Consider the following 56,343-nt stretch of genomic DNA (forward strand, 5'->3'; position numbering starts at 1 on the left):
TTGCTGGTGCCACTCTTTTAGCTTTGTCACTGCATCCTGATACATATGCGCTTGGTAATCACCCTGGCGATAGCCGTCTTCCCAGATCAGCCCCTGTATGGTTTTTAGTGGGGTGATCTTTTTATCTTCGGCAATCCAGTCCAACAGTTGCTGAATTAATGCTTCAGTGTGGCTGGTATCTAGATTCGCAATTTGGGCGGTTTCCCTTAATACGGCTTTCACGGCGGGGGTATTGGCGTTTGCTCTGACAAAGTCTGGCAGTTTTGCCGCCGCGTAGGGAAAGAGTGTTTTGTGAACAAAGTCGATGGCGCTCGTGGTGCCTTCAATATCGGTGACAATCGCCTTGATCATGCTTAGGCCTCAATTCGGGAGTAATGATCAGCAATGCTGCTACCGGTGTAATGGGCGACCCAGCCATCCGGGTTGTTAAAAAAACGAATTGCCACCAGGTCTGGTGAGGGACCTAGGTCAAACCAGTGGGGGGTATTGGCGGGGACGCTGAGGAGATCGCCTTTTTCGCAGAGCACCTCATAAACTTTGTCGCCAATATGCAGGGCAAACAGTCCTTGGCCTTGAACAAAGAAACGCACTTCATCTTCGCTGTGGGTATGCTCGGAGAGAAATTTTTGGCGAAGTTCGTCTTTTTGCGGGTTGTCGCTGTTCAGGCTGATGACATCGACGGTTTGATAGCCCTCTTCATCGATCAATTTGCGAATTTCAGTCTGATAGGCGGCAATGACAGCATCTTGGTTGGCACCGGCCAGAATATCGTCCCGGGTTGACCACTGTTCAAAGCGTATACCGGCTTCTTTTAAATTTTTGGCAATATCGGCGGGCTTATCTCCGCTCCAAATAGCGTCATGTTGATTGGTGTCGGCAAAAATTTTCAGCGTTGTCATTGTTTTTCCTCAGTGGTGGCGCCGCATTTCCAGCTCGCAGGACAGCAAAAAGTCCAGCGCTTCCAGCCTGTGCATACAATTGTCCAGACTATCAGCCCAGCAATAAATTCCGTGGCCGCGAATGAGGTAGCCGGGACAGTCGGGGTGCGCTATGAGGTATTGGTCCACTTCAAGGGCGAGGGCGTGAATATCTTGGCTGTTCTCAAAAATAGGGATGGTGACTCGGCTGTCATGGCTGTTGATGCCAGCAAAAGCTTTCTGTAGTTCATAGCCTTCAAAAATCAGCTCGGTGCTTTCGCCCATTAGCATAGATAAAACGGTTGCTTTGGGGGAGTGGCAATGGAGAACCGCGCCAATGTCCGTAAAGCGGGCATAGAGCTGTGTGTGAAGCTCTGTTTCTGCGGAGGGTTTGCCGTCGGTAAGTGTGTTGCCGCTTAGGTCAACGGCAATAAAATCCGTTGGCGCTAAACGGCCCTTATGTTTGCCAGAGGCGGTGACTGTCGCGGTATTTTCGCTGAGTCGCATAGAAAAATTGCCGCTGGTCGCGGGTACCCAGCCGCGCTGATAAAGTGCGTCGCCAGCCGCAGCCAATGCAGTAGCCTGTTGATAGAATGTTTTGCGATCAATCATGCACGTTTGCCTGTCTTTCGGTCGCGGAACTAGTGCTGGCGGCCTGCAAATGCGCCAGTATCTTGTCTCTATTAGGGCGTTCTACCACGCCGTACTCGGTGACGATAGCATCAATTAAGTTTGCCGGGGTGACATCGAAGGCGGGGTTGCTACTACTGATACCGTCGGGAGCAACGGCCTTGCCATTTTGGTGGGTGATTTCCTCAGCTGGGCGTTGTTCTATGGGAATGTCCTTGCCGTCAATATGGGCATCAAAGGTGGACGTGGGTGCGGCAACCATAAACTTAACGCCGTGGTGTTTGGCGATAATGGCTAAATTGTAAGTCCCTATTTTATTGGCAACATCGCCGTTGGCGGCCACGCGGTCAGCACCGACAATAACCCAAGACGGTTTGTGTTGGCGCATTAGCTGCGCTGCGGCGCCTTCAATGGCAAGGGTGACGGGAATGCCTTCTTGCATAAGCTCCCAGCTGGTGAGCCTTGCTCCTTGCAGCCAAGGGCGTGTCTCGCCAGCAATCACGCCAGCAATTTTTCCATCCCGAAATGCTGAGCGAATGACGCCCAGTGCGGTGCCGTAGCCGCCGGTGGCAAGAGCCCCTGCATTGCAGTGGGTGTAAACGTGGTGCTGACCTTGTAAAAGTGCAGCACCGTGTTCGCCAATACGCTGGTTGATGGCCATGTCTTCGTGATGAATTTGCTTGGCTAGCGCTAATAACTGTGCCGGTAAGTCGTTGGTATTAGCGTGGTTTTCGATGGTTTCATCGCAGCGTTGCAGTGCCCAAAACAGGTTAACTGCCGTGGGGCGTGATTGGGCCAGTGCCTCGCGAGCAGGCTTAAGGGCTGCTGCCCAATCGGCGGTGGTGCTTTGCTGGGGCAGAGATCTGGCAGCAAGGGCCATACCGTAAGCGGCTGTTATGCCGATGGCAGGGGCGCCGCGTACCACCATATCTTTAATAGCTTGGGCTACGTCAACGGGGTTTTTATAGGCAATATAGGTCACGGCTGTCGGCAGGATACGCTGATCCAATAACTGCAGTTGATCGTCTTGCCAAATAATTGCGTCAGGGGTGCTCACTTTTGCTCTCCCATTTTGAGGGCGGCCATTATAATGCAGCTCAAGGGGCTTGCCGACGATAGAAGTCTTAAGATTTAGTGATTTTGGAGGATAAATGCCGATTTTTGCATGGGTTTTACTTACCGTGGGTCTGTTCATTGTGGTGGTACTGGCGGCAATGGCGTACCGCGCGGTGTCGCAGTTGCGTCAACAACAACGTCAGCTTCAGCGTGCGCAAGAGCAGCGTGTCAGTGAAACCTCTCTGAGCGCCTTAGAGGGGGTAAGAATATTGGCGGGCAGTTATTTGGCAGGGCAAGTTCAGGCTAGTGAAGTGTCGCTGCGTATTGCCGTGTTGCTGGACCAACCGGGCCACCCCGATGAGATCACCTCTGCGGGTAAGGCTTTTACGGAGATGGCCGCAAAGTTGGCGCATATTCCGACACATCAAGCTTGGAAAGACTTACCGGTGGCTCGGCAGCGCAAATTGCGTACTGAAATGGAAGATTTGGAAACCCTGCATCAAGACGAATTGACCCAAAGCGCAGAGGCGCTACTAGGCTTATTAAATTGATTGCTAAACGCCGGTCTGAAATGTGAATTCAGGCATTTTTCTGGCTTTGAATCAGCGCATTTAAACCGTCGACCATTTTTTCTTGCAGCTGAAGTTGGGCTTCAAGCTGTGTTTCTTCTAGAGGATCAACCCCAAATAGCGACTTATGCAGGGGAGCCAAGGTGACATAACCTAGGATCATGGAGTGGAAAGCCATGGCGGTGGGAATGCTCAAGAATTCTCGCTGCGGGTCAGCAGCGGAGGCGCTGATATAAGAAAAAAACTGCCGGTACCATTTTTCACGCAATAAGGTGAGGGTTTCATCTTCCGCGAGGGTGGCATGTTGTATCAGTCTGGCAACGTTGGGTGATTCCGTCAGTAATGCCATGATTTTCTGGATCTGTTGGCGGGTTTCGCTAAAGTCGGCGCTGGCGTCTAAGTCTTTGGTCGCTTCTGCCAGAGGGGTGAATAACCCCTGACAAACTTCTTCGTATATAGCCAGTTTATTAGGAAAATGCTTGTAGATTGCGGGACTGCTGATGTTAACAATCGAGGCAATTTCAGTCACCGCTGTGGCGGCAAAGCCTTTTTGGGCAAATAGCTTTTCGGCTACCTGAAGTATAAGTTGCCGAGTGTTTTTGCGTTTTTTCATGTGTGGTCCGACATTGCTATATTCCGTGAGAGGAGAAAACTTGCCACGTCAGTGCGGCGGTGGCAATGATACTCAAGATAAATAGCCCTGCAGCCTGCCAGCGGAAGCGGCGGCTTAATGCGGTAGGTTCTGTTGTTGCAATAAGAAAAGGGTGGCGCCGACTTTTGGGGTCTTTAATGCTATGTACCACTGCAACGGGTAATTGCTGCTCTATTTGCCGCTCAGCTTTACGTAACGCTTCTGCTCTTGCTAACTCCCACTCTTTAAAGTCTATTTCACCGTTGGCGTCATGGTCAAAGCGGCTCAGTAACTTGGCATAGTCTTGCTTCCACTCATTGAGGATATTGGCTTGGGCGTGATTGGCCAGCTCGGCGGGGTTGGGAGGGTGGCGGCTGCTAAACGCGCCAATAACGTAGAGGGGATCATCCTTGCACAATAGTTCTTCAGTGTAGCGATATTTACCGCTCAGTAGACTAAACCCTGAGTGCTGATGCCCCGCAGGAAAACGTGATGAGCCTTGCCAGGTCTTTTTACGGTGGCTGCTGACTTCCGCCCCTGTGGGGAGAATAAAGCAGCTGCCAGTAACATCAAAAATAACAAACGGCGCGTCACTGCGTCCCTTTTGTACGGTGTGCCACCGGCTGTTTTTGCCGCTGCGCCGATATTCTTCAATTTTGTACTCGTACCAGACACAGGGGCTTAGGGTGAGAGGGCTGACGAGCGCGGTATCGCCACTGTCAGCGGCCATACCAATTAACTCTACGTAGCCTTGGTGAGCCGAGCGTATTTTAGAGCTTGGCGTGTCTTCAATAATGCGGGCTCGGCGCAGACGGGAGATGCTGCCGAAACCGCAGGCCAAGGAGATGGCTGCACTAAAGCCTAGGGCGAGATAATCCACAGCTGCTGTCTCGGCTAGTTAAATAAGGCTTTTACATCCACGTCTGCCAGTTCTTCTTGCCTAAAGCTTAGGAGGTCAAAATCTTTGAAGTTAAACAGGCGGGCAACAATCACATCGGGAAACTGCTCAATTCGCACGTTATTGTTGTTTACGGCTTCATTATAGACTTCCCGGCGATCTGCTATGGCGCTTTCAAGCCCCGAAATCCGCTGCTGTAATTTACCAAAAGCTTCGTCGGCTTTTAATTCCGGGTAGTTTTCGGCCAGCGCAAACAATTGACCTAAACCACTACGCATTTGGGTTTCAGCAGCGCCAAGGCTTTTTATGTCGCCTTTGTCTTGTGCGTTGGCAACCAGTTGTCTTGCCTCTATCACCCGGCTTAAGGTGTCTTGCTCGTAGCTCATATATTGTTTGCAGGTTTCAATTAGCTTAGGGAGTTCGTCGTGGCGTTGTTTTAGTAACACATCGATATTGGCCAAGCTTTTTGACACATTGTGCTTGAGGTTAACCAAGCCGTTATACAACATAACGAGGTAAACGATCAGAAAGAGTGCAAGTCCCAGAAAAACGGCTAGGCCTATCATTGAGGCGATCCCTCAGCAGAAGAGTGAGGGATCAGTATAGCCGAGGGGCAAGAGGGGCTGAAGTGCTTTAATTGCGCATCCAGTCGGGGGCTGGTAATCCCATATTTTCTAAAAAAACGGGGTTAAACAGTTTGCTTTTGTAGCGGTCGCCGTAATCACAGAGAATAGTGACGATGGTTTTGCCGGGCCCCAGGTCTTTAGCTAGCGAAACTGCCCCCGCAATATTCACTGCGGATGAGCCCCCCAGGCAGAGGCCTTCGTTACGGAGCAAGTTAAAAATATAAGGCAGGGCTTCGGCGTCGCTGACTTGGTAGGCCTTGTCCACATGGGCTTGGCGAAGGTTGTCGGTTACCAGGCTAATACCTATGCCCTCGGTAATGGATCTGCCTTCACCACTTAACTCACCGTTGGTGAAGTAATTGTAAAGGGAGGAACCTTGGGGGTCTGCCAAGCCAATAGTCATCGCGGGGTTGTGTGCTTTTAGTGCTTGGCTAACCCCAGCCAGTGTTCCGCCGGTGCCTACCGCGCAAATAAAGCCGTCTATTTTGCCCTCGGTTTGCTGCCAAATTTCTTCGCCAGTCGTCTGTTTATGGATCTTGGCGTTAGCCGTATTATCAAACTGCCGGGCCCAGATGGCACCATTCGCTTCGGTTTCGTTAAGCTTTTCAGCCAGCCGCCTGGCGGTATGGATGTAATGGTTGGGGTCGTTATAGTTAGTGGCAGGGACTAGTCTCAGGTCTGCGCCGTAGAGATCGAGTAACTCAATTTTTTCTCGGCTCTGACTTTGCGGCATCACCACCACGCTGCGATAACCAAGGGCGTTGGCTATTAATGTCAGGCCTATACCGGTATTACCCGCTGTGCCTTCAACAATGGTGCCGCCGGGGCGGAGGCTGCCATTTTGCTCTGCGTCACGAATAATACCCAACGCGGTGCGATCTTTTACGGAGCCACCGGGGTTTAGAAATTCAGCTTTGCCGTAAATATGGCAGCCTGTTAAAGCTGATACTTCTTTGAGATAGACTAGGGGGGTGTTGCCGATAAGTTCCGGCATGGATTTAGCTTCGGTCAGGGCCATGTAATACTCCATGTTCTTGTTTGCTAATGGTATAGCTGGCGGCTATTTGTCGCAATGATTGCTGACGCATTGATGCTTTGGACTATAGAGTTGACCTCAGGTCTGATATTTTTCGGTGCGGGTAGAAATAATACTAGGGTCTGTTCACACTAATCCGATTATTACTGTTGTGGCTAAAATGACTTCCAGCAGTGACAATTGGATTAGTGTGAACAGGTCCTAGGCTGTGTTTGGGTTGATCCGCTTAATCATCCATAACGTAATACTGATAACAGAGGTTTGTTGATGGCAGATGAAGCCACAGAGCAAGTGCGCAGTGGCAAGTTTTGGGCAGAATGCATGGCTAATATTGCTCAAAATAGAGACAAAGGCAGCTTTATGCTGTTATTTGATCACTTTTCGCCCCGGGTCAATGCCTATTTGCTGGGTCAAGGTGTGGACAGTGCGACTGCTGAAGACATTACCCAAGAGGCATTGCTGGCCCTTTGGAATAAGGCCAAGCTCTATAAACCTGAAAAAGCCGCGGTGAGTACCTGGCTTTTTCGCGTCGCACGAAATCTATGGATAGATAAATTGCGTAAGCAGCGCGGCATCGCCTACGAGGCAGATGACCGCATTGCCGAAGAAACTAATATCGAACCCACTTTGGGCGCAGACGGGGATAGGCTGAAGTCTGCTCTGGATGCCTTGCCTCTCAATCAGGCGCAAGTGGTGTACAAGTCCTATTACGAGGGCAAAAGTCACAGTGAGATCGCCGCTGAAACGGGGATGCCACTAGGTAGTGTGAAGTCAAGTTTACGGCTAGCCATCAAGGCTTTCCGTGAGCAATTTGGAGAAGTTGGCAAATGAGCCGTATAGAACATCATCCCAGTGAAGACACGCTGGCCAGCTATAGTGCAGGGGCGTTGCCTGCTGCTTTGGCCTTGGTAGTGGGTTGTCATCTGGAATTTTGCTCGTCTTGTCGTCGTGATCTGGCGGGGTTGGAACATTTGGGTGGCGAGCTAATGACAGCACTGCCGCCTAAAGCGTTATCGACAGCGGCGCGAGATAGAATGCTGGACCTGCTCGACGAGCAAGTGGATATGGAAGTATCTACCGTCACGTCGACTGAAAAAGCTAAAGCTTCTTCTATGCCGGCACTGCTGAGTAAACTGACTGGCTCAGCAAACTTGGAAAGCATGCCTTGGAAGGTTGCTGCGCCAGGGATTAGACAAATTGTATTGAAAACAGGTGAAGGCAATGCCCGCTTGTTACGTATTTCAGCAGGTATGCGAATGCCAGTGCACAGCCATCGGGGCAATGAATTAACGATGATTTTGCAAGGTGGTTACAGCGATGCATTGGGTCAGTTTAATGCGGGAGATGTTGCCGATTTGGATGGCAGTGTGGAGCATCAACCCATTGCGGATGATGATCAAGATTGCATCTGTTTGGCGGGAATGGATGCGCCGCTGATTTTTAAAGGCTGGATTGCTAAATTGATGCAGCCGTTTGTGGGGATGTGAGTATTTTTTAACGGCATTAAGTAGCAAAAAGCCTTATCTGTACACCTGTACTATGAGATTAGGATTAGCAGGCCAATAAAAAAGCGCTATATAGCGCTTTTTTATTGGGTACCGATTTTTTCTGCACTCATTGTACGATTTCTTCCGGCTGCTTTTGCTTCATAAAGGGCTTCGTCAGCACGTTGGAATAACTGTTGAAGCTCTTCTTTAAGCTCGATGTTGCACTGAGCCAAGCCAATGCTAATGGTCAGTGGGATACTCAGTTCGTTGTTGGCGGTAGCGGGCTGGAGCTGCACTGCAGATCGCATGCGCTCTGCGATTACCCACGCTTCTTCCTCGCCCGTGTTGGGTAATAAAATAACAAACTCTTCACCGCCATAACGACCAATTTGATCGTACTCACGTAAATTGTTACTTAATACTTGAACTAAGTGTTTTAGAGCGATATCGCCAACGCTGTGGCCATGGGTGTCATTAATTTTCTTAAAGTGGTCTATATCCAGAACCATAAGAGATAGCGGATTATTTTTCCGTCGAGATTCCTGCACAGCATTGAGCAGTAACTCATCAATCATGCGACGATTCCAGCACTGGGTTAGAGCATCGCGGGATGCCAGCTGGTTGAGCGTTTGCTCAAGACGCACAATACGGCTGCCTGCGGCGATCCGGACTTTCAATACTCGATGGTCGAAGGGTTTGCTGACAAAATCATCTGCGCCTGCCTCCATTGCTTCAACAATGGCTTCACTACCTTCTTTGCCTGTTAGCATAAGGATATAGAAAAACTGGCCGTCGCTGCGCTCGCGAATGGTCTTACACAGCTCTGGTCCACTTAGACCTGGCATTGACCAATCGATAATCATTAGGTGAGGCGGGTTTTTTTCTGCCAGCTTAGTTAGGGCCTGATGCCCATCTTCGGCTACCACGGGCACAAAGCCCCATTCTTCTAATGCGGCGCATACTGCTAAGCGGGTTATCGGGTCGTCGTCGACCAGCAAAACATCCATATTATTGCTCTGCTATTTCATTTAATTCGCTGATGAGTTGGTCAAGCTGCTCACGTTTGGCTTGCCATTGAGTTTCCCACTGTTCAAACGGGAGCGTGATAGCTAATGACTCTAATACAGCGACTTCTTGGTAATAAGCGGTATGCACAAAATTGCCCAAAGCACTTTTTAGTCGATGTATGGCTTGTGAAAGCTTCTGTGGATCCCGCAGACCCCTGGCATTATCTATATCTGACAACATTTCTGGAAGTTCATCTAAGAACAGTCTGACGATGGACTGCATTAGCCCCTGATTACCCCTAGTGATATCGCTAAGCCGATTTTTGTCCAAAATCATGATGTTTAAGCTAGTGTCCTCGTTGGCGGAGTGCAGTTGAAGTTTTGAATCAGGTAGTTTTCTTACTGGATTGCCTTCAATTTTTTGAATTAATGATGTCAGATCACCGGGCTTTGCTATGCAGTGACTCATGCTGGCATGGAAATAGTGATTGCTACCACCATTACGTATTGAGTCAGTCAGTGCAATGATGGGGATAGGATGCCCGGTTTTGTCCTCAATTTCACGAATTTTTTCAGCAGCTTGAAATCCATCCTTAACGGGCATCTTTACATCTATCAAAATTTGGTCGAAATGACCACTCTCAAAAGCCTTTATTGCGGCTAAGCCATTGTCGACAAGGGTTAATTTATGCCCTCTGGCAGATAGTGAGTCGAGTAGTAATTGCTGAGTAAGGTGATTGTCTTCAGCAATTAGGATTGATAATGGCACTGGTGCTAGATCATGGTCTGTATCACCCTTTTGGGTGGGGGCAGAGGAAAGGCGTTGAACCTGGTTGTCGTGATTTGATTCCCGCATTTTTGGAGAGCTTGAAAAATCGTTTTTTTGTATTGTTACAGGCAAGCAAATGTAGATGTTACTGCCTTTGCCCACTTGGCTTTCTAGCCCTACATCGCCTTCCATGAGTTTGATCATCTTAGACACAATTTTTAAGCCTAGCCCTATTTCATTTACGGCTGGGTTTGTTTCATTTTGTGTTTTAGCAACAGCATCAATAATTGCCTGCTGTTTTTTTAAAGGGATGCCAACGCCAGTGTCGCTAACAGAAAATTTCACGTTAGTCTGGTTTTGATAATCTGACGTTGTCGATATATATAATGTTATGTCGCCAGAATCGGTAAATTTTACGGCGTTGTTTAATAGGTGACTTAACATTTGCTTGATTCTAAAGGAATCTGATATCAACCATTCCGGCCCATTTTCTTCGACCTCATATCGAAGTTGAATATCTTTGTCTTTGATGATGACTTTTGTTTCTTCAATCAGCTCATTCACCATTTCAATTAAATTAAATCGTGTCTTACTTATAATTAACGTTTCCGCTTGTAGTTTTGACAGATCGAGAACGTCATTCAAGGTTTCCAGTAAAGACCTGGCTGAACGATTAACAATACGGAGGTATTCTTGTTGACGTGCATCTAAGGGGGTATTTTCCAGTAGGCTATTGATTCCTAAAATACCGTTGATTGGAGTGCGTAGGTCATGGCTTATGTTGGCTAGAAATTTGTTTTGGTTGGTGATTTGTTCTTCTGCATTGGCTTTGGCAAGTTCTAGTTTTTGGATCTGTTGTGTTGTTTTTTCTGTAGAAGAATGCTCTCGTAGCGCTGCTTGGTTAAGAACATGGTTAAAGGCAATCGCAAGATTTTGTAAGCTTGTATTTCGATAATTTTCTGGCAAGCGCTCATTGATATCCCCCTGTTTTATTCGTGTGATCATTGTTTCGAGTGTTTTGAAAGGGGCATAGATTCGTTTGGAAACATATATGGCTGCGACTAAGGAAGCCATGCAAAACCAAAAAAACAGGTTTATTTGTTGTTGATGAAAAAGCGTTGTGGGGAGGAGTACTTCAGCACTATCTTTATCTGTGACCGCAAAGGCAGTACTGGAATGCTGTTGTTTATTGGTGGAAGCACTGAGTTCAGTGAAGCTGGTTTTTTTTTGCGCTTGGCTGGTGTGAATGTAATCTAATAAGCCTAAAAAAATGACGGGGATCACGGCAAACAAGAATAAAGTAATCAGTAATTTCTTGGGCAGCGACACGCGATAAAGTCTCCAATGCGTTATAACGATATAGGTTAGCGCTATGTTGCGGGAGACTCTGCTCGGACTTGCCGAGGGCGATTTAGGTAAATGCCCTTACTGAATGAGTGCGGATAGCTCAAAATAATAGTGAACTGTTGTGGTGTCGATAGATTACTTAGTGGCTAAGGGCAGTCGCACTTAGCAGAAGACCAACCGAGAGCGCAGCGGCGGGGAGTAGACCTAAGCTGCTGCTAGATGCGGCAACAAGTGCGATATTGGCGATTATAGGGACGAAAAGATTGACGCCGTTTGCTCTGGCCATAACTGTTCCAACCTTATTTGTATGATGTGTTCAGCGCATATTTTATTATGTGTCAGATATAAGGCGATGAGCATTTATACCTATGGTGTCGGGCCCAAAAGAGATACTGGTGCTCTTTACTAACCCCCTCTGTCAGGATAGTTGTCGTGTCCAATTTTCAATTAATACTCGGGGGGCGCTCAGGAATGAGCAATGAAACAATACCCAGAAGAACGCAAGCAGGCGGTGCTTAGAAGAATGATGCCGCCAGAAAACACCCCGGTACGCGTGCTATCAGAAGAGACGGGAATCTCCGACGTGACCCTGTATCATTGGCGCAAACAAGCCCGATCAGGAGGGATGGTAGTGCCAGGGGATGGAAGGAATCCGGAAGGTTGGTCGCCCGAAGACAAGTTTGCAGTCGTGCTGGAGACCGCCGCTCTGAACGAGGCGGAGGTGGCCGAGTACTGCCGCAAGAAGGGGCTGTATGCGGAGCAGATACTGGCGTGGAAAGAGGTTTGCATGCACGCCAATGCCACGGCAGTAGAACAGGCCAGGTCAGCGCGGGATCAGGCTCGATCGGCGAAGAAAGAGATCAAGGAGCTGAAGCGCGATCTGCGTCATAAAGAGAAGGCGCTGGCGGAAACCGCTGCGTTACTGGTGCTTCGAAAAAAGATGCATGCGATCTGGGGCGAGGGAGAGGACGAATGATTAGCACCCCAGATCGCGAGCGAGCCGTCAGGCTGATCAAGGAAACAACCGATGCTGGTGCCCGGACCTTCAGGGCGTGCGCAGAAATGGGCATAGCCATGCGCACCTATCAGCGCTGGACCCGGGAGGGGGATGTTAAGGCAGATGGTCGCCCTGGTGCGACCCGTCCGCCACCGGTTCACAAACTGACACAGCAAGAGCGCGAGGCCGTGCTGGTCGCCGTGAATAGCCCAGTACACAGAAGCCTGCCACCCAGCCAGATTGTACCGGCCCTGGCGGATGAAGGGTGCTTTATCGCCTCTGAGTCCACGTTCTATCGTGTGCTTCGTGAACAGAGCCAACAGCAGCACCGGGGCCGCAGTAAGGCACCGACCGCCAAGCCACTCAACACGCACTGTGCCACCGGCCCGAATCAGGTGTGGTGTTGGGACGTGACCTGGTTGCCCGGTCCTGCCAAAGGAATCTTCTTCTACCTGTACCTCATCCTCGACCTGTACAGCCGCAAGATTGTGGGCTGGGAAATCCATGAGGGAGAGTCCAGTGAACTGGCGTCAGAACTGGTAACCAAGGCGTATTTACGTGAGGGTATTGCCGGTGTACACCTGGTTCTGCACTCGGACAACGGCAGCCCGATGAAAGGCGCGTCACTGATGGAAACCCTGTACCGACTGGGTATCATGTCGTCCTATAGCCGCCCTCGGGTCAGTAACGATAATGCCTATGCTGAGTCGATCTTCCGAACGTGCAAGTACCGCCCTGATTACCCTTACAAAGGCTTTGCAACACTGGGCGATGCCCGGGCCTGGGTACTCCAATTTGCGACCTGGTATAACCAGGAACACAAGCACAGCGGGTTGAAGTTCATCACTCCGGCGCAACGGCATAGTGGCCAGACGACAGAAGTCATACAACAGCGAAAGGCCGTTTACGAGGCCGCGAAAGCAGCCAATCCGAAGCGCTGGTCGGGGAGAACTCGGAATTGGGATTTGCCAGAAGAGGTCTGGTTGAATCCTGAGAAGGAGAGTCGCAGCTTAGAGGCCGCTGCGTAAAAAACACGACAACTATGCTGACAAACAGCGCTAACGCTAGTGTGCGTAATTATTGCTAGTGTGTCATTGTAGAGGAAAACCGATTATTGATAAAGAGGTTAATAGCTTGGTGCGCTTCATTATTAATTAATAGGCAGCCAGTTGATCGTTTAGTGTTCAGACTGTTGTGGTAGTTGTTGAGAAGGGTTTTGGCGAGTGTATGAACTCACGTTTTTTTACGCTGTAATATTGGTTTTAGTCGGCGTTGTTGCTGGCGTAATCAATACCTTGGCGGGTGGCGGTTCTAATTTGACGCTGCCTGCTCTGATGGTAATGGGGATGCCGGCAGATGTCGCCAATGCTACGAATAGGGTTGGTGTTTTGTTGCAATCCCTTGCTGGGGCAAATGATTTTCATCGCGGCGGCCATTTGCCCCGAGAGGATTTTGGCGCAATTCTTCTACTCACATTACTAGGTTCGCTTATCGGGGCTTTGCTTGCGGCGTTTATGCCCGCTTCAATTTTAAAACCAGTGTTGTTGTCGGCAATGCTAGGGATGGCTTTACTGATTCTTGTGAGGCCCGCAGTGGTGGCGCCCCCACCGGGTACCGTGCCCAGAAGGGTGGCGGATACCCCTAGTTCGAAGTGGATATTATTATTGGCGGGGGTGTACGGCGGCTTTGTACAAGCCGGGGTTGGTTTCATTTTGATTGCGGCGTTAGCCGGCAGTCTACGTTATGAACTGGTTAAAACGAACGCACTGAAAATGCTGTGTACGGGGTGCCTGACTTTGGCGGCTATCGCGGTGTTTATTTGGCAGGATCTTATCGCTTGGGTGCCGGGACTTATTTTAGCAGTGGGTACCGTGATTGGCGCGAAACTCGGCGTCAAACTTGCAGTCGGTTTTAGTCAAAATGGCCTAAAATGGTTTCTCTTTATTATGACGTTATTGGCCAGCGCGGCGGCTCTCTGGTTTTGATTTCACATCCTTTTAGTGCGAAGCCCTGTGGAAGTCTCTTTTGCCCATGAATATCCCCTTTGATTTAGGTGTAGGATATTTGTGACACACATTACTTACTAAAGAGCTTGCCTGTGTAGCCGTCTTCTTTCCGTTGCCAACAGGGCATGAGCGTCGTGAATGGCCTGTTGGATACTGGCGGACAGTAACGATCTTTCTTCCGTGGTTAATGCTTTTCGAGCTTCTTCGACAAAGCGCACATAGCGTGGCTGTAGGGCGTTCATGGTCAGGCAGTACAAGTCTTGTACATAATGATGGTCGTAACGCTGGGACACTTGCACGGCATCAAACTCCTCTGCGACGAGAGCCTCCATTAAGTTTGTGGCTTCGTTTACAACAAACATAAGCTTACTCCACAGTATAAATCGTCAATGATATCGTTTGGCTAATTTTGCCAAGCAAGGTTACATCCGGGTATACGGTATAACCGCATCACGTGGTCATAACCTTGCGTGCTCATAAGCTTAGTAGTGATAAGACTAAAACCACTTACGATATGCTTCCGTAGTAGCTCTTATAGGGTGTGGTGAAATAATACGGTGCAAATTCAGAGATGGGGTTGGTTTATGCTCTTGACGCCTGCCTGGCAAGCGGACTAAAAAAAATGGCTTGCTCAAACGTGCCTGTCAGGTGTGCCTATCAAGTATGTTATATGGAAAAACCTATCGATGTGCCAGATAAAATCAATTGGCCCTATGGCTAACTTAAGCCTAACCTAATCAGCATATAAGATTTGTCCAAAGGGAGAGGAAGTGATGACCGATATTAACAAATGCCCAGTAATGAGTGGAAAAGTGGATCATGTCGCTGGTGGCGGCACCTCAAATATGGATTGGTGGCCAAACCAGCTGCGGCTGGATATCTTGCACCAACACTCGGCTATGTCGAACCCTCTAGGAGAGGACTTTGATTATGCAGAAGAGTTTAAGAGCCTGGACTTAGCGGCGGTTAAGAAAGACCTTACGGACTTGATGACCGACTCACAAGACTGGTGGCCGGCAGACTTTGGTCATTACGGCCCCTTCTTTATTCGCATGGCGTGGCACAGCGCGGGTACATACCGTATGGGCGATGGCCGCGGTGGTGCTGGCACCGGTAGCCAGCGTTTTGCGCCCCTCAACAGCTGGCCGGATAATGTCAATCTGGACAAGGCTCGCCGCCTGATTTGGCCGATTAAACAGAAGTACGGCAATAAAATTTCTTGGGCAGATTTAATGATACTCACGGGTAATGTCGCGCTGGAGTCCATGGGCTTTAAAACCTTTGGCTTCGCTGGAGGCCGTGCGGATGTCTGGGAGCCGGAGAAAGATATTTACTGGGGTAAAGAAAATATTTGGTTGGAGGATAAACGTTACTCGGGCGATCGTGAGTTGGAAGACCCTCTGGCAGCGGTACAAATGGGGCTTATTTATGTCAATCCGGAGGGGCCAAATGGTAACCCTGATCCGATGGCTGCCGCCAAAGACATCCGAGACACCTTTGCCCGGATGGCCATGAACGATGAGGAGACCGTTGCTTTGATTGCTGGCGGTCACAGTTTTGGTAAAACCCATGGGGCTGGTGAAGAGTCGCATGTGGGTCCAGAGCCAGAAGCCGCCGGTATCGAGGCGCAAGGCTTGGGCTGGGAGAGTAGTTTTGCTAGCGGTAAAGCTGGAGATGCCATTACCAGTGGCTTGGAAGTAACTTGGACAAGCACACCGACTCAGTGGGGCCACAATTTCTTTGAAAACTTGTTTGGTTTTGAATGGGAACTGACCAAGAGCCCGGCAGGTGCTCATCAATGGCAGCCGAAAGACGGTGCAGGTGAAGGCGCCATTCCAGATGCCCATGACCCCAGCAAACGCAGAGTACCGACGATGCTGACTACGGATTTGGCGTTGCGAGTTGACCCGGAATACGAAAAAATCTCCCGGCATTTTTATGAAAACCCAGAGGCGTTTGCCGATGCCTTTGCGCGCGCATGGTTTAAGCTTACCCACCGGGATATGGGCCCGAGAGTGCGTTTTCTTGGTCCTGAAGTACCTGCAGAAGAATTGATTTGGCAAGACCCTATTCCCGAAGTGAATCATCCACTTATTGGCGACGCTGAAATTTCAGCGCTTAAAGCCAAGGTGCTGGCATCAGGCCTATCCGTATCAGAGCTGGTTTCCACTGCTTGGGCATCGGCGTCTACCTACCGTGGTTCGGATATGCGTGGTGGTGCTAATGGCGCCCGGGTTCGCTTTGCGCCTCAAAAAGACTGGGAGGTAAATCAGCCCAAGCAGCTGGCTAAAGTGCTTGGGGTTTTAGACGACATTAAAAACGACTTTGAATCGGGCGGGAAAAAAGTTTCTCTGGCTGACTTGATCGTGTTGGCAGGCTGCGCAGGGGTAGAGCAGGCGGCAAAAAATGCCGGTAGCGATATTACGGTCGAATTTAACCCTGGAAGAATGGATGCCAGTCTTGAGCAAACTGATGTGCAGTCTTTTGAAGTGATGGAACCCATTGCTGATGGGTTCCGCAATTATCAAAAGGCCCGTTACAGTATTTCTGCCGAAGAACTGCTCATTGATCGATCCCAGTTATTGACGCTGACAGCACCAGAAATGACGGTCCTTGTTGGTGGTATGCGAATGCTGAATACCAATGCGGACCAGTCTATGCGGGGTGTTTTTACCGATAACCCCGAGTCATTGAGCAATGATTTCTTCGTTAATTTGCTGGATATGAATACGGTGTGGACAGCTTCTGCCGATGACGCTGAATTGTTTGAGGGCCGTGATCGTAAAAGCGGCGAATTAAAGTGGACAGGGAGTCGAGTCGACTTGGTCTTTGGCTCTAACTCGCAATTGCGAGCTGTGTCGGAGATCTATGGCAGCGCGGATTCGAAGGATCGTTTTATTAAGGACTTTGTTGCCGCTTGGAATAAGGTCATGAATTTGGATCGTTTTGACCTGGTTTAAGATGTTCTAGGCCATGCCTAAAACGGCGCTTCAATGATATTTGAAGCGCCGTTTTTGTTTTAAGGAGGTTTATTTTAAAGCCATACTACTTCTTGTCGGTTCGCTCTTCTTTTAGCTATCCGGTATAGGTGCACATTGAAGCGTTGTAATCGTGATAGCTGAACGTTAAAAGGGAATTAATATATTAGTGCATTAAACCGAGTTGCTTCAGTCTCACTGCGAAGGGTATTTATTAAAACCGTTGCTTCAAACCACGGCTAAACAGGAGAAGCCCCATGAGCTTCACGGAAGTAAATGAGCTTGTTGATCGTATTTTAGAGCAAGTCGATGGTGATATCGTGCTTGCTTTGCCCCTTGGCTTAGGTAAGCCCGTAGCCCTTGTGGATGCGCTGTATCGGCGCATAGCCGAGCAACAACAGCGGTCACTGACCATTCTAACGGCGTTGAGTTTGGAGCGCCCGGTAGAGCATGATCCGATACCCGCCCGCTTGCTGAATCCGGTATTTGATCGTCTTTACGCAAACTATACCGAGCCTCAATATTTGCGAGATGAGCGGCAGGGGTGTTTGCCAAGCAATATTACAATAAAAGAATTTTACTTTAAGCCGGGTAGTCGGCTGGGTCATGAGCAAGCGCAGCGGCATTACATTAGCTCTAACTACACCTTTGCCCCAAGAGATGTCGCGGCCCAGGGTTGTAACGTGGTGATGCAGCTATTGGCTGACGATAGTGATGGGGCTGATACCTTGAGTATGAGTTGTAACCCGGATACGTCGCTAGAGTTGGTTAACATTCTTCGAGAACAACAAAAGCCGGTGATGCATATAGGCGTGATTCATCCAGATTTACCTTATATGTATGGTGATGCCGAGATAGCGGCGGAGGCCTTTGATTACGTGTTACGGGAGCGCGTGCCTTCTCAGTATGGGCTTTTTTCGGTGCCCTATTTAGCACCGATATCTGCTGCGGATTATGCTATCGGTGTTCATGTTAGCACCTTGATTGCGGATGGCGGCACCTTACAGCTAGGCATTGGTGCAATGGGGGATGCCATTGTGCAAGCGCTATTGTTGCGTCACCAGCAACCGAATAAATATAGGCAATTATTATCTCGATTCGAGCTGTTAGAACGCTACGGTTCTGTCATTGCCGAATCTGGTGGTATCCAGCCATTTCACGAAGGTCTTTACGGTGCAACGGAAATGTTTGTTGAGGGCTTTTTTCACCTGTTTACCGCAGGCATTTTGAAGCGCGAGGTGTATGACTTTTGGGCGCTACAGCAATTGGTTAATAATAAAAAATGTAATCCATTGTCCCTGTCTGCTCAGAACGTTATCGATATGGCCGAAGCGGGTGTGAGAGAGCTGAGAGGAAAGGATTTTGATACGCTGCAATACCATGGTTTTTTCAATGATGAGACGCAATATAGCGAAGGGCATTTAATCTCACCTTTCGGTGAGCGTTTTTCTGCCAATTTAGCAAACCCGGATAGCCAGAAAAAAATAGTGGCATCTTGCCTTGGGGCAAATTTGCGAAACGGTAAAGTGTTACATGGAGGCTTCTTCCTTGGTAATGCTAAATTTTACCAAGCCCTTGTCGACCTTCCTGCTTTAGAGCGCCAGAAGTTGGCAATGAGCGGTGTTGATAAAATTAACCAGCTTGACGTTAACCCAAGGCTTTTTAAAGCTCAGCGTCAACGTGCACGCTTTATCAACACTGGCTTAAATGTGTCTCTGAATGGTGCTGTCGCATCAGATACTTTAGAGAATGGTCAAGTTGTATCAGGGGTGGGTGGGCAATACAATTTTGTTGCTATGGCGCATCAGCTTCCTGGTGGACGCTCTATTTTAATGATTCGAGCCAGCCGGAATCAGGGTAAAAACACTGTTTCAAACGTGCTCTGGCATTATGCGAGTTGCACGATCCCTCGACATTTAAGAGACATTGTTGTTACTGAATACGGTATCGCCGATCTGCGTTCTAAGAGTGACGAAGAGGTGATTAAGGCGTTGATAAAAATAGCTGATTCACGTTTTCAAAGTGAATTAATGACTCAGGCGAAAGAGGCCGGAAAGCTGGATAAAAACTGGCACATACCACAAGAATATAAAAATAATCTTCCCGCTACAATTCAGGCCCTCGTCGGGGAAGTCGGACAATGCTTGCCGGCCTATCCTTTTGGCTGTGATTTCACTGAATTGGAGCTTGAAAGTGCGCGCGCACTCCAACAAGTTGCCGGGATGAGTGTGGGGCAGAAATTGCTTGCTCTGCTATGGTCTCCGTTTAAAGGTAGCAGCCCTCAGGCTGATGCCATTCTAGCGCGGCTTGACCTCAGCAAGCCTGAGGGCTTTTCTCCTCGTTTGCTTGCAAAACTGCTGCGGCGTGTATTGCGGAGTTGATGCTTATTTATACATTTCTGAGGCACAGGCTTTATAGTAATTTTCTTGTGCAGGTACGATATCGTCAACAAGGTTACAGCCAGCCGACTTTGCATATCGCCGCATGGCCTGTCCGCAAGCCATGCTTTTTGCCTTGATCGGCACGGAATGGTTGCCGCCATGGGGGCAGGTAAACGCAAACTGTTCATCAATCACAAATGTATCGCCAGCTGAGCTGTTATTGCCGCCGCCTATGCCTCCGGCGCCTCCAGCTTGTGGGGCATTCAGCGAACTCACAGTGGACTGAAGGTTGCCCATACTGCTGTCGCCGGAAAAGCTATCTGCGACGATGCCGCCGAGAATCTGCGCTTGGGCGTCGCTGTTTAAATTTCCCACACCCCCGGCAACCGCGCCCACGCTCATGGCGATGGCTTTGCCCCAATCGAATCCAGATTGAGACTTTTGTTGGGCAATGGCTTCGCGGATCTCTTTGTCCTTTTCTTTTAGATTTTTACGCACTTCATTGCTTGATTGGTCCAGTTTATCTAGCACTTGCTCTACGTTTTGGGCGAAGTGTAGTTTTTGTTGAACGACAGCGGCATTACTCTCCGCTAGGCTTTTGCCCTCGTCCCACTTTTGACAGGCCTGTTTTTTCTGGCTGTTGAGCTGTTGATTGGCTTTTTTTGCCGCATTGACAACTGCTTGTTGTGATATGTCTCTACTAGACACGTCGTAGCATTGACCAGATGTGCAGGCACAGCGTTTGCTGAGCGTGTTACTTAAGGTGCTTAATTGTTCCTTGGATTTGTTAAGCCGTGTGATTTTTCTGCCGCTGTAGATATCGTCAAGGCTCGTCGACGCAGCAGCGGGATTAGTTACTGCTGTTTTACTGTTCAGCTGTGCTTCAAAAGTACTGCTGCTGTTGGTCGATGGCGTCGTATTCGGCTCTTCAACAGGGTTCATTAACTCATCTATCGTTAGGCCTAGTGACGAGTTGGCAGTAATAATTATGACCGAAATAAAAAGGCGTGAAAAAAGCACTGTGCTCAGCGATCGTATTTTGCAGTATGAAGAGAATGACATGTGGTGTTGGGCTCGAAGTTCATATCTAACATATGAGTTAATGCAAAACTATTTTGGCAAACGGTAATCCTTGAGCGCATTGAATGCAAGGATTATGGGGCAGTTTAACCTTGCACCTCTTTAGTGGTCGCGGTATTTTTACTGCTATCAAGTCGCGTATTTTTCATTCTTTAAAAGACTAATGAGCCGCCTAATGAACTTATTTCTGAATTCTAAAAACATATTTTGCCTAAAATTACTTTCATTGTTAGGGAAGGTCTGCACAACCTCCCTCGTTCATAAAAATACCGCTAAAAATACGCGTTAGTTTCTTGGGCCGCGGTGATTCTCAGCTTTTCCCGGCCTGTAACCAGCCATTTGGCTGATTACAGGCGCACCTTCCCTACGAAGGCAGATATTTCTCCGCTCTCAGCAGGTTGGTAAACGCCGAGAGGACATACAGGCGATTGGTGTTTTTCGCCAGTCCACGGTAGCGAACCTTCCCATAACCAAACTGCTGTTTGATCGTCCGGAACGGATGCTCGACTTTCGCACGCACGCTGGCCTTTATTCCCTCCAGCATTTCCTGTAGCTGGTCAGCCAGCTTGCGCCGGGTGCCGGGGCGTAGCGCGATACGCCAATCGACATCCCGATCTTTAAACTCATCTCGCTTATGGATGCCGGTATAACCCGCATCACCCCAGACCCGCTGCTCTTCTCCGTGAAGAAGCTGATCTGCCGCAGTGAGATCATGCACATTCGCGGCTGTGGTCTCGATGCTGTGAATCAAGCCGTCCCGGTCATCCACGCCAATATGCATCTTCATGCCAAAGTGCCATTCATTGCCTTTCTTTGTCTGGTGCATCTCCGGATCCCGCTCCCCGTCCTGATTCTTGGTTGAGCTGGGCGCGGCGATAATCGTGGCATCAACAATGGTGCCTTCACGCATCATCAGACCCTGCTGGCGCAGCTGGGCGCTCACGGTATCGAAGATCACTTTGCCCAATTTGTAGCGTTCTAAAAAATGACGGAAGCGGAGAATGGTGCTTTCATCCGGTAGCCGATCAGACAAACGGAGCCCGGCAAAGCGGCGCATCGACTCGATCTCGTACAGGGCATCCTCCATCGCCGGATCACTGAGGTTGTAGAACAGCTGCAGGCAGTGAACCCGAAGCATTATCGCCAGCGGGTACGGCGGATTCCCGTTCTCACCCTTGGGATAGTGCTTGCGGAGCTTCTTCTCCAGCTTGGCCCAGGGAATCAAGCCATCCATTTTCTCGAGGAACAGCTCCCGCCGCGTCTTGCGCTTCTTGTTTTGGTATTCGGCTTCGGCGAAAGTCAGTTGGCTCATGCTATATTCCGGTTGAAATGGGTCATCACGAAATTATCTCAAATTTTCGAGGTTGTGCAGAGGTTCCTTAGTTTTTTCAACTGTAGTGGGCTGTGCTGGCCAGCCGCCCATGATAACTGCGGCAATGAGCGGCAGTAAGACTGAAGTAGCAAGTTTGCTTAGTAGTGGATATCCCGTTGATGCTCAGGATGAATATGGCCGGTCTGCACTTTATTTTGCAGCAAAAGATAACAAGCTGAATATTGTGAAGGTGTTGCTGGAGTCAGGGGCGGACGTTAATTTGCAGACCGCATCTGGTTGGACTGCGCTTGCAATTGCCGCAAGATATGAAGGTGATGTTGCCACGTTGACGGCGTTGTTGGATGCAGGTGCGGATGTTCACCTCTCAACCAAAGATGGCTGGTCACCAATCCTGTCTGCGGCGCGTTATCGAGGGACGGATATTGTGAAGCTATTGTTGGATCGTGGTGCTAATATCGAAGATAAAAATAATTACAATATGACTGCCTTGTATTTGGCTGTTGCGGCTCAGAATGAGGATGTTGCCATGTTCCTCTTGCGTCGTGGTGCCTCTCTCGATCCAGTGACCACAGAAGGTAAATCGATATTGGGCTTTGCCAAAGAAAAGAATATGAATGTTGATGCTTTGCAGCGTGCCCGGAATGAATTCGAACTGTATGAACGAAAAGCCCGAATGGAAGATCGTCTGCTTGAAATAGAGCAGCGCGACGCTTCTTTGCCGATGTCCATTAAACGTGACAAATACTTGGTTGCCTTTACTGGCGCGCTGAAATCAGAAGACTTCCTTAGTGCTTTATTCTATGCCAATTTGCTTGATCGCTTGGGCATCCCCATGGACGATTCATTTTACTATTTTTGGGGCGAGGCTCTGCTCGAATTACAGGACCCTGATGGTGCGATTGAAAAGCTCAACTTCTATTTGAGCCGGGTGGGGTCTTCGGGAAAATATTATACGTCGGCTTTACAAATGATTTTGCGCGCAGAGAAAGCACGTGATGGCGAAGTTATTTAAACTAGAAGTTAGTTAAACCTTTCTCTTCAGGCTGAGATCGGCCATGTGGCGTAAATAACGGCGGTTTAGTACAGCAGCCGTTTAGCTTGTCTTGAGATTTACGTCACATTTCAGCACATTTTTTCTTTGGTCTAGTTTGGCGGTCAAGGCAATAAACTATTTTATTTCAGTAGTTTATGGGATTTTATTGCGATTATCAGGAGATCTACCGACTGTTTTATAAGTGCCAGAGAACCTATCTTTTAGATCTGTTGTTTTGTTAACCTCGCGCACGGACGTGCTGTACACGTTTTTCAAGCAGGCTAATTATGATAAAGATAATGTTTTCGGCAATCTTGTTGTTTGCCACCTTACAGGGATCTTCTCTGGTATATGCCAACACCAATACAGATGTTTCTGGCGATTGTCTGGATTGGGAGATAAAGACCCACCCCGCAGGTGAAAATCTATCAAGTTGTGCCTATTACAACCCGGATAAAGTGTCGACACGGTTTGTGGTCAGCAACCATTGTCAGACTTCAGTTCGGGGGGTGTTTAGTTATTACAGCCAGGGCGCGGAAGATGATCGGATCATGTCAGTGCAGGCATTTAATGTTCAGCCTGGCCGCACCGCAGAAGTTGCTAATCCTTGCGATACGGCGGGTGATTGGTCTTACCATGTGACGCAAGCCAATTAATACTCCGACGCCGGGGCTACAACGATTTTAGTTGAAGTCCCCGGAATGCCCATGTGTAGTCCGGCGTTTAACGAATTCCAAAGTGCTCTTCAGACATCCCCATAACGCTATCGGTGCTGCTGTCCATGGCACTGGCATGTGCTTTTGCTCTGGGGAGTAATCGGCTGAAGTAAAACTCGGCCGTTTCCAGTTTCGACTGATAGAAAGCGGTATCACCTTCTCCTGCCGCTAATTTACGCTCTGCAACCTCGGCCATTCTTGCCCAGTAATACGCCATCGACAGGTAGCCGCTGTACATTAAAAAGTCATAGGAAGCGGCAGATACGGTATCCCGGTCTTTGGAAGCTCGGGCCAGCATTTTAATGGTTTTCCAGTTCCAACAAAGTGTAGTTGATAGGACTTTTACCGCGTATTTACGACGCTTACCTTTTAACAGTGTTTTAAAACCAAAGCCGTAGAGTTTTTTGCTGAAGGCGGTATATAGCTTAAATTTATCTAATACCACTTTGCGGCCAATTAAGTCCATGGCTTGGATGCCGGTGGTGCCTTCGTACATAGTGGCGATACGAGCGTCGCGATAAATCTGCTCCATGCCGTGTTCTTTAATATAACCGTGGCCACCAAATACCTGCATGCCGTTGCTGGCAGACTCCAATCCCGTCTCTGTTAAAAAGGCCTTCAGGATTGGCGTTAAAAATCCTAGTTCATTCTCGGCTTCATCCCGCTCTGCCTCTGTCGCAGAGTGGGTCATTTTGTCGGCAAATTTCGCGGCGTCATAGAGCATGGCTCGACCACCCTCGGCAAACGCTCTGGCGGTTAACAGCATACGCCTGACATCTGCGTGATGGATGATGGCGTCGCCAGGTTTGTCTGGGTTTTTGCTGCCTGACAGCGAGCGCATAGAATAGCGATCTAAGGCGTAGGGCAGCGCATTCTGATAGGCAAGTTCTGATGCGGCCAAGCCTTGAATGGCCGTGCCTACTCGGGCGGTGTTCATAAACGTAAACATTGCTGCCAGGCCTTCGTTTTCTTTGCCTAGCAGGTAGCCTGTTGCGTCATCAAAGTTTAAGACGCAGGTGGCATTACCGTGGATGCCCATTTTCTCTTCAATGCTACCGCAGCGCACGCCGTTGCGAGGGCCAACGCTGCCGTCTTCAGCGGGGAGAAATTTGGGTACGATAAACAGCGATATACCCTTAGTACCTTCCGGTGCTCCGGGTATTCTGGCAAGCACAATGTGAACAATGTTTTCGGTTAAATCATGTTCACCAGCAGAAATAAAAATTTTTGTACCATTGAGTTTGAAGCTGCCATCGTCTTGCCGTTCTGCTTTGGATTTCATTTGTCCAAGATCTGAACCGCAGTGAGCTTCGGTGAGACACATCGTGCCACTCCAAACGCCGCTGCATAACGGAGTTAAATACTCTTGTTTCTGCGCTTCAGTGCCATGCACATACAGGGTGTTCATCGCACCTAAGCTAAGTCCTGGGTACATCCCCCAGGCCCAGTTTGCGGTGCCTACAAACTCAGACTTGATCAGTCCCAGCGACATGGGCATGCCCTGGCCGCCGTATTCAGTCGGATGAGAAAGTCCCTGCCAGCCGCCGTCAACCCACATTTGATAGGCTTCTTTGAAACCCTTGGGAGTGATGACATCACCTTCTTGCCATTGGCAGCCTTCTTGGTCGCCAATATGATTAAGCGGTGAGAGAACTTCTTCTGAAAATTTTGCTGCTTCGGTAGAGATGGCATCCACCATGTCTGGGGTTGCTTCTTCGCCACCGGGGAGGGTTTTGTAGTGGCTTTCGTAGTCCAGCACTTCATTGATAACAAACTGGATATCGCGTAATGGAGCTTTGAATTGGGTCATGTCTCGCCTCAGTTCTCATTTGGGGGTCGGCAGTGGCTTTTAGGGCAGTGCTCGACAGTGGAACCAGCTTAGCGAATGCAAAAGGGCGAGAAATTGGCCGCAGCCGATTTAATAGGCTGACGGTTGGGTCAATGCAGTTGGGTCAATAGCGTTAATTAATTTGGCAGGTAGCAGCTAATATTGGCTCTTGAGCGAGGGCTTTTGCGAGGCCATACTGCTGATGCGGCTGAAATAGAGGTTTGGGTAATGCAAATTGAATATTTAGTGCATTTGGAGCGGCATGCCCTTGCTGCGGGGGGGTATCTCGCCCATTTAACCTTAAACGCGCCACGACGGCTAAATGCGCTTTCACCCGAAATGGTGGAGTTATTGTATCGCTTGTTAGTGGAAATTCGAGACGACGATGATGCGGTGGCTGTTTTTTTAGACGGCGCGGGAAGCGATGTTTTTTGCAGCGGTGATGATGCCTTGCGCATTCGTGAATCCGCATTGAGTAACCCCGGTGGTCCAGCGGTAGAGGCTGAAGCTTTTTTTGCTCGTGAGTACGCCACCGCCTATATGATCCACAGGTTTAATAAGCCGGTGATTGTCTGGGCCAGTGGTGCGGTGATAGGCGCTGGCTTGGGGCTAATGGCTGGCGCCAGCCATCGTATCGTTACGGATACCAGCCGATTGTCGATGCCGGAGATGACTATTGGTTTGTTTCCCGGTGTCGGTGCCAGCTGGTTCTTGGGACAAATGCCCGGCGCTACGGGCTTGTTTTGTGGTCTTACTGGAGCGGAGTTAATGCCAGCCGATGCCTTGTATGCCGGACTGGCGGATTATTGCTTGTCTGTTAGTAGTAAGCGGGAGGTTTTGCAGGCGCTATTGCATTTAGACTGGTGTGACGATGCAGATTGGAACCATCAACAGTTGACAGAAAAACTGACAGACATTGAGGCTCACCAAGGCGTTGCGCTTGGCATTTCGCATTTAAAGCAATCTCGAGAATGGATAGATTTGTGCTGTGGCCAGCTTGACCCGGTGCGAATTGAAAATAAAATTTGCAGCTACCGTGGCGCCAAGCCTTGGCTTAAGTCGGCCTCTGTTGGCTTGCAGAGAGGCGCGTCGAGCGCCGCAAAATTAATTTTTCGCCAGCTTGAGCGAGGCAGTGGTTTGGGCTTGGCTGACATCTTTCGCATGGAGCTGGTATTGGCGGTTAATCGGGTGAGAGACCCAGAGTTTGCTGAAGGTGTTCGGGCCTGTCTATTGGACAAGGATCGTAGCCCGCGATGGTGTTATGACAGTATTGCGGAGGTGCCAGACGCTGAAATTGACGCGTTGTTCTGTGCGCCTTGGGCCAAGCATCCGCTAGCAAATCTGTAAACTATCACTTAAATGCCTTTATCCTGCATGTTTTGTTGTCGTTGTAGCATTTGTTGTTGCATCTGATCCCCTAGGGCGTTGGCCTTTTTTAAGCTTTTTTCTTGTGCGGGCGTCAGTGCGGTGGACTCTGGGGGCCTGTTACAGGCTGACAAACTCAAAATAGCGATCAAGCAAAATACTCGTGGTATGGTGTGAGTGGTCATGGCTGCAAGCTTCTCTGATACTTTTTATGGTGAAGGGTAAACCGTTCTTGGCGTGCTAATTCCAGTGTACTCGTTTTATAGTAGCGAACTAAGAAAGAGGTCAAGCTCTGGTTGTTCACGTTGTAGTTGTTGCACGGCATTTGCAAGCATTCGATCGGCTTGGATGGGGCCGACACTTTCGCAAAGCAAAACATAAAACTGATTAATTAGCTTTTGCAATAAACTTGCAGGCGCATTGTTTAGCTCTAAAGCTTGACGATTCGATAGCCACCGCTGAAGTGCATCCAATATGTTGTGGGGCAATTTGCGACGTCGCAGCGCCGCAAAAAGGTCGAGTTTAAGTTTAGTTTGTTGGCTTTCGTTGAGTTGTGACATTAAGGCTAGAATTAATGCCGAGAAAGCAACATTGTGACTCAGTGCTTGGGGGTTTTCTTGGGATATGTTGCTGGTATTACGCGACGTTTTTTTTTGTAACTCGTTTACAGGAAGATTCATGGCATTCAGCAAGCTTCGCAATACTGCGCTTCGCTGTTTTTTCAGCGCGCTATCTTCATTACATATATAAGCTACAAAGCGTTGTAGGGCCAAGCTGGGTTGATCTGCGTAACTGTTTTCCCAATGCTGCACGGCGCGCTCCAGGTCTTGTTCATCCATAAAGTCGTGCAGACCTGTGTAAATGGCTTGTCGTCGCTGGTTAACATCCTTTGTATTCATCGGGTGTAATCCAGGTCACTGGCGCGATCGGCGGTGTAGGCGGTAATGCCAGAGGGGAATTCAGGGTAACCGATCTCGGCATGTTCGCTCAGATCAAGACCGCGTTGTTCATGGAGGGGCGGCGCACGTAGCCCCATGGTGAGGTCAATCAGGTAGTACACAATAAGCGATGTGGAAAAGGTCCAGATAAAACAGGCTAAAATCCCCACTAGCTGAATTACGATAAGCTCGGAATTGAACATATTGCCGGTATAGAAAAGGCCTGCGGCCAAGGTACCCCAGGCTCCGGCAAAGCCGTGAACAGAGACGGCACCCACCACGTCATCCATGTTGAGTCGCAACAACATTTGGCTGCCCAAGCTGCAAATAATCCCGCCGATAAAGCCGGTAATCAATGCATAGATTGGGGTCATTGTGGCGCAGCCAGCAGTGATGGCGACCAAGCCTGCCAAGCTTCCGTTAACGGTAGCGGTGAGCAAAATGGGTTGGCGCTTAACCATTGCCAGTAGCATGCATGCGGAGGCTCCCGCCGCTGCGGCTAATTGGGTGTTAAGATTAATTAATCCTATATCGACACTGGCCGCCAAGGTTGAACCACCGTTAAAACCAAACCAGCCAAACCATAAAATAAATCCACCCAGTGCCACCAAACTTAGATTGTGGCCGCGAATTTCTCGAGGTTTACCATTTTTGTCAAAGCGTCCCAACCGAGGGCCAAGAATAATAATCCCTGCCAGCGCGCACCATGCGCCGACGGAGTGAACAACGGTTGAGCCTGCAAAATCGATAAAGCCCATTTTGGCTAGCCAGCCACCACTGTTCCATACCCAGCTGCCGAATACCGGATAAATAATAGCAATGATAATAATTGCCCCAACTAGATAGGCTTCAAATCGAGTGCGCTCAGCCATGGCGCCACTGGCAATGGTTACGGCTGTTGCCGCAAACATGGTTTGAAAAAGCAGTACCCCGTAAGTGCCTGCATCACTTTGGTTTAAGAGAAAAAGGTCGGTACCAAAGAGGCCAGTTGTATTGCTGCCAAACATCAGTCCATAACCAATAGCCCAAAATATTAAGGTGCCAATGCAGACATCCATATAATTTTTCATCACCACGTTTAAAGTGTTTTTGGATCGTGACATACCAGACTCTAAGAGCGCGAAACCGGCTTGCATCAAAAATACGAGGGCGCTGGCGGTGACAAGCCAAACCATATCCATCGCTGCGCTGGCGTCATCGGCAATGGCGGGCGGACTTAATGCTACTAATACGAGCAGGGTCAGGTTTTGGAAACGTCTCATATAAGCCTCAACTTATGAAGGTGGACGTAATGCCCGCCAAAGTCAGAAAGCTCAAGCAACTGCTGTGCCAGTCACTGTTTAAGAGCGTGGAGAAAAAGGGATGATTCGCTTTGGTGTCTAAACCTAAGTTTTTGAAGAGGGTTGGTTTTATAGAAAGCTGTAGATGAATAGTGGCACCGCACCATCTGACCTTATCCTCAGCGCTATAGGCCTAGTGTGATAGGTGAGGGCTATGGTTATCTTTGAAATTATCAACTTCTGTATTTGCTCGGAGTCGCTATTATTGTTTTGTTGCAGCGGGGTTTGTGGCGTATTTCTGCCACTGCCAGTAGTGGGACTTAACCAAGAGGAGTTTATACCGTGAAAAAAACAATGAGTTTTGCTGTGATGCACTTCAGTGTTGCTTTTATGGTGGCGTACTTATTGACCGGAAGCTTGTTGATAGGAGGGACCTTGGCGTTACTGGAACCAGCGGTAAATACGGTTGCGTTCTACTTTCACGAGAAAATGTGGGCAAAGGCCGAGAGTCGTTCCGCTGCGATTGTTAATGAAGAATCCTTGTTGTTTGGATAGCGACTTTATTCCTTAGCTCGGCCCCATGCACTGACGGGCAAGTGCCAACACCAGGCCTAGTCCGACTAAAGGCAGTATCCAGCGGCTCATTCGCTGCTGGGTTTCTGGGCTTGGTTGCGGTGAGTATTTTTCGATTAATGGGACGATGACAAGCAAGGCGACCATCAATACTGCAATAATAATGAGCAAATTCATTTTGGCCCTCGGTTAGCCAGGGTGAATGCCGATTGGATCATATTTAAGGCTAACATGACTAATGGATTAAACAATGAGGGCGGAGATTCGAGGTCTGCAGCATCTGCTAAATACTCTCAGCACGAAAACTAACCTAGGCCCTGGCCCCTTTGTGAAAAACTCACGTAGGCCTGGTGAAACTTCTATCGGTCAATCCTGCCCAAAACTCCATACTGTCGCATGGCAAATTATTGTACGCGATTAAGAACAACGATTCAGGGAGAGAAAATATGCGCGGATTTAGTGCCGCCTTTTTGCGTGGGCTGTTTGTGTTATTACCGGTAATGTTGTCTATTCAGTTGGCAATGTGGGTAGTGGCAACGGCAGAATCCTGGTTAGCGCCGCCATTAAAAGAAGTCTTGGGTAGCGTTTATATACCGGGAATGGCCTTAGTCTTGTTGGTATTGTTGACGGTATTCATCGGTTTGAGTTTGCGCTGGCCAACCGGAACCTATATCTGGGGGTTGCCAGGGCGTTTTTTAGAACAACTTCCGGTGTTGCGGCAAATTTATGGAACGTTCAAAGACATTATGGAAATTATGGGCGGTCAGAAATTTGATGACGAGGCTGTGGTCATGGTCGAGCTGCCCAACAGTGAAGCCCGCTTAATTGGTATTGTTACGGTAAGGCATCAGGGTAATGGCAACACTATCGCCAGTGAGCTGGATGATGATCATATTGCCGTCTATTTGCCTATGAGTTATCAGGTGGGTGGCTATACGGTAATTGTTCCCCGCCGGCATACGCGTCCTTTAAATATGAGCCCAGCAGATGCCTTGCAGTTAGTGCTCAGTGGCGGTGTGGTGTCAGAAAATCGCGAAGGTGCTGACAAGACATAAAATACAGCGCATCAGCCGATATTTGTTATAACTCACACATAACTTACAAAGGTGCTAAGCCGGTTTTAGAGTGATAGCATTCAAGAGCGGTTTTCGTATCTTCATTTTCAGAACAGCCGTCTTTAAAGGATCAAGTCGAAAGGAAAGGTGTCCTATGATAAAGCTAAAGGTACTTGCTACACGTCTCTTGTTACTTTGCTGGGGAGTGGCGCTTCACGCTGCTGAAACAGGGCCGATACGCGGCGAAGTGGGCTTTGTGGATGAGGTTAGTGGTGCACGAGTGGAAGCGGTAGACCCTGATGAAAATGGGGAGTATCGCGTTTTGGTGTCACTTCCTAATACCGACACAAACAAATCGCCAACGATTATCGAGGAAATTGTCGTTCGTGCTGAGCGAGACGAGTCTGTCGTTGATGAGCCCGCTCCTGCTGCGCCGCGTTATGAAGTGATTAAAGACTACGCTAATGACCGTTATGGATTTTATGTTTATCTCGGTAAAAATAAATCCCTGCCGTTTAGAATATTCTTTAAAGACCACAGTGCCAAAGAGATACATAATCGCTAGGAATGGCTACTCTTCACTTTTTGGCTAATGCTGGGTGAGTCCCAGCATGAGCCATTCGACGTAGTGGTGAAGTGGCGTGACGCTTAAACATAACGCTGCAGCAGCGACACAGGACAAACTGAACGAGACCGATTTTGGGAGCGTTAACGGCGAGGGCCCTAATAAGTTCTTCACTCGCTGTTCCACAGATTCTTTTGCGAAAGCGCAGTATATTGCCGAACTTTGAGACTTGCTTGCCGCAGCGAGTTTTAGAATGCATCTGGCAACATCACCGGGTTCATGGTGTTGGCATGATCGTAAATCGCAAGATTTTTCAATGCATAAGCACAGCTCTGAAATAAAATAACGGGCGCCGGGCATGGGTAAGCTGAGTAGCCTCGCAAGCAGAATTCGCAGGTTGTCGCGGTTTAATCGATGTCCTTGCTCATGCAGAAGAATAATGTCGACTTCCTTCTTGCTGCACTGTTTTAACAAGCCTGTGCTCACTACAATTTGTGGTTTAAATAAGCCGCTAGTAAATGCGAGTGGTGTTTGCTCGTCAATCTCCCAAAACCCTGCTCTGGTCTTGCAAAGTCCTCGTATTCCGTTGCCAAATCGTAGATTAGTTCGCCCATCTTGCCAGCTTTTAACTGCAACAAGAGCGAGCGCGGTCGCTGTGATAATTAGTGACAGTGGCCCTAATTGGGGTAAATGCCCCACTGGCAAATGTTCTTCACAGGCTGGGCCGTGGCAGTGGAGTACTAGAAAAAAACTCCCAATCTGAGGGTAGTAGAGTAGCAGGGTCACCGCGAGACTCACCAATACGGGAATAGCAAGTACCAGCATTAATATGGTGCTTGCCTGGTTGGGGTCGAGTTTTTCGAGTAAGAACTTGAGTGGAGTGCGGAGTGTCAGTAACGCTAGACTTAATACGAACCAAATTGAAAGAAGTACAAAGTTTGCAGTGCCAAGGGTCTCAAGCATTTCGTCTATTGGTTTCGTGTTTGTCGATTAGCAGTTTAAGTCGGTCTAAAGAGTCATTATCTATGCTTGCGGCGGCATTTACAAAGCCGCTGAGAATGGTTTCGGTTGGGCCGTCATGCAAGGCATTGATTACGTCACCAATTAAGCGCCCCATCAGCTCGCCGCGTTTAACAACGGGGGTATACACGTAAGCGTGGCCCTGCTTACTTCGGTCCAGTAGGTTTTTTCGATGTAGGCGCTCCACCGTCGACTGTAGTGTACTAATGCTGGGTCGTCGCTCAGGAGTCAGTGCCGATGCCAATGCCTTCACGTCACTACCTGGTTTTTGCCAGAGTAATTCAAGAAGTGCTAATTCAAGTTCTCCCAACTGTGGGAGAGCATTATGACGGGACCGAGCACGAATAAGTTCCATATTAATACCGACTCCGAGGCGGTTTTTTGAACGGGTTTTAAGGACGATTTTTAGTTGCTGGGGCAGGGCGGAAGTGATTGAAATTTATGAAGAAAATGCTGATTTTCACGGTAGTATTACTCTGCCAAGACCACAGGACAATAGCGGATTATCAACAGCATTTGAAGCATTAGGTCGCCAAGAAAAAGTCTTTTTATATTTTGGAGATTAATAAAATGTGACGATTACTGACGGTAATGTGTTGTGACGTTTTAAACATGCTTTGTGAACATCACCTCGAAGGTATGGTTCGAAAAGATGGGTAAACAGGTTTTCTAATAGGTCAATTTTCGATAACTGCTGTGTCGGGGCGGTGGTGCCGTGTAGGGTACAATGCTACGCCATGACCTCTTCACTACCTATTGTCGATATTTTGCCTGCACTGCGCGATGCTTTACGTCGCAGAGATGAGGTCGTTCTAGAAGCTCCTCCAGGAGCAGGCAAAACCACTCAGGTGCCGTTGGTATTGTTATCTGAGAGCTGGCTTGAAGGCCAGCGTATTATTATGTTGGAGCCTCGACGGCTGGCGGCTCGCGCGGCGGCAGAACGAATGGCTGCGTTATTGGGTGAGAAGGTCGGTGGCACGGTGGGCTATCGTGTGCGACTGGAGTCTCGCGTCAGTACCGCGACCCGTATCGAAGTGATTACCGAGGGTATCCTAAGCCGAATGCTCCATGACGATCCGTCACTGGAGGGGGTTGGGCTGCTTGTGTTTGATGAGTTTCATGAACGAAGCCTGGATGCAGACCTCGGGTTGGCACTAACGCTAGAAGGCCGAAAGCTGTTTTCTGAGTTACGCAGCGCGCCGCTTAAATTGTTAATCATGTCTGCCACCTTAGATGGCCAGCGGGTTGGTGAGCTACTCAACCATGCGCCGGTGTTGCGCAGTGAAGGTCGGCAATATGCTGTTGGAATTGAGTACCTTGGCGTATATAAACCGAGAGACCCGATTGTGCCCAAGGTTTTACAGGCCTTGGAGCGTGCGCTTGCAAGTCACGCAGGGAACATTTTGGTGTTTTTGCCGGGACAGGCGGAAATTCGCCGTTGTGAGCAAGCCTTGCAGGCGTGGGCGGATGATTCGCTGCTTATTGCGCCTCTATACGGCAATTTGAGCTTGGAGCAGCAACGCTTGGCAATTTTGGCCCCTCCAGCCGAGTGTCGAAAAATTGTGTTATCGACGCCAATCGCTGAAAGTAGCCTGACCATTGACGGCATTACTGTGGTGATTGATAGCGGTCTACTTCGTCAAGCCATTTTTGATCCGCGCACAGGCATGACTCGACTCGCGACCAAGCGAATCTCCCAAGCGTCAGCTGCCCAACGAGCGGGCCGCGCAGGAAGGCTACAACCGGGGATTTGCTATCGTCTCTGGGCTGAGTCCCAACACAAAGAACTGCCAGCCCATTCGGAGCCGGAGATTTTACAGGCAGATCTGGCCGGGTTATTCATGCAGCTTTTGCAGTGGGGTGCGGACTCGGTTGATGCTATGGCTTGGTTGGATCCACCTCCAGAAGGTGCCTCCCAGCAAGCGTTAGCGCTGCTGAGACAGCTATCGGCGGTCAGCCCAGTAGCTAGAGAGGCGAGTAGTATTACTCTTACCCGGCACGGTGAGGCTATGGCCCGCTTACCCATGCATCCTCGATTAGCGCATATGTTAATAAAAGGCCGGGAGCTGGGTGCGGTTCATCTTGCTGCGGAGCTCGCGACCTTACTGTCTGAGCGCGATACTGAGTCCTCGGCCGGTAGTGATATCGAATCCCGGTTGCGCTTGTTTCAGGCTGAGAGCCAGGGTCGATCGGGTGGCGTAGCAAGCCGGTTAAAGCGTCAAAAAATGCAGTATTTAAATCTGCTTGAAACCCCGAAAACCGCGGCAAACCCATCAAAAGGCGTATCTGCGGGCACCTTGCTGGCATTGGCTTATCCCGATCGTATTGCCAAACAGCGGCCGGGTCGAAGCGGGCGCTATCAACTTAGCAATGGTCGCACCGCCGTCTTACGGGATGATGATAGTTTGCATGGCCAGCCTTGGCTGGTAGTGGCCGAATTGGGGGGCTGGATGGGCGCTTCAGAAGATATTATCTGGCGCGCCGCCGTTTTGAGTGAGACCGACTTTGACGATCTGCTTCTGCCTTTGTTGAGCACGCTATCTGTTGCCCAATGGGATGAGCAGCGTGGTCGATTTATCTCAGAGCGCTTGACCAAGATTGGCGAGATTACCCTGCGATGCGAGTCTGTGCCGCTAACTGATGTTGCGGAGAAAGAACGCGCATTATTGGCCTTGATAAGGGAGCAGGGCCTGAACATATTGAACTGGTCGGAGGCGGCAACGCAGTTATGCGCTAGAATTGAATTGCTCAGAGATTTAGGTCTGGAATTAGACAAGGAAATTGGCTGGCCGGACTTTAGCCATCAAGGTTTGTTGGCAACACTAGAGCAGTGGCTCGGTCCCTATTTGGCAGCAATACGCAGCTTGCCCAGCTTACAGGCCCTGGATTTATACCCGTTATTAAAAGCACGTTTAGACTGGGTTGCGTTAGATGCCCTTGAGAAACTGGCACCGGGATCTATTCGAGTGCCCTCGGGTTCTAATTTACGTATTGATTACAGTCAACGGCCGCCGGTGTTGGCAGTGAAGCTGCAGGAAATGTTTGGCTGCGAAACCACGCCGACAGTTGCCGCCGGAAGGCAAGCACTCAGCATTCATTTATTGTCGCCCGCCCGTCGACCATTGCAGATCACCCAGGATTTAGCCGGGTTTTGGCGGGGCAGTTATGAGCAAGTAAAAAAAGAAATGCGAGGGCGATATCCAAAGCATCCCTGGCCAGATGACCCATTGCAGGCTCCCGCCACGGCCAAAACTAAAAAGCGCCAAGGGTAATAAAATCTAGACATAAAAAAGCCGGTCAGTGACCGGCTTTACACACGAAAGATAGACGCTTAGAAGCGGCCAGCCACGCCGATCAAGAAGCCGTCAGTATCAAGCTCTGGACCATTGTAGTCTTCTGTGGTGTCAAAGTAGGAAAATGCCACTTCAACGTTGGGCGCTACAAAATAGCTAAGATCCAAGCTGATGGTGTCTCTCTCGTAGCTATCTACATCGACGAACTCAGCAGATAGGCCAATGCCAAACATATTGTTGAAATAGTATGTGGCACCAGCATTCACGCCAAAACCGTCATCGTCCTCGGCATCAATTACCGATGCGCCCAGGTCAAAGGCGACTGACGCACCTTGTGCCATAGCTTGAATGCTATGTAACTGCACATCCAGTACGTCCAGGTCTCCTGAAGCGTCATCGTCTGTAGTGGAGTACGACACGACGACATCGGTGGTGTCATTGATGTAGGTACCGATACCAAAGCCAAATGTATCGGCGTCATTGGTGCCGTCGTCTGCCTGATCGTAGCTGGCCTCCAAAATGAGGTTGGTGTCGGTCACGAAGCGGCCACCGAAGCCATAGTTGTCGGTATCGTCACCATTGTCAGGATCGATGTTAACCAAGCTGAAATCAATGAATGAAGATTTGTCTAAAAAAGCGGCTTCAGCCAACGGGCCTTTGCTGGTGTCGACCTGTTCAAAGTGAAGTTCACCGTAGATCAATGCGGCATCGTAATCGTTACTTACATTGCCAGCTTCGACTTCACCTTGGCCAAGGCCTGCGCTAACTTCAAATTGATAAGCGCTGGCATAAGATGAGGCGATAGTGGCAATGGCTACGGTTAAAAGTTGCTTTTTCATGTGGTGCTCCCCCTATGGATGTGCGTCTCACGCTAATGGTGATTAATGACACATAGATGTCCGTAATATGAAAGTTCCATAACTGTGCATTGTTGTTGGGCGTTAGATCTATTGTTGATCTTATTTGGTGCGCAACAATCTGAGGTTATCACAAGGTATGTGAAATAGGCGTGGCGAGTTTGTGAAAATTTACCGATTTTTTGGCGGTTTAGCGCGAGGAGTTAGCTAATAACTTCAGCTTTTGTGTGACATAAGTGGAAGGTTGTTTATTGCTGGCCGTAATGTCGAAATTGTTGCAGTACCTTCTCCATTTCACCATTGCTGAGCAGCGTCGGTCCGCCATTTTGTAGGCTGAAATAATAATTGGCTGCTAAAGCTTCTACTTCTTGAGCGAGAGATAGGGCTTTGTTGATGGTTTGGGCAATACAAAGTTGGCCGTGATTAGCCAATAAACAAGCTTTGCGGCGATGCAGGGCAAGGCTGACATTTTCGGCCAGTTCCGCGCTGCCAAAGGTAGCGTAATCTGCACAGGGAATATCGACGCCACCCGCGACAGCGACCATGTAGTGAAAAGAGGGAATGGCTCGGCGCTGGCAGGCCAGCACCGTCGCAAAGGGAGAGTGACAATGAACAATAGCGGCGGCTTCGGGGTGGTCTTGATAAACCTGATGGTGCATTAGCCATTCGCTGGATGGTTTGGCTTGGCCCGGCGTGCAAGTACCTTCGCTGCTGATCTCGACAAGGGATTCCAACGTTGCCTCATTCCCCCGCACCCCACTGGCGGATATCAACATGCCGCCATTGGGGAGCCGCAATGACATATTACCGCTGGCTCCCGGGGATAAATCGGCTTCGGCCATGGCATGTAGGGCCGTCATCAACTCTCGGCGCTGTTGCGATAAGTCGTTCACGCCCCGTCTCTCAGTGCCTGAATACGTTTTTCCAGCGGTGGGTGAGAGCTAAACAGTGCTGCGAAATCCCTCTTGCTGGGGCTGCTAATCGCCAAAGCGGTGAGTTCGCCGGGCATGTCATTGGGTAGCCCTTGCTGAGCCTGTAGGCGCTGGAGCGCGGCAATCATATCGTCACGTCCTGCCAGTGTGGCACCGGCGTGGTCGGCGCGAAATTCCCGCCAGCGCGAAAACCACATCACAATGGTGGAGGCGAGAATGCCCAGCACCATTTCAGCGATAAACGTGGTGATGTAAAAACCAATACCGTGGCCGCGTTCTGTTTTAAATACGGCTCTGTCCACGGTGTGGCCGATGATGCGAGCAAAGAACATGACGAAGGTATTCACCACCCCTTGAATAAGGGTGAGGGTGATCATGTCGCCATTGGCAACGTGGCCAATCTCATGGGCCAATACCGCCCGGACTTCATTGGGGCGCATTTGCTTCATTAGCCCTTCGGACACCGCGACTAGTGCCGCGTTTTTATTCCAGCCAGTGGCAAAGGCATTGGCGACTGGAGAGGGGAATATCCCCACTTCAGGCATGCCGATGCCGGCTTTGTCGGATAGCTCTTTTACCGTATCCAGCAACCAGCGCTCTTGGTTGTTGCGGGGTTGTTTGATGACTTCGGTACGGGTTGAGCGTTTGGCGATCCATTTTGAGATCAGCAGTGAAACAAGGGAACCCGCCATCCCGAACACTGCACAGAATACCAGCAGTGAGCTCAGGTTTAAGTCGACGCCATTTTGCGCCATATAGGTGTCTACCCCCAGCAAACTGAGGGTAATGCTAGCGACCAGAACAATGGCCAGGTTTGTTGCCAAAAACAACAGAATTCGCATCATTGCAGTATAAACCTCGTAGTAATACCGCTTAATAAATGGGGGTACAGGAAGCTGCTTTCAAGCTTGATCGCCAATGTTTTCCGGGTTTTCTTGTTGTAGATTTTCTTCCTGCTCGGGTTCTTGGTTTAAAGCCGCTTGGGTCTCTAATGCAGTGGGTGGCCCGACTTCGACCATAGGCTGATTGTTTTTATCCAGCTCGCAGGGGAAGGGTTCTGCACGCAGATAAATATCTTTGCTGCTTTGCTCAAACACAACATTGACCGCTTCATCGTTGTGGGGGGTACGGTACAGTAGGCGTCGGTCACTGCCATCTAGCCACAATTGTTGCTTGCTTAAATAATGGCCATGCTGATTTTTAATAACAAATACGGTGCTCATAGTAAGTCGGAGCTGCTCCTAAGTGCTGAGTTTATATGTGGATTATGATCATGATGTGTCAGTCGCCTTAACTGTTAAGCAGAACGGATTTTGCTTCGTTCAGTTGACTGGCTAAATAATCATTGCCGCCGCGATCAGGGTGGAATTTCTGCATTAAGTGACGATGGGCTTTAATAATATCGTCTTCGCTGGCGCCTTCCTTAAGACCCAGTATGGAAAGCGCCTCAGGCTTATCCATATTGCCGCTGTAACGTCGAGGTGGTGGCTCTTCGTTCTGGGGGCCGGTGTTGCTGCGGTTAGCATTACCGCTAATGCGTTGATGGAGGTGATTGGCAATAAACTGGCGGACAAAGGGCATTGCCGCGCCGATGATTCCTGCTAGCCAATGCACTCTACCGGTAATGGACAGCAAGACTAAACCGGCCGCGGCAATGCTAATTAGCAATGTGAAGTAATAGGGTCGGCGCTGATCCTTGGGTTTGCTTTGCACGATTTTAACAAAGCGGAAAATGCCATACAGAACAGCCACTGCTATTAATAAACGAATGATCATCGCCGGTTTCCGGATTCCTTTTGGGGCAGGCGATAAAAGATGATCGCCTGCGTGATTGACTCAAAGTATTACAAAGTACTAAAAGCCTCGTAGTATAGTGCTTCCTGCCAGCAAGACACACCGTCTTTGGTATCGCATTTGTCAGAGAGTTTTATGTTCATAGCCTCACGCTACGCCCAACGATTTGTGCTGTTTCAGGGCTTGTATGAAGCCAGTCAGGGTGATGGTCAGCGGGATTGGCAGCAACTTGTTGCCAGGCTCAGTCAGGGGCAGCAATTAGCCGAGCGGGTTCAGCTTGAAGAACTGGCTGAGAAATTTGGCAGTGGTCAACAGCTCGTCATGGACGAGTTGCGGGACGGCGGCTTATTTTTAGACTGGGAACTACGGTTTTTGCAGCTAGGTTTAGCGGTGGGGAATTTGCCCAATGCTTATTTACGCCTGGCCGAGCATTATCGAATGGTCAGTGATTTTGCCTTGCGTTTTCGCCGGCATCTTTGGTTGCCACTGTTGTTGAGCTTGTTATGTGCTTTTTTGCTGCCGTTAATGCTGTATTTGGGTGGTTTTTTAAGTGCTGTTTCGGTCTTGGAAGTAATGGGGTTGTCGTTACTGCCTGGGATAGTTGCTGCAGTATTGCTGACGGTTTTTTTTAAGCCTCCGGTGTCAGCTTCTATTACTGCTATTGGATTCACGCTTCCCAAACTTAAAAAAGCCCTGTCCTGTTACCACAATTATTGGTTTGTGGGGCATTTGGCCGAGTGCGTCGGTGCAGGGTTTCCGTTGCAACAATCGCTGCGCCAAGCATCGCGGCGGATGCCAGCAAGCCCGCAAAAAAATCGTTATTTGGGGTTGGCTGGCAAGGTAGAAACGGGACAGCCCCTGTCTGCAGCCTTGCTGCAAAGTGGGGTATTGGACGGGGTGGGGTTGCAGCGCTTACCTGCGGGTATCGCGGCGGCAGAAGCGCCAGCGCACCTTGGCTTAGCTATACATGCCCGTTGCGAGGTGCAACTGGGCTTTTGGTCAGCAACACTGCCTTATGCGGTGCTGGTGATAGTACCTTGGTCGGTGCTGCTTAATGCATGGTTTCTCGGCAGCTGAATTGCTCCAGTTCGCGCTGGTAGTGCTGGCGACCCGAAAGCTCTTGCTCAATGGCGAAGCGTTCTGCGTTGCTGTGCCATTCGGCGTTTTTCAGTAGTTCCCACAGTTTTCTGCTGCACAAGTTTTTTACGTTACGTTCTATATTTTGCTTGTTCATCATAATTTCTCCTTGAGTCTCCAGACTCAACCTCTGTGTCCTTAATGCTTGTCTCACTGGTCTTTGTCTCCTTGACCATAGCGATTATTAACAAGACAGATTGCAGAGGTATGACAGTACGATTTTTTCTTTCGTTTGCTGTAGACTTCGCATCTTTTTAAAATTGCTGGTGCCGATCAAAAGGCACTGTTTCCCCGTTTGGTCTTGCTGGCCAGAGGGAATCGAATCGCCATGGAGCAAAGCCCATGAAGCAACAGGTTCTAGCTGACAGTGCTTGGCAGCGAATTGTTAATTTTGCTGCCGACAAAGCCACGCCCTGCGTGATTATTGATCTGGACACCGTTCGTTCAAAATATCGGGAATTGCTCGCGGCATTTCCCTTTGCTGGTATTTATTACGCCGTTAAAGCTAACCCGGATACGGCGATCATTCGCTGTCTCCATGAGTTGGGCGCGTATTTTGATATTGCCTCAGTCTTTGAGCTGAAAAAGCTTCTCGACTTAGGTATTCCGGCCGCCCGGATGAGTTACGGCAATACCATCAAAAAGTCCGCTGACATTGCCTATGCCCACCAGCAGGGTATTAGTATGTTTGCCAGCGACTGTGAATCTGACATTAGAAAGCTAGCAAAGTTCGCGCCAGGAAGCCGGGTGTATATCCGGGTGTTGACCGAGGGCTCTGAAACTGCCGATTGGCCGCTGTCCCGTAAATTTGGCTGTCAGGCCGATATGGCCATTGAGTTGATTATGTTGGCTCGAGATTTAGGCTTGGTTCCCTACGGTATCTCTTTTCATGTGGGTTCCCAGCAGCGAGATATTGCTACTTGGGATGCGGCCATCGCCAAGGTACGGTTTATTTTTGACCGCTTGGCCGAAGCCGATATCCACTTGGAAATGATTAATATGGGCGGTGGTATGCCTGCCAACTACGGCAATCGCCACCACGATATTGAAGCTTACGGCAATGCGATCCGCCGGTTTTTAGACGAAGATTTTGGCGATCATCAGCTGCAAGTGTTGATTGAACCTGGGCGGTCGTTGGTGGCTGAAGCTGGGGTATTGGTTAGCGAAGTCATTCAGGTATCACGTAAATCCCAAGAATCCTTAGACCGTTGGGTGTATTTGGATGTGGGCTTGTTCGGCGGCATGATTGAGGCGATTGGCGAAGCCATTCAATACCCGATGGTCTGTGACCGCCAAAGCGATGAGCTGGATGAAGTGATTATTGCCGGTCCGACCTGCGACAGCATGGATATTCTCTACGAGGACCATCGCTATAGTCTGCCGGTGGATTTACAAGAGGGTGATCGGCTATTTTGGTTGACCACCGGCGCCTACACCACCAGTTATAGCTCTATTGAATTTAACGGTTTTCCGCCATTGGCCTCTTATATTATTGAATAGGGCGCTATTGCTTAAATATTTTGGTTTGAGGGCGGTGTTTTTTGCGCCACCTCAAAACATAGCTGGCGCTGCCACTCAAGGTTAAATAAAGCGCGACCAAGCCCGCAATAAACACGCCTAACTGATAACCCCGATTTAAACCGTAGGATGAATGCAGCGGGTACATCACGTTAAGAAGCTTGCGACCATTGCTGGCTTGATCCGCTCGGCTTAACACCGTTGCCTGCCCACTGTGGCCATCCACGGCGACTTTACTGCGGCCGTTGGGGTGCCATTCGTCTTTTAAACGAAATCGAAACTCAGCCGCTGGTCGATCTTTTGATGGCAACCTGGCAAGGGTGAGCTGTGCGTCGGGCAACAGGGTTTGCGCAGCTTGCAAGAGTTGCCCAGCGGCGAGTTGATGGGCTTGCCCTGTTTGATCGACGAGGCTTGCCTCTTTTATCGCTGCCGGGGCTGGCTTGGATGATGCCGAATTGAGTTGATAGATAAAACCATTACTCAACATCACCACGCCGCTGACGGCAATAACAAGAATAAATAATGATAACAGCAGACCTTGATGCCGATGGCTGATAAGCAACTGTTGGGGGCTGAGCTTTTTGGGGAGCAGTTTGCTAAAGCGGTAGCGCCGCCAAGCCGGCCACCACAAAATAATACCACTGAGGGCAAAAAAGCTGAGTACCAAGCCCAAACACAGTGCGGCGATCTCGCCGGGGGTGTGGAGCATTAAATCGGTATGTAACTCTCTAATTATGTCCAGGGTGGCGAGTACTCCAGCTGGCAATTGGAGTTCGGTAAAGCTGTGCCGGGCAAAAAGGGTACTGCGACCAGCGCTTTCAACAACGGTCCAGTAGTCGCGACCGGCTGATGGTGCTTTGATATACGACAGTTGCTGGTGGCTCAACTGTTGCTCAAGTGCACTTAACTCTTCGTTAAGTGATTGGAATCGGTGGGGCGGGGGCGGCTGATCGGTAATAGCCAGGGTAATGAGGGCTTCTTTATAAACAAGTAGGGTGCCGGTGACGATAATCAGTAAAAGTGGGGCGGCCAAACCCAAGCCTAGCCACTGGTGCCAGCGACGAAGCTTGAGTAAGTACGGCTTTGATTGAGACACGGCTTGGTCAGCGCTTTAAAAGTGACGCTCATAAGAAAGACGAATGCTACGACCATAGCCTTTAAAATTGCGGGCAGCAGAGCCGCCGCCAGCTTGGCTGTAGTAGGTGAAGTAGTCTTGGTTATTGAGGTTTTGTACCCCTAGCGTGAAGGTGCCAACGCTTGCCTGCCATTCGGCACTGACATCAATGGTGGTGTAGCCCTCAAAACTTTCATAGCGGCTGTTGTTGAGGTCTTTAAAGTTGCGGTTGAGCAAACGGTTAAACTGCAAACGGGTAGAAACCGTGTCGGTCCAGTCCCGCTCCCAGCTAAGGTTAATGCGGTCTGGAGCGATATTGCGGCCGTCTAGATCAGTGTCGACTTTGCCGTCGTCGTTGGAGTCGTACTCGCCTCGGGTTTTGGCATAGCGAATACCAAACAGGTCTTTGTTACTGGCCAGCCAGTCTAGGCGCAGTTCAATACCATCGATATCGGTTTTTTCACGTTGCACGCTGAAAATGCCATCGGCGTTGGCTTGCAAACGCTGACCAAAATCGGACTCAGACTGGTAATAGGTTATCTGACTGCGGATATTGTCGATATTAAATTCCACCCCAATTTCACTGTTTTCGGTGGAGATGGGGGTGAGGTCTAAAAAAGTTTCCACGCTTTGGTTCGGTTGATCTATTCCCCGAAGTACCCGGCCGACATCGGGCATAGAAAAGCTTTCGGCGTAGTTGCCGTAGAGACGGACGACGTCATTGATTTGATAGCTTGCACCCATGTTGTACAGGGTTTCAGAGAAATCGGGTGTGCCCCCGGTGACTTCTTGGCTGCCATAACTGGCGAGGGTGGTAAAGTCATCAACCTCCAGCTCGGAGACTTCGTGACGTACTCCGGTGGTGACCGTTAATTGCTCAATACCGCTATATTCAAATTGCAGAAAGGGCGCGTAATTTTTGTAAGTAGATTCAGGCACCCAGGCGCGGCCTGTCTGCACCAGTTTTTGCTGGGTTTGGTCTTGAAAAACATCTAAACCGTAGGTGACCGCCAGTGGCAATCCCGCTAATTCGTCTTTATTTAAGGTGAGCTTAAGCCCATATTTCTCGGACTGGTTTTCTGATTGATCAAAAATGTCGGCACCAAAGGCTGGGTCTTGGAAGGTGCCAAACCGGCCGCCGCCATAGGTGCCGGCAAAATCCTGTTTGAATAGTTGCGCTCGCAGGCTGTGTCCCAGCAGCTGGTCGTGGCGATAGCTGAGGCTGATGGTGGTGACTTCGTTTTTGGGCGCGTCACCCTCAACGGTTCCTTCCACTGCTGTGGTGGGGATGCCGGCATCTACGTCGCCATTGACAGGGACCCAATTGGTTTCGCCCTCAATCTCGTAGCGATTGTAGGTGAACTCAAGGCGCTGGTTTTCAAAGTCTTTGCCAATTTTTAAAAAGGTATCCAGACTTTCTGAATCCATGGTATCGCCTTGGGTGGTGTCGAAGCCCACTACTTGACCATCGGCATCAAAACCCACGCCGACGCTTTCAAAAGCGACACTGGCGAGTAGATCAAATTGCTCAAAGCTGCCGGAGAAGCTATAGCTGCCGCTGTACCCCAGGCTGTCATCAAGCTCTTCTTCTTGGCCAGAAAGACCAATTTTCAAGCTGTGTTCTGGGGTGTCACTGGGGCGTTTGGTAATGAGGTTGATAATGCCACCGGCAGCGCCTAAGCCGTGAATAGCATTGGCACCGTGAATGACTTCTACGCGTTCTAGCATTAATGGCGAAATGGTGTTGCCGTCCCGGCCGCCATCTCGGAGTGGGTTGGATTGAGGTACTCCATCTATCAAATACAGCGGCTTGCGGCCGCGCAAGCTCTCGCCGGAGTTGCTGAGCTTTTGTCGGCTAGGCGAAAAACTGGGTATTAAGTTGCCTAATACTGATGATAGGTCGCCGTTAATACCAATTTGCTGCTCAAGAGACTTTTGATCAATTACGGTCACCGTATTGGGTATGGTCGCCAAAGGTTTTTCGGTACGACTGGCGGTGACCACCATTTGCTCTACAGGTAACTCTTTAGCGATAACAGTGGTTGAGCTGGCAAGAACAAGCAATGCGGGAGTAAGAACGCGAACAGGGGGCAAAGACATAAACAATCCGGCTAATTGATTTTGCTACAGTTTGGGTTGGAGCCGGGCGGAGTGGGACGTGACGAGGCCTGTGCCAAGCCTGGTTGTCATCCAATCGCGCGGACTTAGCGGCGCATTGTCTTGGTAATACAAATCATTGTCAATTTCATTTGTTTGCGGGGTGGTGGGCTACGTTGTGAATGGGGTGACTTTCGGTCGCGTGATGGGTGGTTTTGCCGGGGTAGAAATTATTCCACCCCGGTTTTAGGAAGCGAGCTCACAGAGGGCTAAATATTGTCGATCACCGCATCTACAAAGTAATGGTAGTCCAGCCCGACTTTTTCTTTTACCAAACCGTGGCAGTCTGTTTCAAAGCCGGGAAAGCGGGCGTTGAAATCCCGGACAAATTGCAGATAGCGGACAATGGTACTGTTGAAACGCTCGCCGGGAATAAGCAGGGGAATGCCTGGCGGATAAGGTGTGACCAGCATGGCGGTAACCCGACCTTCAAGCTCGTCGATGGGCACCCGTTCTACTTGGCGGTGTGACATTTTCGACCAGGCATCGGCGGGGATCATCGCGGGTTCAATTTTAGAGAGGTACATCTCTGTGGTAATACGGGCGAGGTTGTATTCTTTGTAGACACTGTGAATATCATTACACAGGTCTCTAAGACCGACTTTGTCGTATTGGGGATATTTTGCGGCAAACTCGGGCATCACTCTCCACAATGGTAAGTTCTGGTCGTAGTCGTCTTTAAATTGCTGCAACTCCGTTACCATGGAGTTCCAGCGGCCCTTGGTAATGCCGATGGTGAACATGATAAAGAATGAGTAGAGGCCGGTTTTTTCAATAATAATGCCATGCTCCGCCAGATATTTGCTGACGATAGATGCCGGGATGCCGTAACTGTCAAAGCTACCGTCGACATCCAGTCCTGGCGTGATGATGGTGGCTTTGATGGGGTCGAGCATATTAAACCCCGAGTCGATTTTGCCAAAACCGTGCCAGTTGTCGTCAGAATGAATAACCCAATCATCTCTGTCACCGATGCCTTCTTCGCTGAGAACTTCGGGCCCCCAGACCTTAAACCACCAGTCGTCGCCATAATCGGCATCGACTTTGCGCATAGCGCGGCGAAAATTCAGTGCTTCGGCAATGGACTCTTCTACCAGTGCGGTACCGCCGGGAGGGTCCATCATCGCCGCCGCCACATCGCAGGAGGCAATAATGGCGTACTGGGGACTGGTAGAGGAGTGCATTAAATAGGATTCATTAAAACGGTGGGTGTCGAGCTTACGGTTTTTGCTGTCTTGCACCAAAATTTGTGAAGCCTGCGATAAGCCCGCTAATAATTTGTGAGTGGATTGGGTGGCAAAGACCAAGGTGTCATCTGACCGAGGACGGTCGTTGCTAATAGCGTGCATGTTTTCATAAAAACTATGGAAAACAGCATGGGGCAGCCAGGCCTCGTCAAAGTGCAGCGTGTCGATGGTGGCGTCGAGAATGTCTTTGATTTCTTCTACGTTGTAAACAATACCGTCGTAGGTGCTTTGGGTAATGGTCAGGATGCGCGGCTTCTTTTCTGGCGCGTGCTTCGCAAAAGGGTGTTGCTCAATTTTTTCGCGGATGGCTGCAGGGTCAAATTCACTTTTGGGAATGGGGCCGATAATGCCGTAATGGTTGCGGGTAGGCATTAAAAATACCGGAATAGCGCCGGTCATAATAATGCTGTGCAAAATCGATTTATGGCAGTTGCGATCTACCACAACGATATCACCAGGGGCGACGACCGAGTGCCATACCACCTTGTTGGACGTGGAGGTGCCATTGGTGACAAAAAACAGATGGTCGCAACCAAAAATTCGGGCGGCATTTTGCTCGCTCTCACTGACTGGGCCTGTGTGGTCCAGTAGTTGGCCTAACTCCTCTACGGCATTGCAAACGTCAGCGCGCAATAAGTTTTCGCCAAAGAATTGGTGGAACATTTGCCCCACTGGGCTTTTCAAAAAAGCGACACCGCCTGAGTGGCCGGGGCAGTGCCAGGAGTAAGATGAGTCGCTGGCGTAGCCCATCAGGGCTCGGAAAAAAGGCGGTGCGAGGGAGTCCAAATATTTATTGGCTTCGCGAATAATATGCCGGGCGACAAATTCTGGCGTATCTTCGAACATATGAATAAAGCCATGCAGTTCCCGAAGGATTTCATTGGGAATATGGCTGGAAGTGCGGGTCTCGCCATAGAGAAACACTGGGATATCGTTGTTGCGCTGACGGACGGCGCGCATAAATTCACCGATAGCCGCCAGGGTTTGACTGGCGGAATCATCGTCATCACTAAATTCTTCATCGTCGATAGATAAAATGAAGCAAGACGCACGGCTAGCTTGTTGAGCAAAGGCGGTGAGGTCGCCGTAGCTAGTGAACCCGACTACTTCCATTCCTTGATTGCTGATGGCATCGGCCAAGTCTCGAATACCGGAGCCGGAGATATTCTCGGAGCGAAAGTCTTCGTCAATTACGACGACGGGAAAACGAAACTTCATATGATTACTCGCAATAAGCTCAGAAAATTAGCCACCCCATTAGACCTGGTGGGGAGCGATAAAGTTTGATGCTGGGCTGTTAAAACAGCTGATAACGGAGGTCATTTTGACGTCGCTTTGTTGCAGAGCCGTTATCTTGAAAACTTGATCTTATACAGCCTTGTTCCACAAAGCCTGATTGACAAGGTGTTGTTTCAAAAAGCAATTTCTTAGAGACGCATATTCTAGAAGGCCCTGTTTTAAAAAACCATGTTCCTGCGCGCCATGTCTAGCGAGCCGTGTTCGACAAACCCTATTCGACAAGCATAGTGTTGCTAGCAATAGTACCGCTAACAAAAAACGGGCGTAAAGCCCGCTTAATGTTAAGACTCTTTTAGTGATGTGAGCTATGACGGTATCAGCTCAAAGAATCGACAAGGTATTGAGGAAGGGCAAAGCTGCCTTGATGTAGCGCCGGATTGTAATAGCGGGTTTGTATGCCGCTATCCTGATAGCGTTGCTCAAGAGTGGCTAAAGCGGTTTGTCGAGCGGCAGCGTTGTCGCTGGCCCAAGCAAAGGTCATGAGGCCACCGATGTAGGTAGGAACCGGCGCGGAATAAAATCCGGTATCGGTAAACAGCGGCGACAATCGCTTATTGGTGGTGCTGACCTCATCGGGCTGCATAAAAGCAACGCCGTTTTGCGCTGCAAAAATGCCACCGGGTTTCAGGCAGCGTTTAATACCTTCGTAAAACGGTGAGGTAAATAACACTTCGCCGGGACCGATGGGGTCGGTGCTGTCAGATAAAATAATGTCAAATTGGCGATCGGTGGTTTTGACATACTCAATGCCGTCGTTAATCACAATTTCAGCACGAGGGTTGTCATAGGCACCTGCCGAATGATTCGGCAGATACTTTACGCACATGTCGATAACGGCTTGATCAATTTCTACTTGAACCGCACGTTCAACATTTTGATGCTTGAGCACTTCACGTAGTAATCCGCCGTCACCGCCACCAATAATCAACACGTCTTTGGCCTGACCATGGGCAAACAGTGGCACATGGGCTAGCATTTCGTGGTAGATGAATTCGTCGCGTTCGGTGGTTTGAATGATGCCGTCTAGCGCCATCACTCGACCGAAGCTGGTGGACTCGAAAATGACCAGGTGCTGATGATCGGTCTTGTTTTCAAACAAGACCTCAGCGACCTCAAATCCTTGGTGATAGCCGTTATGGAGCGTTTCATTAAACCACTCAGACATCGCCCATATTCCCGCGCAGGTTTTCGCCCACCTCTACACGAGAGGGGTTGAAGGCCTTTTGCAGGATGCCCACAGCAAGCTCGGGTTTAGCGTCGCCACACATAAAGACATCAAAGGCGGCATAGTCGCGCTCTGGCCAAGTGTGTACGCTGATATGAGATTCAGCCAAAACTGCTACTCCAGACACGCCACCATTAGGGGTGAAGTGGTGCATATGAATATGCAACAGAGTTGCTCCGCATTCGCGAACGCAGTCTAAAAAGGCTTGTTCCATACGGGGGATATCATCGAGGTGGGATGCGCCCCAAAGATCGATAATAAGGTGTGTGCCGGCATAGGCCATGCCATCACGGACAATAAAATGGTCCAAATTGTCGTCCGATTGGCTAATCGGGTTGCAGCTAGCCGCGCTGGCCTCCATCTGAGGCATGAGATCTAAACTTTTCATCTCGCATAAATCCTCCGCAGGGGTGAAAGAAGCGGCGATTTAAACGTTTTTTGCTTTAAATAGCAACCTTAAAATAGTTAAAAAAATGCCCCGGAATTTTACTTATAAACTAAGGACTTATGTATAGCAGCTAGACTTGCCTGGCAATGCCAAAGCATTGTCAGGGGCTGGTATAAAGGTAGCGTAACAGGGCATATTAGACGGCAGCCAAATGACAATGTCCGTTTCGTAGACCCCATATTTTCAGGAGCCTCACTATGAGTATATTCGATCGCTATGTAAAACCGGCTAAATCGTTGGTATTACCCACCGCAGAAGAGGCTCTGCCCGGACGCTCAGCCACCATGAAAGTACCCGAAAAGCATGCGGTTTTGGCGACGGCAATGGTGCCGCCATTTCCGGCGCACTGCGACCAAATTTATTTTGGCTTGGGTTGCTTTTGGGGTGCCGAGCGTTGTTTCTGGCAACTGCCGGGCGTTTATACCACCGCAGTGGGCTATTCGGCGGGACATACACCCAACCCCATTTATGAAGAAGTGTGCTCGGGCATGACGGGCCACAATGAAGTGGTGTTGGTGGTATATGATCCAGCGGTGTTGCCACTGGAAAAATTACTGGCAGTGTTTTGGGAAAGCCATAATCCTACCGAGGGAATGAGCCAAGGTAATGATGTTGGCACGCAGTACCGCAGTGGTATTTATTGCCTTGATGAGACTCAATTACAGCTAGCGAAGCAGTCTCGACAACGCTACCAGCAGGCGTTAACGCAGAGTAAACGAAAGATCGCTGAAATTACGACTGAAGTGGAAATGGCCGGGCCGTTTTATTACGCCGAACCGTACCACCAACAATATTTAGAGAAGAACCCCGGAGGCTACTGCGGCTTGGGCGGCTTGGGTATTAAATGCGAGCTTGAGTAAAAGGATGACATCGAGGGCAAGTGAAGGGCTTAGCTGCACTGCTGTTGGTAACGTTGCCGGGTTTCCATATTCAGCAGTGTCATGCAGTTACCCCACACGCAGCCACTGTCTAAGCCAATAATATCCTCCCGGCCTGTTTTGCCCTGCAAGGCCGCCCAGTGACCAAATATAATCGTTTCTTGGCGGTCGCCGGGTGCTTGCCAGTCAAACCACGCCTTGTCACCCGCTGGAAAGGCTTCGCCGTCGCCCTTGTAGGCTAAGTTCAGGCTGCCCTGTTCGTCACATAAGCGCATGCGGGTAAGATAATTTGTGATGCAGCGGAATCGCTCCATGCCCTGTAAGTCATCATGCCAACAACTCGGTTCATTGCCGTACATGGCCGCTAAAAACCCATCAAGCTGATCACTTTGCAGCACGGTTTGTATTTCTTTGCTAAGGGCGAGGGCTTTGTCACTGGACCAGATACTGGGAATGCCAGCATGAGACATTATGAAGTCACCACTGGGGTCACGGTAAACAAGGGGCAAGGTGCACAACCAGTCCATTAGCGTTTTACGGTCGGGGGCTTTTAGCAACGCTTTGAGGGTGGGGTGCCGGCCTCGGCTTGTTGCCCCCCGGGCTAGTGCTAAGGTGTGAAGGTCATGATTGCCCAGAGTGATTTTTAAACTGTCGCGAATACCATAGAGAAATCGCAGCGTGTCCAGCGAGTCTGGGCCGCGATTGACTAAATCCCCCACCAGCCATAATTCGTCTGTGCTGGGGTCAAAGTTGCACTGCTTTAATAATTTTTTTAGCGGTTTTAAACAACCTTGTAAATCCCCTACGGCAAAACGCGTCATGGCGAACGGCTCAGTGCAACGCGGAGGGTTGCGCTAAAGAAAAGACAGCAATCGGTGCAATAAAGGGACGGCCCGAGGCGCTGATCATTTCATAGCTGCCTTCCATGGTGCCCACAGCGGTATTAATGACCGCCCCGGAGGTGTAGCGAAAGGCTTCACCCGGTTCGATCAAGGGCTGCTTGCCGACGACGCCTTCACCGTGAACTTCCTGCACTTCATTGTCGCCATCGGTAATAATCCAGTGCCGATTGAGCAGGCGCACGGCTTCGTCACCGGTGTTTTGTACGGTGATGGTATAGGCAAAAGCAAAGCGCTGCTGCGCCAGATCAGATTGCTCTTTCAGGAATTCAGTTTCTACGGTAATTTCTACGGCTGTGCTCTCTGACATAGTTTTCTCGGTAGTGAATAACTTGAGGTTGCTGACTTTAGGACTGTACGCTATTCGCAATGGCGACGAAATCAGCGAGTTCAAGTCGCTCGGGGCGCAGGCCCGGATCAATGCCCAGTTTTTCCAGTGCATCGCTGCTGATTAATTCTTTAAGGTTGTTACGCAAGGTCTTGCGACGTTGATTGAAAGCGCTGCGTAACACCTGCTGTAATTTTTCGACATCCTTGGCGGGATGGGGCAAGGTTTGATGGGGAGTCAGCCTGACAATAGCTGATTGTACCTTTGGCCGGGGTGAAAAGGCCTCGGGGGGTACTTCAAATAGATTCTCTACCTGGCAGTAGTATTGGGCCATGATACTCAGTCGCCCGTAAGCCTTGCTGCCAGAGGACGCGGCCAGCCGCTCTACCACTTCTTTTTGCAGCATAAAGTGCATATCGGCAATGCCCGACTGCTGGCTGAGCAGGTGAAAAATCAAGGGTGTAGAGATGTTGTAGGGCAGGTTGCCGACAACCCGTAGTTTGTCGTCGCCAGCCAATGCCTGAATATCAAACTTGAGTGCGTCACCTTGAAATAAACGAAAATTACTCTTTGCCGCAAACTTCTCTTCTAATATTGGTAGCAGGTCTCGGTCCAGCTCTATAACGGATAGCTCGCAGCCAGATTCCAAAAGCTCTTCGGTAATGGCGCCCTGGCCGGGGCCAATCTCAAGCAGTCGCTGCTTGGGAAGTGGATGTACTGACGAAACGATACGGCGGATGATGCCTTGATCGTGGAGAAAGTTTTGTCCGAAGCGTTTTCGTGCGCGGTGCTTTTGTTCCATTAGGGTGTTATTCCTGATTGGGCACGACTCATGGCAATGGCTGTCGTGAGTGCCGCTTCAAAGCTGCCTAGGTCTGCCAGGCCTTTACCGGCCAAATCCAGTGCCGTGCCGTGGTCTACCGACGTGCGGATAATGGGCAGCCCGAGGGTGATGTTCACCGCGCGACCGAAGCCTTGATATTTAAGTACGGGTAAGCCCTGGTCGTGGTACATCGCCAATACGGCGTCACAGTTGCTGAGATATTTGGGTGTAAAGGCGGTGTCAGCGGGCAGTGGCCCGGTGATTTGCCAGCCCCGGTCTCGGAGCTGATCCAGACAGGGAATAATAATATCAATTTCTTCCCGGCCCATGTGTCCACCTTCGCCGGCATGGGGGTTGAGGCCCAGCACGATAATCTTCGGGGCGGCGATGCCAAATTGCTCTTGTAGGCTGCGATACAGTATTTCGGCGACCTCGGTGAGGTTGCCTGGAGTGATGGCAGCGGGCACAGCGCTTAAGGGCAGATGAGTGGTGACTAGGGCAACACGTAGTGATTCGGTTGCCAACATCATGACCACTTTCTCAACACCACAACGCTGAGCTAAAAATTCGGTATGGCCACTAAAGGCAATGCCCGCATCGTTGATAATCGACTTTTGAACGGGACCGGTAATTAAACCGTGACACTGCTTGCTTAGGCAGCTGTCGGTCGCTTTTTCCAGCGTGCTCAATACGTATTGGGCGTTATGCCTGTCGAGCTGACCGGGTTTCGCAGGGGCATTAAGTGGCACCGCGAGGCATTTTATGGTGCCGGGAGTGTGTTGCTGAGGCGGCGCAGCAAAATCTACCGCCTGACATTGCAGGGGTAGACTGAGCTGATGGGCACGCTGTTGCAGCAGCTCTGGGTCAGCAACCGCCACCAGCTCTGCTGGCCAAGATTGCTGTGCGAGCTTGGCGAGTAACTCTGGTCCAATGCCAGCCGGTTCGCCTGGTGTTATGGCTAGCCTTGGAATCATTAAAGTTTTTCGTCAACAAACGCTTCGCTGCGAATTTTGCGTAACCATGCTTCCAGTTCTTGATCAAACTTGCGGTCATGCAAGGCCCGGCGGGCGAGCCGTTCGCGAATTTCGTTGGTGACATCTTCCCGGCGACGCTCTTCTACTTTAATAATGTGCCAGCCAAAGTTTGATTTGACGGGAGGGCTGATATCACCCACCGCGGTGTTATCCATGGCTTTTTCAAACTCAGGTACAAGCTGGCCGGGCGTTGTCCAGCCTAGGCTGCCGCCTTCCTGGGCAGAGCCAATATCTTCAGAAAACTTTTTGGCTAACTCTGCGAAGGACTCACCTTGTTTGACGCGTTGGCGTAAATCCGCAGCCAGTTGTCGAGATTGCTCCTCATCGCGAATAGCGGAGGTTTTAAGCAAAATATGCCGAACCTTTGTTTGATCAACCAGTTCAGCAACGCCGCGGCTGGCGAGCAATTGCACCACGTGATAACCGCTGGCACTTTGCAGAGGCTCCGAGACGTCGCCATCCTGAAGGCTTGATGTCACGTCGGCAAACAAGCTGGGGAGATCTTGCTGTTTACGCCAGCCCAGGTCACTGCCTTGTACGCCATTTACATTTTCGTAACTGGCACCATTGCGCAGCGCCTTGGCTACGGCTTCTGCTTTTGCCTTTGCCTGCTTGCGCTGGGCTTCGCTGGCATCAGAGGGTACGGGAATCAGTACGTGGGCCAAGCGGTAGTCTGGTGAGGTTCTCGCTTGACCTTCCTCAGACTTGAGATAGTTATCAACTTCTTGTTCGGTGACTTGAATGCGCTGGTTGACGTTACCCGCCTGTACCCGCTGGATAATCATCTCGCGGCGAACCTGTTCCCGCAGTTCCAGATAAGAGCTGCCGTTGGAGATCAGGGCCTGGCGAAATTGTTCAAGGCTCATGTTGTTCTGAGCCGCAATGCGGGTTACCGCTTGGTTCAGCTCTTCATCGTCAATACGCAGACCTACCCGATTGGCCATTTGCAGCTGAATACTTTCCAGTATCAGCATGTCCAATATCTCTTTGCGGAGCTGGTCATCTGGCGGGGCGGTTTGGCCAGCGCGCTGGATATTGTTTTTGACGGTCTGTAGACGATTGTCCAGCTCGCTGATGAGTATTACGTCGTCATCAACAATGGCGGCAATTCTATCCAGCCACTGGACATCAGCGTTGGCAAAGGAGCTCATGATGGCCATCAGGGCAATCATTAAAACGTGGGATACGCGCATTTTATTCATCAGATTGGTAACCAAAGATACTTTCCTTAAGAGTATTGCTGACGGCTGTTCCCAAGCCACCAAGACCCTTCAATTGAAATTCCACCAGAATGGCCGAATCGCGTTCGGTGCCGCCGACGTTAGACCCTAGCACGTCGTCAGGTTCCAACGCACTTTGAAAGACTATTCGGGTCAGCCAGCAACAGTTCTGATATTCTGCGCCGACTAGGTTTTCTACCGAGCGGCTGTTTTCGAAATCGTGCTGTGTTTTTACGAAGAGCTTCCATTGATTATTAATTGGCAGGCTCAACGACGCTTCTGCCTGGCGAACGTCGGACTCCAAGCCACCAAATTGGTTGCCTTCGCGGCGAAAGGTGTAGCCAATATTAAACAACACATTGCTATCGCTGCGCAGATGGTAGCTTAGATTGCTCTGATTAATCATCCCCTGCCGTGCATCTAATAGCAGATCGGCGCTAAACCAATGATTATCTCTGGGTAAAAAGCGAACTTGAGTGGCGACGTCGGAGTTACTGCTGCGTCGCTCTTCGTCGCCGGGGAGCTGTACCCGGCCGTCGTCAAAGTAGTAAAGCTGGCCAACGCTAACGGTAAGAATTTCCCGGCCGATATCGTTGTTAATAAAACGGCTGCTGACACCCACGGCGACCTGGTCGGCGTCATCCAGCCGGTCGCGGCCCGTAAAGCGGGTGTCTCGAAACAATTGCTGATACGTGAAGGTAAGGGCTGAGCTATCGAAGTCGGGCTGGTCTCCCTGATCTTCGTATTCGGCATAGCGATAAAAAACCCGTGGCTCCAGCGTCTGAGTCCAAGACTGCTCTTGAAATTCCAACGGCCGTTCAAAATACATGCCGGCATCCACGCTCATTTGCGCGCTGCTAGCGGCGGGGTTTTCTTCGAGTCCTGCCGATTGCGCGTCTTCCAATTGATAAGCTACATGACGGGTTTTGTAGGCGGGCTCAATAAAGCCCCAACGCCAGCGCATGGGTAGGCTGACACCGGCGTCGCCATAAAACCGTTGGCCGGTGATATTGCTGCCACCCTCAGAGATGGGATCGCGGTGGGCAAAATCGGTGAATTCAAACGCGATACTGGGCTCAAGAGCAAAGTTTTTGGCGGGTGAAATGTAGTTCAAGCTGAGTTGGGGTAGCTTTTGGTAGGGGTCATCTACCGTGGCAATGGTTTGATAACGCTGCACTTCTAAGCTGCTTAGCCAGTTGTTGGCCCGGTAATGCACGGCGGCTTGCTGCTTTAAATGGGTACTGCGTTTAACCGCCAGATTGGCCAGTCCCAAGTCAGTAAAGTAATCCTCGTCACTCACTCGGGTAAAGTCTATTTCGGTGGAGACTTGGTCGTTAATAAAGCCCTGTTCTTGAACACCTAGTAGCCAGCGGTCAATATTTTCTTTTTGATCGTTGGGCAAATAGCCGGTGTTGATTTCCCATTCGCTGTAGGCATTGAGGTAGCGAAACTCGGTTTCTAAGGCCTCGCCGCGTTGCTCAATAAAGCGTGGCGCTAGCATGAGGTCGTAGTTCGGTGCCAAATTAATGTAATAGGGCATGGAAATGTCGAGGCTGCCGTCTGCTACCCCAAAGGTCGGAAACAAAAAGCCTGTCGCCCGGCGATCGTCAACGGGAAAGTTGAGATAGGGCGAGTAAAACACCGGCACGTCATAGATTCGAATGGATGTGCCCCGGGCCACGCCACGGCCGGATTCGTAATTTAATTCAATCTCGTCAGCATGTAAGGACCAGGTTTCTTTATCGGGTGTGCACTGGGTGTAGCTGGCCTTTTCGAGCACAAACGTTGTTGTGTTGGGGCGGGAGATGCGTCCGGCACTGCCTCTGGCGCCGGGCTCGTAGGCCAGTATTTCGGCCTGTTCTATTTCGCCGAGGCCGAGATTGGTGTCAATGCGTGCATATTGACCTCGCAGCAGTACGCCTGGCTGACGCAGCACCACATTGTCTCTCAGTACTACGGTGCTATTACTGCGGTCATATTGCGCGTAACCCGCATCCAGGCTGAGGCTGCCTTTACGCA

At 49.9% G+C, this 56,343-nt stretch carries 54 protein-coding genes (2 of these 54 cut by a window edge); 18 read left to right on the forward strand and 36 right to left on the reverse strand.

The window, feature by feature from the left end:
• The 4 genes in view from mtnC to mtnA are tightly spaced (at most 9 nt apart) and all read right to left on the reverse strand, a layout consistent with a single transcriptional unit that may run on beyond the window.
• A protein-coding gene (mtnC, locus tag IMCC21906_RS07195) for an acireductone synthase (RefSeq protein ID WP_047011600.1) crosses the window boundary here: on the reverse strand, positions 1–351 show its 5' portion. Its footprint begins 330 nt before the window's first position; the window shows 351 of its 681 coding nt (coding positions 1–351); its start codon is at positions 349–351; its stop codon lies beyond the left edge, outside the window.
• Positions 352–353: 2 nt separating this feature from the next.
• Positions 354–899 carry an acireductone dioxygenase gene (locus IMCC21906_RS07200; protein ID WP_047011601.1) on the reverse strand — a complete coding sequence of 182 codons (546 nt, stop codon included), beginning with the start codon at positions 897–899 and terminating at the stop codon, positions 354–356.
• A gap of 9 nt (positions 900–908) precedes the next feature.
• Positions 909–1,529 (reverse strand): methylthioribulose 1-phosphate dehydratase, encoded by a 621-nt coding sequence (locus IMCC21906_RS07205; protein ID WP_047011602.1) that lies wholly within the window; start codon positions 1,527–1,529, stop codon positions 909–911.
• A complete protein-coding gene (gene mtnA / locus IMCC21906_RS07210; protein WP_047011603.1) occupies positions 1,522–2,604 on the reverse strand; it encodes an S-methyl-5-thioribose-1-phosphate isomerase in 1,083 nt (360 codons plus the stop codon). Before mtnA ends, IMCC21906_RS07205 begins: the two co-directional genes overlap by 8 nt.
• Before the next feature lie 94 nt (positions 2,605–2,698).
• On the opposite strand from mtnA, the gene IMCC21906_RS07215 reads away from it, so the two are divergent.
• Positions 2,699–3,154 (forward strand): DUF2489 domain-containing protein, encoded by a 456-nt coding sequence (locus IMCC21906_RS07215; protein ID WP_047011604.1) that lies wholly within the window; start codon positions 2,699–2,701, stop codon positions 3,152–3,154.
• 28 nt (positions 3,155–3,182) lie between these two features.
• Here the strand turns inward: IMCC21906_RS07215 and IMCC21906_RS07220 are convergent, their stop codons facing one another.
• From IMCC21906_RS07220 to IMCC21906_RS07235, 4 genes are all read right to left on the reverse strand, one after another.
• Positions 3,183–3,785, reverse strand: a complete 603-nt coding sequence (locus IMCC21906_RS07220; RefSeq protein WP_047011605.1) for a TetR/AcrR family transcriptional regulator — start codon at positions 3,783–3,785, stop codon at positions 3,183–3,185.
• A gap of 16 nt (positions 3,786–3,801) precedes the next feature.
• Positions 3,802–4,683: a GIDE domain-containing protein gene (locus IMCC21906_RS07225; protein ID WP_047011606.1), complete on the reverse strand. Its 882-nt coding sequence runs from the start codon at positions 4,681–4,683 to the stop codon at positions 3,802–3,804.
• Positions 4,684–4,697: 14 nt separating this feature from the next.
• Positions 4,698–5,267, reverse strand: coding sequence for a LemA family protein (locus IMCC21906_RS07230; protein ID WP_047011607.1), 570 nt, complete (start codon positions 5,265–5,267; stop codon positions 4,698–4,700).
• Positions 5,268–5,334: 67 nt separating this feature from the next.
• Positions 5,335–6,345: a cysteine synthase A gene (locus IMCC21906_RS07235; protein WP_047011608.1), complete on the reverse strand. Its 1,011-nt coding sequence runs from the start codon at positions 6,343–6,345 to the stop codon at positions 5,335–5,337.
• Between the two features lie 285 nt (positions 6,346–6,630).
• On the opposite strand from IMCC21906_RS07235, the gene IMCC21906_RS07240 reads away from it, so the two are divergent.
• Both IMCC21906_RS07240 and IMCC21906_RS07245 read left to right on the forward strand, forming a co-directional pair.
• Positions 6,631–7,194 (forward strand): sigma-70 family RNA polymerase sigma factor, encoded by a 564-nt coding sequence (locus IMCC21906_RS07240; protein WP_047011609.1) that lies wholly within the window; start codon positions 6,631–6,633, stop codon positions 7,192–7,194.
• Positions 7,191–7,850, forward strand: a complete 660-nt coding sequence (locus IMCC21906_RS07245) for a ChrR family anti-sigma-E factor (protein WP_047011610.1) — start codon at positions 7,191–7,193, stop codon at positions 7,848–7,850. Before IMCC21906_RS07240 ends, IMCC21906_RS07245 begins: the two co-directional genes overlap by 4 nt.
• Before the next feature lie 101 nt (positions 7,851–7,951).
• Here the strand turns inward: IMCC21906_RS07245 and IMCC21906_RS07250 are convergent, their stop codons facing one another.
• Positions 7,952–8,857 (reverse strand): diguanylate cyclase, encoded by a 906-nt coding sequence (locus tag IMCC21906_RS07250; protein ID WP_047011611.1) that lies wholly within the window; start codon positions 8,855–8,857, stop codon positions 7,952–7,954.
• Position 8,858: 1 nt separating this feature from the next.
• Complete coding sequence (locus IMCC21906_RS07255) at positions 8,859–10,955, reverse strand: sensor histidine kinase (protein WP_047011612.1); 2,097 nt, start codon at positions 10,953–10,955, stop codon at positions 8,859–8,861.
• 496 nt (positions 10,956–11,451) lie between these two features.
• Here IMCC21906_RS07255 and IMCC21906_RS07265 point away from each other — a divergent pair.
• Together IMCC21906_RS07265 and IMCC21906_RS07270 are read left to right on the forward strand one after the other, a co-directional pair.
• Positions 11,452–12,998 (forward strand): IS3 family transposase gene (locus tag IMCC21906_RS07265; protein ID WP_369795754.1). Its coding sequence is split into 2 segments (ribosomal slippage): positions 11,452–11,914 and positions 11,914–12,998, totalling 1,548 coding nucleotides; the frame shifts between segments, so codons are not numbered across the junction.
• A gap of 195 nt (positions 12,999–13,193) precedes the next feature.
• Entirely contained in the window at positions 13,194–13,955 is a 762-nt protein-coding gene (locus tag IMCC21906_RS07270) for a sulfite exporter TauE/SafE family protein (protein WP_047011613.1), read from the forward strand.
• A gap of 98 nt (positions 13,956–14,053) precedes the next feature.
• Here the strand turns inward: IMCC21906_RS07270 and IMCC21906_RS07275 are convergent, their stop codons facing one another.
• On the reverse strand, positions 14,054–14,338 hold the full coding sequence (locus tag IMCC21906_RS07275; RefSeq protein WP_047011614.1) for a late competence development ComFB family protein: 285 nt from the start codon (positions 14,336–14,338) through the stop codon (positions 14,054–14,056).
• 411 nt (positions 14,339–14,749) lie between these two features.
• On the opposite strand from IMCC21906_RS07275, the gene katG reads away from it, so the two are divergent.
• Positions 14,750–16,936 (forward strand): catalase/peroxidase HPI, encoded by a 2,187-nt coding sequence (gene katG, locus IMCC21906_RS07280; protein ID WP_047011615.1) that lies wholly within the window; start codon positions 14,750–14,752, stop codon positions 16,934–16,936.
• A 275-nt stretch (positions 16,937–17,211) separates the two neighbouring features.
• Positions 17,212–19,335, forward strand: coding sequence for an acetyl-CoA hydrolase/transferase C-terminal domain-containing protein (locus IMCC21906_RS07285; RefSeq protein ID WP_047011616.1), 2,124 nt, complete (start codon positions 17,212–17,214; stop codon positions 19,333–19,335).
• A gap of 3 nt (positions 19,336–19,338) precedes the next feature.
• Here IMCC21906_RS07285 and IMCC21906_RS07290 read toward each other — a convergent pair whose 3' ends face one another.
• Positions 19,339–20,277 carry a hypothetical protein gene (locus IMCC21906_RS07290; protein ID WP_047011617.1) on the reverse strand — a complete coding sequence of 313 codons (939 nt, stop codon included), beginning with the start codon at positions 20,275–20,277 and terminating at the stop codon, positions 19,339–19,341.
• A 502-nt stretch (positions 20,278–20,779) separates the two neighbouring features.
• The gene (locus IMCC21906_RS07295) at positions 20,780–21,727 is read right to left on the reverse strand and encodes an IS5 family transposase (RefSeq protein ID WP_047011319.1); all 948 of its coding nucleotides are present in this window, start codon (positions 21,725–21,727) and stop codon (positions 20,780–20,782) included.
• A gap of 109 nt (positions 21,728–21,836) precedes the next feature.
• On the opposite strand from IMCC21906_RS07295, the gene IMCC21906_RS16295 reads away from it, so the two are divergent.
• Positions 21,837–22,760: an ankyrin repeat domain-containing protein gene (locus IMCC21906_RS16295; RefSeq protein ID WP_052763425.1), complete on the forward strand. Its 924-nt coding sequence runs from the start codon at positions 21,837–21,839 to the stop codon at positions 22,758–22,760.
• 308 nt (positions 22,761–23,068) lie between these two features.
• The gene (locus tag IMCC21906_RS07305; RefSeq protein ID WP_047011618.1) at positions 23,069–23,437 is read left to right on the forward strand and encodes a hypothetical protein; all 369 of its coding nucleotides are present in this window, start codon (positions 23,069–23,071) and stop codon (positions 23,435–23,437) included.
• A 67-nt stretch (positions 23,438–23,504) separates the two neighbouring features.
• Here the strand turns inward: IMCC21906_RS07305 and IMCC21906_RS07310 are convergent, their stop codons facing one another.
• A complete protein-coding gene (locus IMCC21906_RS07310; RefSeq protein WP_047011619.1) occupies positions 23,505–25,307 on the reverse strand; it encodes an acyl-CoA dehydrogenase C-terminal domain-containing protein in 1,803 nt (600 codons plus the stop codon).
• A gap of 246 nt (positions 25,308–25,553) precedes the next feature.
• Here IMCC21906_RS07310 and IMCC21906_RS07315 point away from each other — a divergent pair, with 246 nt between their 5' ends.
• Positions 25,554–26,672 carry an enoyl-CoA hydratase/isomerase family protein gene (locus tag IMCC21906_RS07315; protein WP_047013229.1) on the forward strand — a complete coding sequence of 373 codons (1,119 nt, stop codon included), beginning with the start codon at positions 25,554–25,556 and terminating at the stop codon, positions 26,670–26,672.
• A 278-nt stretch (positions 26,673–26,950) separates the two neighbouring features.
• Here the strand turns inward: IMCC21906_RS07315 and IMCC21906_RS07325 are convergent, their stop codons facing one another.
• Together IMCC21906_RS07325 and IMCC21906_RS07330 are read right to left on the reverse strand one after the other, a co-directional pair.
• Complete coding sequence (locus IMCC21906_RS07325) at positions 26,951–27,589, reverse strand: hypothetical protein (protein WP_047011621.1); 639 nt, start codon at positions 27,587–27,589, stop codon at positions 26,951–26,953.
• Positions 27,586–28,890, reverse strand: a complete 1,305-nt coding sequence (locus tag IMCC21906_RS07330; RefSeq protein WP_052763427.1) for an ammonium transporter — start codon at positions 28,888–28,890, stop codon at positions 27,586–27,588. Before IMCC21906_RS07330 ends, IMCC21906_RS07325 begins: the two co-directional genes overlap by 4 nt.
• A 360-nt stretch (positions 28,891–29,250) precedes the next feature.
• Between IMCC21906_RS07330 and IMCC21906_RS07335 the strand changes: the two genes are divergently transcribed.
• Positions 29,251–29,463 carry a DUF2061 domain-containing protein gene (locus tag IMCC21906_RS07335; RefSeq protein ID WP_047011622.1) on the forward strand — a complete coding sequence of 71 codons (213 nt, stop codon included), beginning with the start codon at positions 29,251–29,253 and terminating at the stop codon, positions 29,461–29,463.
• Between the two features lie 12 nt (positions 29,464–29,475).
• On the opposite strand, the gene IMCC21906_RS07340 is transcribed toward IMCC21906_RS07335, so the two are convergent.
• A complete protein-coding gene (locus IMCC21906_RS07340; protein WP_047011623.1) occupies positions 29,476–29,658 on the reverse strand; it encodes a hypothetical protein in 183 nt (60 codons plus the stop codon).
• 269 nt (positions 29,659–29,927) lie between these two features.
• On the opposite strand from IMCC21906_RS07340, the gene IMCC21906_RS07345 reads away from it, so the two are divergent.
• Both IMCC21906_RS07345 and IMCC21906_RS07350 read left to right on the forward strand, forming a co-directional pair.
• Positions 29,928–30,536, forward strand: a complete 609-nt coding sequence (locus tag IMCC21906_RS07345) for a DUF502 domain-containing protein (protein ID WP_047011624.1) — start codon at positions 29,928–29,930, stop codon at positions 30,534–30,536.
• Between the two features lie 154 nt (positions 30,537–30,690).
• On the forward strand, positions 30,691–31,101 hold the full coding sequence (locus tag IMCC21906_RS07350) for a hypothetical protein (RefSeq protein ID WP_047011625.1): 411 nt from the start codon (positions 30,691–30,693) through the stop codon (positions 31,099–31,101).
• 24 nt (positions 31,102–31,125) lie between these two features.
• Here the strand turns inward: IMCC21906_RS07350 and IMCC21906_RS07355 are convergent, their stop codons facing one another.
• The gene (locus IMCC21906_RS07355) at positions 31,126–31,926 is read right to left on the reverse strand and encodes a M56 family metallopeptidase (protein WP_197085972.1); all 801 of its coding nucleotides are present in this window, start codon (positions 31,924–31,926) and stop codon (positions 31,126–31,128) included.
• 130 nt (positions 31,927–32,056) lie between these two features.
• A complete protein-coding gene (locus tag IMCC21906_RS07360; RefSeq protein WP_047011627.1) occupies positions 32,057–32,476 on the reverse strand; it encodes a BlaI/MecI/CopY family transcriptional regulator in 420 nt (139 codons plus the stop codon).
• A gap of 73 nt (positions 32,477–32,549) precedes the next feature.
• Here IMCC21906_RS07360 and IMCC21906_RS16820 point away from each other — a divergent pair, with 73 nt between their 5' ends.
• Both IMCC21906_RS16820 and hrpB read left to right on the forward strand, forming a co-directional pair.
• Positions 32,550–32,687 carry a hypothetical protein gene (locus IMCC21906_RS16820; protein WP_156166013.1) on the forward strand — a complete coding sequence of 46 codons (138 nt, stop codon included), beginning with the start codon at positions 32,550–32,552 and terminating at the stop codon, positions 32,685–32,687.
• Between the two features lie 171 nt (positions 32,688–32,858).
• The gene (gene hrpB, locus IMCC21906_RS07365; RefSeq protein ID WP_047011628.1) at positions 32,859–35,393 is read left to right on the forward strand and encodes an ATP-dependent helicase HrpB; all 2,535 of its coding nucleotides are present in this window, start codon (positions 32,859–32,861) and stop codon (positions 35,391–35,393) included.
• 59 nt (positions 35,394–35,452) lie between these two features.
• Here the strand turns inward: hrpB and IMCC21906_RS07370 are convergent, their stop codons facing one another.
• The 5 genes from IMCC21906_RS07370 to IMCC21906_RS07390 all read right to left on the reverse strand — a co-directional run bounded on the left by IMCC21906_RS07370 (position 35,453) and on the right by IMCC21906_RS07390 (position 38,979).
• A complete protein-coding gene (locus tag IMCC21906_RS07370) occupies positions 35,453–36,253 on the reverse strand; it encodes a putative porin (RefSeq protein WP_047011629.1) in 801 nt (266 codons plus the stop codon).
• A gap of 266 nt (positions 36,254–36,519) precedes the next feature.
• Positions 36,520–37,164, reverse strand: coding sequence for a class II aldolase/adducin family protein (locus tag IMCC21906_RS07375; RefSeq protein ID WP_047011630.1), 645 nt, complete (start codon positions 37,162–37,164; stop codon positions 36,520–36,522).
• Positions 37,161–38,048, reverse strand: a complete 888-nt coding sequence (gene htpX / locus IMCC21906_RS07380) for a protease HtpX (RefSeq protein WP_047011631.1) — start codon at positions 38,046–38,048, stop codon at positions 37,161–37,163. Before htpX ends, IMCC21906_RS07375 begins: the two co-directional genes overlap by 4 nt.
• Before the next feature lie 57 nt (positions 38,049–38,105).
• Positions 38,106–38,426 carry a hypothetical protein gene (locus tag IMCC21906_RS07385; protein ID WP_047011632.1) on the reverse strand — a complete coding sequence of 107 codons (321 nt, stop codon included), beginning with the start codon at positions 38,424–38,426 and terminating at the stop codon, positions 38,106–38,108.
• Positions 38,427–38,493: 67 nt separating this feature from the next.
• Positions 38,494–38,979, reverse strand: coding sequence for a DnaJ domain-containing protein (locus tag IMCC21906_RS07390; RefSeq protein ID WP_052763428.1), 486 nt, complete (start codon positions 38,977–38,979; stop codon positions 38,494–38,496).
• 153 nt (positions 38,980–39,132) lie between these two features.
• Between IMCC21906_RS07390 and IMCC21906_RS07395 the strand changes: the two genes are divergently transcribed.
• Positions 39,133–40,074, forward strand: a complete 942-nt coding sequence (locus IMCC21906_RS07395) for a hypothetical protein (RefSeq protein ID WP_047011633.1) — start codon at positions 39,133–39,135, stop codon at positions 40,072–40,074.
• Here the strand turns inward: IMCC21906_RS07395 and IMCC21906_RS07400 are convergent.
• The gene (locus IMCC21906_RS07400; RefSeq protein WP_047011634.1) at positions 40,049–40,234 is read right to left on the reverse strand and encodes a hypothetical protein; all 186 of its coding nucleotides are present in this window, start codon (positions 40,232–40,234) and stop codon (positions 40,049–40,051) included. The two genes, IMCC21906_RS07395 and IMCC21906_RS07400, sit on opposite strands and share 26 nt — an antisense overlap.
• A 242-nt stretch (positions 40,235–40,476) precedes the next feature.
• On the opposite strand from IMCC21906_RS07400, the gene IMCC21906_RS07405 reads away from it, so the two are divergent.
• The gene (locus IMCC21906_RS07405) at positions 40,477–41,634 is read left to right on the forward strand and encodes a type III PLP-dependent enzyme (RefSeq protein ID WP_047011635.1); all 1,158 of its coding nucleotides are present in this window, start codon (positions 40,477–40,479) and stop codon (positions 41,632–41,634) included.
• A gap of 4 nt (positions 41,635–41,638) precedes the next feature.
• Here the strand turns inward: IMCC21906_RS07405 and IMCC21906_RS07410 are convergent, their stop codons facing one another.
• From IMCC21906_RS07410 to speD, 5 genes are all read right to left on the reverse strand, one after another.
• Positions 41,639–42,748, reverse strand: a complete 1,110-nt coding sequence (locus IMCC21906_RS07410) for a PepSY domain-containing protein (protein ID WP_047011636.1) — start codon at positions 42,746–42,748, stop codon at positions 41,639–41,641.
• A gap of 15 nt (positions 42,749–42,763) precedes the next feature.
• Positions 42,764–44,866 (reverse strand): TonB-dependent receptor, encoded by a 2,103-nt coding sequence (locus IMCC21906_RS07415; RefSeq protein ID WP_047011637.1) that lies wholly within the window; start codon positions 44,864–44,866, stop codon positions 42,764–42,766.
• Between the two features lie 266 nt (positions 44,867–45,132).
• Positions 45,133–47,388 (reverse strand): arginine/lysine/ornithine decarboxylase, encoded by a 2,256-nt coding sequence (locus IMCC21906_RS07420; protein WP_047011638.1) that lies wholly within the window; start codon positions 47,386–47,388, stop codon positions 45,133–45,135.
• Between the two features lie 397 nt (positions 47,389–47,785).
• Entirely contained in the window at positions 47,786–48,634 is an 849-nt protein-coding gene (speE, locus tag IMCC21906_RS07425; protein ID WP_047011639.1) for a polyamine aminopropyltransferase, read from the reverse strand.
• Positions 48,627–49,082 carry an adenosylmethionine decarboxylase gene (gene speD / locus IMCC21906_RS07430; RefSeq protein WP_052763429.1) on the reverse strand — a complete coding sequence of 152 codons (456 nt, stop codon included), beginning with the start codon at positions 49,080–49,082 and terminating at the stop codon, positions 48,627–48,629. The genes speE and speD overlap by 8 nt, the downstream gene beginning before the upstream one ends.
• Before the next feature lie 257 nt (positions 49,083–49,339).
• On the opposite strand from speD, the gene msrA reads away from it, so the two are divergent.
• Positions 49,340–50,002, forward strand: a complete 663-nt coding sequence (gene msrA, locus IMCC21906_RS07435; protein WP_047011640.1) for a peptide-methionine (S)-S-oxide reductase MsrA — start codon at positions 49,340–49,342, stop codon at positions 50,000–50,002.
• A 29-nt stretch (positions 50,003–50,031) separates the two neighbouring features.
• Here the strand turns inward: msrA and IMCC21906_RS07440 are convergent, their stop codons facing one another.
• The 6 genes in view from IMCC21906_RS07440 to IMCC21906_RS07465 are tightly spaced (at most 37 nt apart) and all read right to left on the reverse strand, a layout consistent with a single transcriptional unit that may run on beyond the window.
• Positions 50,032–50,841, reverse strand: coding sequence for a symmetrical bis(5'-nucleosyl)-tetraphosphatase (locus tag IMCC21906_RS07440; protein ID WP_047011641.1), 810 nt, complete (start codon positions 50,839–50,841; stop codon positions 50,032–50,034).
• Between the two features lie 10 nt (positions 50,842–50,851).
• Entirely contained in the window at positions 50,852–51,229 is a 378-nt protein-coding gene (apaG, locus tag IMCC21906_RS07445; RefSeq protein ID WP_047011642.1) for a Co2+/Mg2+ efflux protein ApaG, read from the reverse strand.
• Between the two features lie 37 nt (positions 51,230–51,266).
• Entirely contained in the window at positions 51,267–52,049 is a 783-nt protein-coding gene (gene rsmA / locus IMCC21906_RS07450; RefSeq protein WP_047011643.1) for a 16S rRNA (adenine(1518)-N(6)/adenine(1519)-N(6))-dimethyltransferase RsmA, read from the reverse strand.
• Positions 52,049–53,044, reverse strand: a complete 996-nt coding sequence (gene pdxA, locus IMCC21906_RS07455; protein WP_047011644.1) for a 4-hydroxythreonine-4-phosphate dehydrogenase PdxA — start codon at positions 53,042–53,044, stop codon at positions 52,049–52,051. The genes rsmA and pdxA overlap by 1 nt, the downstream gene beginning before the upstream one ends.
• Positions 53,044–54,306: a peptidylprolyl isomerase gene (locus tag IMCC21906_RS07460; RefSeq protein ID WP_052763430.1), complete on the reverse strand. Its 1,263-nt coding sequence runs from the start codon at positions 54,304–54,306 to the stop codon at positions 53,044–53,046. The genes pdxA and IMCC21906_RS07460 overlap by 1 nt, the downstream gene beginning before the upstream one ends.
• Positions 54,299–56,343 carry the 3' portion of an LPS-assembly protein LptD gene (locus tag IMCC21906_RS07465; protein ID WP_197085973.1) on the reverse strand. It continues 346 nt past the right edge of the window, so the window shows 2,045 of its 2,391 coding nt (coding positions 347–2,391); its start codon lies off the right edge, out of view; it ends in the stop codon at positions 54,299–54,301. The genes IMCC21906_RS07460 and IMCC21906_RS07465 overlap by 8 nt, the downstream gene beginning before the upstream one ends.

The sequence above is a fragment of the Spongiibacter sp. IMCC21906 genome (assembly GCF_001010805.1).
GTDB lineage: Bacteria > Pseudomonadota > Gammaproteobacteria > Pseudomonadales > Spongiibacteraceae > Spongiibacter.

Excerpts from the sequence above, each read along its gene's own strand:
- IMCC21906_RS07200 (WP_047011601.1), bottom strand. The coding sequence starts at position 899 with ATGACAACGCTGAAAATTTTTGCCGACACCAATCAACATGACGCTATT.
- IMCC21906_RS07205 (WP_047011602.1), bottom strand. The coding sequence starts at position 1,529 with ATGATTGATCGCAAAACATTCTATCAACAGGCTACTGCATTGGCTGCG.
- IMCC21906_RS07215 (WP_047011604.1), top strand. The coding sequence starts at position 2,699 with ATGCCGATTTTTGCATGGGTTTTACTTACCGTGGGTCTGTTCATTGTG.
- IMCC21906_RS07220 (WP_047011605.1), bottom strand. The coding sequence starts at position 3,785 with ATGAAAAAACGCAAAAACACTCGGCAACTTATACTTCAGGTAGCCGAA.
- IMCC21906_RS07230 (WP_047011607.1), bottom strand. The coding sequence starts at position 5,267 with ATGATAGGCCTAGCCGTTTTTCTGGGACTTGCACTCTTTCTGATCGTT.
- IMCC21906_RS07235 (WP_047011608.1), bottom strand. The coding sequence starts at position 6,345 with ATGGCCCTGACCGAAGCTAAATCCATGCCGGAACTTATCGGCAACACC.
- IMCC21906_RS07240 (WP_047011609.1), top strand. The coding sequence starts at position 6,631 with ATGGCAGATGAAGCCACAGAGCAAGTGCGCAGTGGCAAGTTTTGGGCA.
- IMCC21906_RS07245 (WP_047011610.1), top strand. The coding sequence starts at position 7,191 with ATGAGCCGTATAGAACATCATCCCAGTGAAGACACGCTGGCCAGCTAT.
- IMCC21906_RS07250 (WP_047011611.1), bottom strand. The coding sequence starts at position 8,857 with ATGGATGTTTTGCTGGTCGACGACGACCCGATAACCCGCTTAGCAGTA.
- IMCC21906_RS07275 (WP_047011614.1), bottom strand. The coding sequence starts at position 14,338 with ATGTTTGTTGTAAACGAAGCCACAAACTTAATGGAGGCTCTCGTCGCA.
- katG (WP_047011615.1), top strand. The coding sequence starts at position 14,750 with ATGACCGATATTAACAAATGCCCAGTAATGAGTGGAAAAGTGGATCAT.
- IMCC21906_RS07285 (WP_047011616.1), top strand. The coding sequence starts at position 17,212 with ATGAGCTTCACGGAAGTAAATGAGCTTGTTGATCGTATTTTAGAGCAA.
- IMCC21906_RS07290 (WP_047011617.1), bottom strand. The coding sequence starts at position 20,277 with ATGAACCCTGTTGAAGAGCCGAATACGACGCCATCGACCAACAGCAGC.
- IMCC21906_RS07295 (WP_047011319.1), bottom strand. The coding sequence starts at position 21,727 with ATGAGCCAACTGACTTTCGCCGAAGCCGAATACCAAAACAAGAAGCGC.
- IMCC21906_RS16295 (WP_052763425.1), top strand. The coding sequence starts at position 21,837 with ATGATAACTGCGGCAATGAGCGGCAGTAAGACTGAAGTAGCAAGTTTG.
- IMCC21906_RS07305 (WP_047011618.1), top strand. The coding sequence starts at position 23,069 with ATGATAAAGATAATGTTTTCGGCAATCTTGTTGTTTGCCACCTTACAG.
- IMCC21906_RS07310 (WP_047011619.1), bottom strand. The coding sequence starts at position 25,307 with ATGACCCAATTCAAAGCTCCATTACGCGATATCCAGTTTGTTATCAAT.
- IMCC21906_RS07315 (WP_047013229.1), top strand. The coding sequence starts at position 25,554 with ATGCAAATTGAATATTTAGTGCATTTGGAGCGGCATGCCCTTGCTGCG.
- IMCC21906_RS07325 (WP_047011621.1), bottom strand. The coding sequence starts at position 27,589 with ATGAATACAAAGGATGTTAACCAGCGACGACAAGCCATTTACACAGGT.
- IMCC21906_RS07330 (WP_052763427.1), bottom strand. The coding sequence starts at position 28,890 with ATGAGACGTTTCCAAAACCTGACCCTGCTCGTATTAGTAGCATTAAGT.
- IMCC21906_RS07340 (WP_047011623.1), bottom strand. The coding sequence starts at position 29,658 with ATGAATTTGCTCATTATTATTGCAGTATTGATGGTCGCCTTGCTTGTC.
- IMCC21906_RS07345 (WP_047011624.1), top strand. The coding sequence starts at position 29,928 with ATGCGCGGATTTAGTGCCGCCTTTTTGCGTGGGCTGTTTGTGTTATTA.
- IMCC21906_RS07350 (WP_047011625.1), top strand. The coding sequence starts at position 30,691 with ATGATAAAGCTAAAGGTACTTGCTACACGTCTCTTGTTACTTTGCTGG.
- IMCC21906_RS07355 (WP_197085972.1), bottom strand. The coding sequence starts at position 31,926 with ATGCTGGTACTTGCTATTCCCGTATTGGTGAGTCTCGCGGTGACCCTG.
- IMCC21906_RS07360 (WP_047011627.1), bottom strand. The coding sequence starts at position 32,476 with ATGGAACTTATTCGTGCTCGGTCCCGTCATAATGCTCTCCCACAGTTG.
- hrpB (WP_047011628.1), top strand. The coding sequence starts at position 32,859 with ATGACCTCTTCACTACCTATTGTCGATATTTTGCCTGCACTGCGCGAT.
- IMCC21906_RS07370 (WP_047011629.1), bottom strand. The coding sequence starts at position 36,253 with ATGAAAAAGCAACTTTTAACCGTAGCCATTGCCACTATCGCCTCATCT.
- htpX (WP_047011631.1), bottom strand. The coding sequence starts at position 38,048 with ATGATGCGAATTCTGTTGTTTTTGGCAACAAACCTGGCCATTGTTCTG.
- IMCC21906_RS07385 (WP_047011632.1), bottom strand. The coding sequence starts at position 38,426 with ATGAGCACCGTATTTGTTATTAAAAATCAGCATGGCCATTATTTAAGC.
- IMCC21906_RS07390 (WP_052763428.1), bottom strand. The coding sequence starts at position 38,979 with ATGATCATTCGTTTATTAATAGCAGTGGCTGTTCTGTATGGCATTTTC.
- IMCC21906_RS07395 (WP_047011633.1), top strand. The coding sequence starts at position 39,133 with ATGTTCATAGCCTCACGCTACGCCCAACGATTTGTGCTGTTTCAGGGC.
- IMCC21906_RS07400 (WP_047011634.1), bottom strand. The coding sequence starts at position 40,234 with ATGATGAACAAGCAAAATATAGAACGTAACGTAAAAAACTTGTGCAGC.
- IMCC21906_RS07405 (WP_047011635.1), top strand. The coding sequence starts at position 40,477 with ATGAAGCAACAGGTTCTAGCTGACAGTGCTTGGCAGCGAATTGTTAAT.
- IMCC21906_RS07415 (WP_047011637.1), bottom strand. The coding sequence starts at position 44,866 with ATGTCTTTGCCCCCTGTTCGCGTTCTTACTCCCGCATTGCTTGTTCTT.
- IMCC21906_RS07420 (WP_047011638.1), bottom strand. The coding sequence starts at position 47,388 with ATGAAGTTTCGTTTTCCCGTCGTCGTAATTGACGAAGACTTTCGCTCC.
- speE (WP_047011639.1), bottom strand. The coding sequence starts at position 48,634 with ATGTCTGAGTGGTTTAATGAAACGCTCCATAACGGCTATCACCAAGGA.
- speD (WP_052763429.1), bottom strand. The coding sequence starts at position 49,082 with ATGAAAAGTTTAGATCTCATGCCTCAGATGGAGGCCAGCGCGGCTAGC.
- msrA (WP_047011640.1), top strand. The coding sequence starts at position 49,340 with ATGAGTATATTCGATCGCTATGTAAAACCGGCTAAATCGTTGGTATTA.
- IMCC21906_RS07440 (WP_047011641.1), bottom strand. The coding sequence starts at position 50,841 with ATGACGCGTTTTGCCGTAGGGGATTTACAAGGTTGTTTAAAACCGCTA.
- apaG (WP_047011642.1), bottom strand. The coding sequence starts at position 51,229 with ATGTCAGAGAGCACAGCCGTAGAAATTACCGTAGAAACTGAATTCCTG.
- rsmA (WP_047011643.1), bottom strand. The coding sequence starts at position 52,049 with ATGGAACAAAAGCACCGCGCACGAAAACGCTTCGGACAAAACTTTCTC.
- pdxA (WP_047011644.1), bottom strand. The coding sequence starts at position 53,044 with ATGATTCCAAGGCTAGCCATAACACCAGGCGAACCGGCTGGCATTGGA.
- IMCC21906_RS07460 (WP_052763430.1), bottom strand. The coding sequence starts at position 54,306 with ATGAATAAAATGCGCGTATCCCACGTTTTAATGATTGCCCTGATGGCC.